Here is a 57,671-nt window from a genome sequence, read left to right on the forward strand (position 1 = left end):
GTCGAGGCCTGCCGCTCGGTGACCTCCAAGCCGCTGATCACCAAGCTCTCGCCCAACCAGACCGACATTGCCGAAAACGCCCGCCGCTGCATCGAGGCCGGGACTGACGGCTTCGCCGTGATCAACACCCTGATGGGGATGGCCGTCGACGTGGAAAACCGCCGCGCGGTGATCGGCAACAACCAGGGTGGACTCTCCGGCCCGGCGATCAAGCCAATTGCGCTGCTGAAGGTGCAGCAGGTCCATCAGGTGGCCGCACCGCACAACGTGCCGATCATCGGCCAGGGCGGCGTGCTGACCGCGCGCGACGCGCTGGAATTCCTGATCGCCGGCGCCAGCACCGTGGGTGTCGGGACCGGGCTGTTCTACGACCCGCTGTGCCTTCCGAAGATCCTGGACGGCATCCGCGACTACATGGATCGCCACGGCATCCAGCAGGTCAGCGAGCTGACCGGAACCCTGCAGCTCAACAGCGCGATCTCCGCCTGCGCCGCCCCGGCCCCGGAAGACCCGACGACCTGACTCGGCTTAAGGAAACACTCACTACGTGTTTCCTTAATCGTCGTCGAGACCCAGCTCCTGGATTTTGCGGGTCAGGGTGTTGCGACCCCAGCCCAGCAGGGCAGCGGCCTGCTGGCGGTGCCCGCCGGTCACATTCAACGCCTCGCGAATCACCGTGCGTTCCAGTTGCGGCAGCACACGGCCGAGCAGGTCGCGCTCGCCCTGTTGCCAGTGCTGCCGGGCCACCTGGGCCAGCTCGCTGGTCCAGTCACGCGGCGCGGCCATCGTCGCGTCCGACAGGTTGCCGTGGGACTGCGCGGGCTGCGTCTCCTGATGCAGCTCGGTTGGCAGGTCGTCCAGGTGCACCTCGCGACCCGAGGCCATGACCGTCAGCCAGCGACAGGTGTTCTCCAGCTGACGGACATTGCCCGGCCAGGGCAGGCGCTGCAGTTCACGCACCACCTCCGGCCGCATGGTCTTCGGCTCTACCCCCAGCTCGCACGCCACCTCGGCCATGAAGTGCTGCACCAGCAGCGGGATGTCCTCCGGGCGCTCGCGCAGCGACGGGACATGGATGCGGATCACGTTCAGGCGATGGAACAGATCCTCGCGGAACAGCCCGGCGCGGACGCGTTCCTCGAGATCCTGGTGGGTGGCGGCGATGATGCGGACATCGACGCGGATCGGGGTGTGCCCGCCGACGCGATAGAAGGTTCCGTCCGCCAGCACCCGCAGCAGGCGCGTCTGCAGGTCGAACGGCATGTCCCCAATCTCGTCGAGAAACAGCGTGCCGCCGTCGGCCTGCTCGAAGCGGCCCTTGCGGCTCTGGCTGGCGCCGGTAAAGGCGCCCCGTTCATGGCCGAACAGCTCGCTCTCCAGCAGATCCTTCGGGATCGCGGCGGTGTTCAGGGCAATCAGCGGCTGGTCGGCCCTTGGGCTGTGCTGGTGCAGGGCCCGCGCGACCAGTTCCTTGCCGGTGCCGGACTCGCCGTTGATCAGCACGGTGATGTTGCTGCGCGACAGACGCCCGATCGCGCGGAACATCTCCTGCATCGCCGGCGCCTCGCCGATGATGGGGGTGTCCTCGATCCTGGCGCTGCCCTCCGCGTTCTGTTGTGCGGTGGCGCGTGCCTCGAGGGCACGCTGGACCAGGGCCACGGCATCGTCGATATCGAACGGCTTGGGCAGGTACTCGAAGGCCCCGGTCTGGTAGGCCCCGACCGCGCTCTCGAGATCCGAGAACGCGGTCATGATGATCACCGGCGGCGGATCCGGACGGGTCTGCATCCGGGCGAGGAAATCGAGACCGTTCAGCCCCGGCATGCGGATGTCGGCCACCACCGTATCCGGGGGCTCGTCGGTCTCCAGCGCGGCCCAGGCGGCATCGGCCGTCTCGAATCCGCGCACCTGGATACCGGCACGCTGCAGGGCGCGATCCAGCACCCAGCGGATCGAGTCGTCGTCGTCGATGATCCAGACGATGGGGTCCATCAGTCGTTGGCCTCCTGGGCATCTTGGGGTTCGATCGGCAGCAGGATGTCGAACGAGGTGCTGCCCGGACGCGAACGGCATTCGATGAGCCCGTTGTGCAGCTGGATCAGGCTCTGGGCGATGGGCAGTCCCAGCCCGGTGCCGGCGGCGCGACCGGTCACCATCGGGAAGAAGATGCGCTCGCGGATCTCCTCGGGGATGCCGGGTCCGTTGTCGCGCACGCTCAGGCGCGCCACCAGCCGGTGACGATGGCCGGAAATGGTGTACTGGCGCAGCACGCGCGAGACCAGTGTGATCTCGCCGCCATCACTGAGCGCCTGCACCGCGTTCTGCACCAGATTCAGGATGGCCTGCACCAGCATGTCCCGGTCGGCCTGCACATTGGGGATACTCGGATCGTAGTCGCCGCGGATCTTGAGGCCCAGGGGCAGCTGCACACTGACGAGACCGCGCACGTGCTCCAGCACCTCGTGGAGGTTCACGGCCTCGAGGCGGGGCAGGTTGTGAGGCCCGAGCATGCGATCGACCAGGCCGCGCAGCCGATCCGCTTCGCGAATGATGATGCCGGTGTATTCCTTCAACCCGTCATCGTCCAGCTCGCTGGCCAGCAGTTGCGCCGCCCCGCGCAGGCCACCCAGCGGGTTCTTGATCTCGTGGGCCAGCCCACGGGTCACCGCACGCGTGATGGCCTGCTGTTTCTGCAGTTGCTCCTCGCGGCTGATACGTTCGTGGCGATCAATGGCATTCAGCTCGAACAGGAGTTGTGCCCCCTGGTCATCGTCACCATGCAGCGGCGTGATGGTGATGTCTGCCAGGAAGGGGTCGGCGCGCAATGGCTCCATCTGCCGGGCGCGCAGGGTCATTGGCTGATCGAGCGACAGCACCGACCGCAGCCGACTGGACAGGCTGCGGTCGAGCCTGAGCCACTGCCCCAGCCCGTGGCCGACAATGCGCTCGCGGCTGAGCCCCAGCAGAACCTCCGCCGCACTGTTCAGACTGACCAGGCGCAACTCGCCATCCGTCACCAGTACGGCGGTGGACAGGTCGTCCCACCAGGGCCAGGGGGCCGGGACGGACTTGGCGGCGGGATTGTTCATCAACGGGCCTCAAGCAGGAATCACGCCAAACAGGGCGCCACGCGGGGCGGACCCTCCGCGTGCAGAACAGCGGCCAGGCGAGTTCCTTCAGGGGCAACCACCGACTGCCGCCCCATTATAGTGCAAAAAGAGCACCAACTTGGGGCAGGCTGCGCACACAAACAGTGCGCAGGTTAATTCGGCGGAACCTGCGGGATCTGGGGCTGCGGTGCGCGCGGGGCCTGCGGGGCCCGGGGTGCCTGTGGCGCCCCGCCCTCGGGGAACTGCTGCGGGCGCTGTTGCTGCTGCTGTTCGCGCGGGATCGCGATACGCAGGACATTGAACTGGATGGTGTCGCTGCTGGCGAGCTCCTGCCCGGCCTCGTCCTCCACCCGGGCCTGCAGGCTGTACTCGCCGCGATCCAGCCCCTCGAAGGTGATGCTCGGGTCGCTGCTGTCGCCGGCCTCCTCGCCGTTCAGCAACCAGACGATGCGATGTCCGGCCTCGACGTCCAGCGCCGGTTCCAGCGCAACCTCCGCGGTGACATTGCCATCATTGGCGCGCACGCCGGATCCGTCCTCCGGCTGCGTGATCGCGATGCGCTCGTAGCCGTTGGCTTCGGCCTCCTCCTGCGGAGGCCGAACCGGGCGCTCAAGGATCTCGCGCGCGCCCTCCAGCGGGACGGCCCGCATGGGCTCGCGGATATCGACCGGCTCGCTGTCCCGGCCCTCGGGGGGACGATCACCGAAATGCACGTTGCCCTGGTCGTCGGTCCAGCGGTAGACCTCGGCCTGGGTCAGCGCCGGCAGGCACATCGCGATCAGAAACAGCACCCAGACCTTGTTCATCGCCGATCTCCTTGGGTCGATACCCCGGGCCGCCTAGGCGGCGCGCACCCACAGTCCCTGTACACGGGCGGCCTGCCCCTGCAGCGCGACGAGGCGCTGGCGCTCGCCCTCGCCCGTCGCGCCGGATTCGCGCCGGGCAATCCAGTCCTCCAGTGCAGCCAGACGCAGCAGCGTGGGCGCCGCACCGCGCTCGATCGCGGCCAGCGACCGCTTGGCATCATAGCCGGCCAGCAACGCGCGGTAGGTGTCGCCGCGAATCTCGCCCGCTTCGTCCACCGCGATCACCAGCGCCAGGCGCGCGATCTGCCAGAAAGCGGGCACCGGCGCCGGCGGCATCACCAGATCCGCGAGCCCCGCCCCTTCCGGGTAAACCCGCACCGATTGCCAGAAGCTCCCGGCCAGCGGCAGGTCCTCGAAACGATAGAGGCTCTGATGGTGCAACTCGGTATCCAGCGTCGCGCGTTCGTCCGCCGACAGATCCCGGCCCAGGGCATCGGCGCGCTCTCGCAACAGCTGCTGCAATACGCCGCGGCGATAACCCGTGGCCTCCGGCATCGCGCTCGCCGGGTGCCGGGCCTGCCACTCCGCGGCGCGCTGCCCCAAGGCCTCGAGGCTGCCAGGCCCCTCTGCGGACAGGGCTGCACGCAATGGCTGGCCGCGATCGAGCAGCAGGATCCGCTCGCCATCAGCACCGCCCGTGGCCAGCGGGGCACGGCCTGCGTCGTTCAGGGCGGCCTCGATGCCGGCGGCGGCATCCGCCGACAGGCGCAGGCACTGCACGGGTTGCCCCGCCAGCAGTGCCTCGCCTTCGCGAAATTCGATACTCACCCCGCAGGCCTCGGCACAGGCCTGGAGGTCGTGTTCGCTCATTACCATCGGAATATCACCCAGGACGGCGGGACGAAATCGGGTTCCAGCTCGCGCTGGCGACGATCGAGCAGGCCGTCGCCGGTGCTGTCAATCAGGTAATAGGAAGGACCGACCGCGGGGATGACCTCGACCATCACGAGCTGCCCTCCCATGCGGTACTCGCGCCGGGTCTCGCCGTCGCGCTCGATGATTACGATATCGGCCTCTTCCAGCCCGCGCTGCTCGCGCGCGCGCTCGTCGAGTACGGGTGGCGCGGGGTCGGCCTCCGCCTCGTCCGGCATCTCGGGCGGCGGGGGGGCATCGTCCCACTCGCGCTCTTCCTGGGCGAAGGCCAGGGCCGGCACCAGCAACAGGCCGGCCAGGATAGCGACAGGACAGCGGGTGGAATGGGTGGATTTAGCGGCCATGCTCACAGCTCCATCATGCGTTTCTTTTCTTCCGCGGAAGGCTCGAAGCTGCGTGCCTCGTAGTGTTCGAAGATCACGTCCACCACGTCTTCCGGGGCATCCACCAACGAGTATAGCTTCAGGTCCTCGGCGTCGATTGTGCCTTCGGACACAAGAGTGTCCTCGAACCAGTGCAGCAGCCCCTTCCAGAACTCGGAGCCGACCAGCACGATCGGGATGCGCCGGGTCTTGCCGGTCTGCACCAGCGTCAGGATCTCCGCCAGTTCGTCCAGCGTGCCGAACCCGCCCGGCAGGACCACATAGGCGGAGGCATACTTCACGAACATCACCTTGCGCGAAAAGAAGTGGCGAAAGCCAAGGCCGATGTCCTGATAGGGGTTGGCACTCTGCTCGTGGGGGAGCTGGATGTTCAGACCGATGCTGGGCGAACGCCCGGCAAAGGCGCCCTTGTTGGCCGCCTCCATGATGCCGGGACCACCCCCACTGACCACCGCAAAGCCGGCGTCCGACAGCTGGCGGGCGACTTCTTCGCCCAGCTGGTAATGCGGATGGCCGGGCGGGAAGCGGGCGGAGCCGAAAATGCTTACCGATGGCTTGATATGAGCCAGGCGCTCAAAGCCCTCCACGAACTCCGCCATGATCTGGAAGATCTTCCAGCTCTCGCGGGTGAGGGCGGAATCGTCAATCGGGCGCAGGCCGGGGTGCTCGGCGCGTTCGTGGTCGTTCATTCAGGGTTTCCGGTCAATACAGAGGCCTAGCGTAACGGCCACCCCACCCCTGCACAAATGGCGCACCTCCCGCGGTAGAATCCCGGGTTTCGCCCGTCCGGATTTCGCTTCATGTCGCAACCGCCCCTCGTCCTTGTCGACGGCTCGTCCTATCTGTTTCGGGCCTTCCATGCCCTGCCGCCGCTGACTGCGCCGGACGGCGCCCCGACCGGCGCCATGATTGGTGTGGCGAACATGCTGCGCAAGCTGCGCGCGGACTACGGTCCGGAACACATGGCAGTGGTGTTTGACGCGAAGGGCCCCACCTTCCGCGACGACATCTACCCGGAATACAAGGCCACCCGTCCGCCGATGCCGGAGGAGCTGGCGGCCCAGATCGAGCCGCTGCATGAACTGGTGCGGGCGATGGGCCTGCCGCTTTTGTGCGTCGAGGGCGTGGAGGCCGACGACGTGATTGCGACCCTGGCCGACCAGGCGGCCCGCGCCGGGCATGACGTGGTGATCTCCACCGGCGACAAGGACCTTGCGCAGCTGGTAGATGAGCGCATCACCCTGGTCAACACCATGAGCGGGGTCACTCTGGACCGCGAGGGCGTGCAGGAGAAGTTCGGCGTCGCCCCGGAACAAATCGTCGACTACCTCGCGCTGATGGGCGACAGCGTCGACAACATCCCCGGCGTGGACAAGGTCGGCCCAAAGACCGCGGCCAAGTGGATCGCGAAGTACGGCGATCTCGACACCATCCTGGAACAGGCCGACGACATCGGCGGCAAGATCGGCGAGAACCTGCGCGCCGCGGCCGAGCGCCTGCCCACCTCGCGCGAGCTGATTACGGTCAAGCGCGATGTCGAGCTGGACGCCGGCCCCGACGACCTGAACATCCGCGAGCCGGATCACGAGCGCCTGCTGGAGATGGTGCGCCGCTACGGCTTCACCCGCTGGCGCGCGGAGCTGGAGGGCGGCGAGGCCGCGGCCGGCGACAACGGGGGCAACCCAAGCCCGTCGCAGGCGAAGGGCGACTACCAGGCGCTGCGCGAGGAGGCCGAACTGGCCGAACTGCTGGAACGCCTGGACCAGGCCGACCGGGTCGCCTTCGATACCGAGACCACGAGCCTGGAGGCGATGCGCGCCGAGATCGTCGGCATGTCCTTCGCCTTCGAGCCGGGCACCGCGTACTACCTGCCGCTGGCCCACACCGGGCCGGATGCCGACCCGCAGCTGCCGCGCGCGGAGACGCTCGAGCGCCTGAAGCCGTGGCTGTCCGACTCCAGCCACGGCAAGTTGGGCCATCATTTGAAATACGATCGCAACGTGCTGGGCAATCACGGCATCACCCTGCGCGGGATCGTCGACGACACCCTGCTCGAATCGTTCTGCCTGGACGCCGGGGCCAACCGCCACGACCTCGACTCCCTGGCCGAGCGCCACCTGGACTACAAGACCACGCACTACGAGGACGTGGCCGGCAAGGGGGCGAAGCAGATCCCGTTCGCCGAGGTGGATGTCGGCATCGCCACCGATTACGCCGGCGAGGATGCCGACATCTGCCTGCAGCTGGATGCGGTGTTCCAGCCGCGCCTGCAGGCAGCGGAAGGCCCGGCGTTTGTCTACCGCGAGATCGAGATGCCGCTGGTCCCGGTGCTGGCGGATATCGAACGCGCCGGCGTGAAGGTGGACCCGGATCGGCTCGGCGAGCAGAGCCAGGAGCTGCTGACCGAGATGGAGCGGATCGAGCGCGAGGCCTTCGAGGAGGCCGGGGGCGAGTTCAATCTCGGCTCGCCCAAGCAGATCCAGGAGATCCTGTTCGAGCGCCTGGGCCTGCCGGTGCTGCGGCGCACACCCAAGGGCCAGCCTTCCACCGCCGAGGATGTGCTGGAGCAGATGGCGGACGACTATCCCCTGCCACGCCTGATCCTCGAGCATCGCGGCCTGTCCAAGCTGCGCAGCACCTACACCGAGACCCTGCCTCGGCGCATCCACCCGGAGACCGGGCGGGTGCACACCTCCTATCACCAGGCGGGGGCGGCCACGGGGCGGCTGTCATCCTCGGAGCCGAACCTGCAGAACATCCCGGTACGTACCGAGGCCGGGCGGCGCATCCGCCGTGCGTTCATCGCGGAAAAGGGCCACCAGCTGCTGGCGGCGGACTACTCGCAGATCGAGCTGCGCATCATGGCCCACCTGTCGCAGGACGCAGGCCTGCTGAAGGCCTTCGCCGAGGGCCAGGACATCCACCGCGCGACCGCCGCCGAGGTCTTCGGGCTGGACCCGGAACAGGTCTCCGGCGATCAGCGCCGCGCGGCCAAGGCGATCAACTTCGGCCTGATCTACGGCATGTCCGCCTGGGGGCTGGCGCGCAACCTCGGCATCGAACAGGGCGAGGCCCGCGAGTACATCGACCGCTACTTCAATCGCTATCCCGGTGTGCACGACTACATGGAGCGGGCCCGCGCCTCCGGGCGCGAGAACGGCTATGTCGAGACCCTGTTCGGCCGCCGCCTGTACCTGCCGGAGATCAACAGCCGCAACGGGGCGCGGCGCCAGCAGTCCGAGCGCGTGGCCATCAACGCCCCGATGCAGGGCACGGCCGCCGACATCATCAAGCGCGCGATGGTACGGGTCGCGCACGACCTCGAGGACACCGGGATTGACGCGCGCATGATCATGCAGGTGCACGACGAACTGGTGTTCGAGGTGGCCGACGCGGCGGTGGAGGACCTGACCACCCTCGTGCGCCGGGCAATGAGCGGGGCCGCCGACCTGGACGTGGAACTGGTCGTAGACGTCGGCGTCGGCGCCAACTGGGACGACGCCCACTAGGGAAACACTCGTTGATGCTCACCCACCGTTTCAACCGGATCGCCGCCTGGCTGGTCGCACTGCTGCTGCTCGCGAGCGCCTGGATGCTGGCCGAACGCTACCTGGACAGTGGCGCCGCCGAGGTGCCGATCGTCCAGCCGCAGGCCTGCGACCTGAATGCCGGCCCCTGCAGCACCGCCCTGGCACAGGGCGGCGAGGTGCGCCTGGAGATCACGCCGCGCCCGGTCCCGATGCTGCGGGAGCTGACGCTGGACCTGCAGCTGGATACCGCGGCGCAGACCGCGCTGAACAACCCTGAGGCCCTGGAGCTGGACCTGGCCGGAGTCGAGATGTATATGGGCTACCAGCGCCCGCGCCTGGAACACACCGGCGATGGCCACTACCGCGGCACGACCACGCTGCCGATCTGTACCACCGAATCCATGACCTGGGCAGCCACCGCGATGCCGGCAGGCAAATCCGAGGCCGCCTTCGTACAATTCCGCTTTGTCACTGCCCGCGATCACTGATGAACCCCTTATGAACCGTATTCCCGTCAGCAGTCTCTTCTGGGCCTTCGCGGTGGTCGCCGCAGGTGCTCTGCTGGTGTATGTCACTCTGGAGCCGGGCGAGCCGCCGCCGCGCGATCTTGCAGGTCATGCGCAACTGCCCATCGCCGACGAGGTACAGGGCGGACCGATCGAGCTGCCGGTCGCCACGCACGCGGAGCGCTTCGACCTGGACGATTACGCGGACCAGTACGTCTGGCTGTATTTCGGCTATACCAGCTGCCCGGATGCCTGCCCGACCAGCCTGGGGTGGATTGGCGGGGCGCTGAACCGCTTGCCGGAAGAGTTGCAGGGCCAGGTGAACGGTGTGTTTATCAGCGTCGATCCGGAGCGAGATACCGAGGACCGCCTGGCCGATTACGTGGCCCATTTTCATGCCGACATTCACGCGGCCACCGGGTCCGAAGAAGACTTGAAGCCCGCCGCTCAGCGCTATGGTGTCTTCTACGAACGCCGCGCAACGGATTCGGCGATGGGCGACATCATCGACCACAGTTCATCGACCTATCTGATCGGGCCCGAAGGCGACTTGCTGGAGATTCACCCTCACGGGACCAGTGCGGCCGAACTGGTCGAGACCCTGGGGCAGCATGCCCAGTCCCAGGGAAACGATGACTGACGGGGCAACAGCCACAGGACCGTTGCATTCAGGAGTGTGAAGCCAATCACGTTCATTTGCGCGCACCCGTGGAACTTGAGGCCGCAAATGCTTTCTCATCCTACAAGCGCTCTAGCCCAGCGCGAGCCCGCTTCTCTCCCTGAGCGGGCAGGCCTCGCTCCCCCCTGTCGAGGCCAAATCTTGCCCCGGTCCTACCCCAAGGCCGGGGCATTTTTTTGTCTGGGGTTCATGGCGCCAAGGCCGAGTGGCCCGTGCCCATTATTCCTCGACCGGCTGGAGCCACTCGGTCAGCAGGCCGCGCAGATCGTCGACCCCCTGGCTCTTCAATGAAGAAAAGGTCTGCAGCGTCGCCTCGATCCCCAGCCCTTCCAGCTCACGCCGAGTCGCGTGCAATTGCTTGTCGGCCGCCTGCCGCGAGAGCTTGTCGGCCTTGGTCAGCAGGCAGTGCAACTGGCAGCGCTCCAGTGGCACCCACTCCAGCAGCTGACGGTCGAGTTCGGTCAGGGGGCGGCGGATGTCCATGATCAGCACCAGCCCCGCCAGACACTCACGCGACTGCAGGTAATCCCCCAGCAGCCGGTCCCAGTGCTGGCGCTGGCCAGCGGATACCTTCGCGTAGCCATAGCCGGGCAGATCCACCAGCCGCCATGCCTCATCCGGCGGCAGGGCGAACAGGTTGATCTCCTGCGTGCGCCCGGGCGTGCGGCCTACCCGGGCCAGGGCCTTGCGCCCGCACAGGGCGTTCAGGGCACTGGATTTGCCGGCATTCGAGCGCCCGGCGAAGGCGATCTCGATGCCGTCATCGGGCGGCAGCTGCTCGACCTGGGCAACGCCCTTGATAAAGGCGGTCTCGCGAAAACGGGGTTCCATGGGGCGGGGGACGTCCTTGGCCGAGTGCGGAGCTCGGAATATTTTTGAGCGCAATTTAGCATTGTGCTATAAACTGCGCCGCTCAAGGAAACACTGGTCAATGTACACCCTCGCGTTGGTACCCCAGGTTTTCCGAGACAAGGCGCGTCGTGCAGCGGGTAGTGGTTCTACCCGCAAGCGGCGCAACGCAGGATCGGGGAACCTGGGGTACCAACCCCATAACCCATTACAATGCAGGGGCTCGGCCGCTTTTGCGCGCGAACGGCGTTGCGGCTCCCTTGTGCAGAATGACTGCACCGCAGTCACCGCGCCTTGTTCGCACGCAAAAGCGACTCGAGCGCGAGGGTGTACATTGACCAGTGTTTCCTTCATGTTGATCGCCCTGCCAAGGGGCACAAGGAACGCGGGTCCGACCCGGCACGCATTTACATGCAGGAGAATCTTCGATCATGAACCACAAGCTTTCCGCTCTCTTTGCTGCCCTGTCCGTATCCCTGCTGCTCCCGCTGTCGGCGGCTCAGGCGGGCGATCCCCAGCGCGGCCAGGAAATCTCCCAGTCCTGCGCGGCCTGCCACCAGGCGGACGGCAACTCGACCAACCCGGAGTGGCCGAAGCTCGCGGGCCAGCACCCGAAGTACACCGTCAAGCAGCTGCGTGACTTCAAGGAAGGCGAGACCCGCTCCGACTCCCTGATGGCAGGTGAGGTGGCGGACCTGGACGAACAGGACATGCGTGACCTGGCGGCCTATTTCGCCGAGCAGTCCATCACCACCGAGACCGCCGACGAGGACGTCGTCGAGCGCGGCGAGCGTATCTACCGTGGCGGCATCCCGTCGCAGAACGTCGCGGCCTGTATCGCGTGCCACGGCCCGAACGGCCAGGGCAATCCGGAGGCCATGTTCCCGAAGGTGGCAGGCCAGCACGCCACCTACAGTGCGGACCAGCTGCGCAAGTTCCGCGACGGCGAGCGCTCGAACGACGCCGGACGCATGATGCGCAACGTGGTTCAGCGCATGTCCGACGAGGACATCGAGGCCGTATCGCAGTACATGGCCGGGCTGTCATCCGACTGATCATGCCGGAGCGCCGCGCAGTCTCGGCGGCAGAACCTCCCAGGGAAGGGGCGGCCATGGCCGCCCCTTTTTGCTGCTCGGGACATGCAAAACTGTCCGACGCCGGGAATGGCGCCGGGGGCTGTCGCGTCACACAGAGCGGATCTCAGAGGCCACCACCTCTGATAACAGGGATTGCACGAAACTTCCGTGCAGTTTGTCTAGGAAATTGAACTCCGACAGGGGTGCTTCGCATAGTCGCGAAGGCTAACGCAGGTTTCAGCATGTCGAATAACGAACAGGTGGCGGGCTCCGCCCCCGCGGCCACTGCCCGCAGCAAATCAACCCGTGCTCCGCGGCGCAGCCGCATCCTCGTCGAGTTCATGGGGTCGATGAACCTGGCGATCACCCTGCTGGTGGCGCTGGCCATCGCCTCCGTGATCGGCACCGTGCTCGTGCAAAACGAGCCCTACACCGAGTATCTCATCGACTATGGCCCGTTCTGGCACGAGATCTTTGCCGGCATGGGTCTTTATCAGGTCTATTCCGCCACCTGGTTCCTGCTGATCGTCACCTTCCTGGTGCTATCGACCTCCTTCTGCGTCTATCGGCAAAGCCCGGGGATCCTCAAGGACCTGCGGCGTTACAACCTGCAGGTGAAGGAAAAGTCCCTGCGCTCGTTCCACTCCAGTGCAACCGGGGAGCTGGACCAGCCCCAGGAAGAGTTCGTTGATCATGCCCGGCGCGTACTGAAGGCCCAGGGCTTCAAGGCACGCGAGAAGGAATCTGACGGGCAGACCGTGATCGCTGCCATGAAAGGCCGCTGGAATCGCCTGGGCTACCTGCTGACCCACGTGGGGATCGTGGTGATCTGTGTAGGCGCCCTGGTGGACGGGCAGACCCTGCTCAAGCTCAACGAGTGGCTGGGCAATATCGAAATCGAGACCCGCAGTGTCCCCGTGTCCGAAGTACCGGAATCCGCCTGGGTACCGGTCTCCAACCCGTCGTTCCGCGGCATGGTCGAGATCCCCGAGGGATCCTCCGCGGATGTGGTGTTCCTGCCCATGCGCGAGGGCTACTTCGTCCAGCAGCTGCCGTTTCGCATCGAGCTGGAAGAGTTCCGCATCGAACGCTTCTCGACCGGTGCGGAGAGCTCCTTCGAATCCGATCTGGTCATTCATGATCCGGAGCGCGACGAACCCCTGCGTCACACCATTTCGGTCAACCACCCGCTGATCTACAAAGGCTACGCCATCTACCAGGCGAGCTTTGCCGACGGCGGGACCAAGCTGGATATCGAGGCCATCCCGCTGGGAGCGGAGGCGCTGCGCTCACTGGATGTTCCGGGCCGCGTATTCCAGGAGCAGGAGGTCCCGACGCCGCAGGGGGACACACGAACCATCGAGTTCATCGACTTCCGGGACGAAAACGTCGTACCGCTCCTGAACGAGGAAGGGCAGCGGGAAAACCGGCACCTTGGTCCCGCCTTCGATTTCCGCCTGATGGACCGTACCGGCCACGGCCTGTACTACCGCAATTACATGCGGCCGGCTCTCCAGGAAGGCGCGATGTATTTCCTGAGTGGCGTGCGCGAGAGCCCGGGCGACGAGTTCCACTATCTGTTCCTGCCGGCCGACGCCGATGACTCGCTGGACCGCTTCCGAACCTATCTGGCGATGCTGCACAACGCGGATGTGCGCAACTCCATTGCGCGCGAAGTCGCGGCCGAGGACCCGTCCGGGGCCGCTATCGCCCAGACGACCGCCGAACTCATGCGCCTGTTCGCCGAGGGCGGCTACGGGGCGGTGCACGCCGAAATCGACCGCCGCGTGCCGGAAGAACAACGCGAACAGGTCGGCGAACTGCTGATGCGCGTGCTCCACGCCGGACTGCAGGCCCTGTACATGGAGGTTCTGGAGGACGAGGGCGTGGTCTCGATCCAGGAAGAGGAGCAGCGCTGGCTGGAGGACGCGGTCTCCGCGATCAACGCGATCAGCATGTACGAGTCGCCGTTCTTCTTCCACCTGACGGATTTCGAGCACCGCGAAGCCTCGGGCCTGCAGATTGCGCGCGCCCCGGGTGAAAGCACCGTGTACACCGGCAGCGTGATGCTGATCATCGGGATCTTCCTGATGTTCTACGTGTCCTATCAGCGTCTGTGGATCATCGCCCGACGCCGTGAAGAAGGCGAGGGGACCCACGTGACCATGGCCGGCACCAGCAACCGGCACAAGGTGGAATTCGAGAATCGTTTCGCGCATCTTAAGCGCTGGATCATTGATCAGAAGCCGGCCAACGGCTCCGATGATGGTCACCGTGAATCAACCAATAAAAACGACTAACCGGTAGCAGTCGGAGGAGCGATCCATGTCAGTACCCCAAGAGGCCCTGGATTTTGAACGGCCCAGTATCTTGCAGCGCATCCGGCCGCTCGACTGGGCATACTTTGCCCTGGTGCTCGCGGTTGCGGTGATCGCCCACTGGCAGTACGGCCACCTGATGGATCGCTACGACACCGGGGGCCTGATCCTGGCCGCCGGCATGAGTGCCTGGCTGGGCTGGTTCTGGCGCCCCTGGCAGCTCTTTTCCATCATCGTCGCCGCCCTCTCCCTGTTCGGTGTCTGGCTGTACGGCGACGACCTGGCGCGTGGCAGCACGAACTTCTGGCTGAACTATGTCGGTTCGGGTCAGGCCGGCGTCATGTGGATGAGCGTGATGCTCTACATGGCCACCGCGACCTACATCCTCGGCCTGTTCAGCAAATCCGACTTCCCGTCCCGCCTTGGGGCGGCGTTCGCCTGGATCGGCTCGGGCGCCGGCATGATGGCGCTGATGGTGCGCTGGCGCGAGATCTACCTGACTGATCCCAGCTGGGGCTACATCCCGGTGTCCAACCTCTACGAGGTGTTCATCCTGCTGGCGGTGATGACCACGCTGATGTACCTGTACTACGAGCAGCGTACCGGCCAGCGCACCATGGGTGCGTTCGTGATGCTGGTCATCGCGGCCTCCGTCACCTTCCTGCTGTGGTACATGTGGGACCGCCAGGCCCACGAGATCGAACCGCTGGTGCCGGCGCTGAACAGCTGGTGGATGAAGATCCATGTGCCGACGAACTTTGTCGGCTACGGCGGCTTTGCCATCGCCGCGATGCTGGGTGTGGCCTATTTGTTCAAACACCGTTTCGAGCGTACCCGGCCGGATGCGGCAATCACCAAGCGCCTGCCCAGCAAGGAGGCCCTGGACGGCGTGATGTACAAGGCCATCGCGATCGGCTTCGCCTTCTTCACCATCGCCACCGTACTGGGCGCGATGTGGGCGGCCGAGGCCTGGGGCGGTTACTGGACCTGGGACCCGAAGGAGACCTGGAGCCTGATCCTGTGGCTGACCTATGCCTCCTGGCTGCACATGCGCTTTACCAAGGGCTGGCGCGGCCCGGTCATGGCCTGGTGGGCCATCATCGGCCTGTTTGTCACCACCTTCACCTTCCTGGGCGTGAACATGTTCCTGTCCGGGCTGCATTCCTACGGAGAGCTGTAAATGAAGCGTCGTGATTTCCTGGGCGCCGTCGGCGGTGCCGGATTGCTCCTGGCAACCGGCACCGGCCTGGCTCGCGAATACCGGGACGGCCAGAACTTCCGCACGATCCAGCCCCCGGTCGATACCGGCCTGGAGGATGGCAAGATCCAGGTGGTCGAGGTCTTCTGGTATGGCTGTCCCCACTGCTATTCGTTCGAGCCCTATGTGCAGGAATGGCAGAAGGGGCTGGATGACGACATCGAGTTTGTCTATCTGCCTGCGCCAATGAACGATGTCTGGGCCCTGCATGCGCGTGTCTTCTACACCGCGCAGAAGCTGGATGTCCTGGACGAGGTTCACCAGGCGTTCTACGACGCCATCCATGACCAGGGCCGCGAGATGCGCTCGGAAAGCGCGATCCTGCGCTTTATCAACCAGCGCGGGCTGGATGCCGACGAGTTCCGCGAGGTCATGCGCTCCGAAGAGATTCGCCGCAAGGTGACCGAGGCGGGCCAGGACGTGCAGGAGTACGGCGTCGAGGGCGTCCCCACACTAGTCATCGATGGCGAGGCCGTGGTCTCGGCCAGCATGACGCGCAGCCACGAGGAAATGCTCGACGTCGCCGACTTCCTGATCGAACGGGCCCGGGGCTGATCCCGCCCGTGTCCAGGAGGCCCCGGCCGGCCGGGTGGCATCGCGCGTGAGCACGACCGCCACCACCGCCCAGCGACTCGTCGAGTGCCTGGAGCAGGAAGAGGTCGAGCGCGTGTTCGGCCTGCCGGGGGAAGAGAACATGGCCGTTCTCGACGCCCTGGCCGACTCCCCCATCGAATTCGTTACCACACGCCATGAACAGGGCGCAGCCTTCATGGCGGACGTCCATGGCCGTCTGTCCGGCCGTGCCGGCGTCTGCCTGGCCACCCTCGGCCCGGGCGCGACCAACCTGATCACCGGTGTCGCCGATGCCAACATGGATCATGCCCCGCTGGTCGCAATTGCGGGCCAGGCGAGCACCCACCGCCTGCACAAGGAGTCGCATCAGGTCCTCGACCTGAAGGGCCTGTTCCAGCCGATCACCAAGTACAGCTCGAGTGTGGTCGAGCCCGAGATCCTCCCCGAGGTCGTGCGCAAGGCATTCAAGTGGGCCGAGGGCGGCAAGCCCGGTGCCAGCTTCATCGAGCTGCCCGAGAATGTCGCCGCCCTGCCGTGCCCCAATCGGCCACTGCCGGTCCATGCAGGACCCGAGGCGGTGCCCGCCGACGCCTCACTGGAAGCCGCGGCGCGGCTGCTCAACGAGGCCGAACACCCGCTGATCCTGGCGGGCAACGGCGTAATCCGCTCGGGGGCCAGCGGCACCCTGTCGCAATTGGCGTCCGCGCTGAACATCCCGGTGGCCAACACGTTCATGGCCAAGGGCGTGCTGCCGTTTCGTCACCCCCTGGCGCTCGGCTCGGTCGGCCTGCAAAGCCAGGATTTCGTGAATTTCGGCTTTCACAAGGCCGACGTCATCGTCTGTATCGGCTACGACCTGGTGGAATATCCACCGAAGCTCTGGCACCCGACCGGCGACCGCACACTGATCCACATCGACTCCGCCCCGGCCGAGGTCGACGGTCACTACAACGTCTCGTCCGAGGTCATCGGTGACCTCAACACCTGCCTCGCACGGCTGATGGATCTGGTCGATCCGCGCGAGGAGACCATCCTGCGCCCGCTGCGTCAGAGCCTGATCGACGACATGAACGAGCACCGCGAGGACACCCAGTTCCCGCTGAAGCCGCAAAAGCTGATCTGGGATCTGCGCACCGCGGCCGAGCTCGATGCGGTGGTGATTACGGATGTGGGTGCGCACAAGCTCTGGATGGCGCGCATGTTCCGCTGCGAACTGCCCAACACCTGCCTGATCTCGAACGGCTTTGCCAGCATGGGCATCGCCCTGCCGGGGGCCATCGCGGCCGCTGCGCTCTACCCCGAACGTCAGGTGATCGCGGTCACCGGCGATGCCGGCTTCCTGATGAATGTGCAGGAACTGGAAACGGCCGTGCGGCTGGGCCAGAACTTCGTGGTGCTGATCTGGAACGACAATGCCTACGGCCTGATCGAGTGGAAACAGGTACGCGAGTACGGACGCAAGGCCTTCGTCGACTTCGGCAATCCCGACTTTGTCCAGCTGGCGCGCTCGTTCGGGGCCAGCGGCGTGCGGGTAGGACCGGGCGACAGCCTGGAGGCCGCCCTGCGCGAGGCCCTGGCGTCACCTGGTGTCACGATCATCGACTGCCCGGTCGATTACAGCGAAAACCTGAAACTGACGGAACGTTTGGGCGAGCTGGTTTGTCCATTCTAGCGAGGCGGGGCGCAACGAACCCGCAGTTTTGGGGAACTACAGCAGTATGACGGCCACGGCCAGCGGCAAGAGTGCCGAACCGGTCCGCGCGCAACCGGCCTCGACCGAGGCCCGCGGACTGACCTACCAGCACGACCAGGGTGCGCAGCGCTTGCGCCTGCTCAGTTTTAACGCGCAAGTCGGGATCCCGTCTTCCCGCCTGCACCATTACGTCACCAACTCCTGGAAGCATGTGCTGCCCTACAAGGGCCGCATCGGCAATCTGGACCGCGTGGCGCGGTTCATCGCGGATTTCGACATCGTCGGCGTGCAGGAGCTCGACGGTGGGAGCCTGCGCTCCAGCTTCGTCGACCTGGCGTCCTACCTGTCGGAGAAGGCTCGCTTCCCGCACACCTACAACCGGATCAACCGCAATCTGGGCCAGTTTGCCAAGCACTCGCTCGCCCTGTTCACCCGCCTCGAACCCGAAAAGGTGGAAATGCACCGGCTTCCCGGGCCACTGCCGGGCCGCGGGGCCATCGAGGCCCGCTACGCGATGGATAACGGCGAGGAGCTGGTGCTGTTCCTGCTGCATCTGGCCCTGGGCCGGCGTGCTCGCCAGGCCCAGCTGGACTATGTCGCCGAGCGGATCCAGTCGGAACGCCACGCCGTGGTCATGGGGGACCTCAACTGCCAGCAGGACAGCCTCGAGATCCGCCGCCTGGTTGCCCGTACCGGACTGATGGAGCCGATGAGTTGCCCGGCGACCTACCCGTCCTGGGATCCGCGGCTCGTGTTCGACCACATCCTGCTGACCCCGGACCTGCATGTGAGCGACATGCGGGTCTACAACGTGGCGCTGTCCGACCACCTCCCGGTCGGCATCGAGATCGAGCTCCCCGCCGCCCAGTCGCTGCACGGTACCCGTCACACGGCCTGATCCCCTTGGCTGGCATCCGCGTCGCGGACGCGGTTAAATGAGCCGCACGCCCACACGTCAACGCCCTTCCGGGAGCCCCATGTCCGCCAGCGAGATGCGCAGGACCATCATCGACCTCGAGCGGCGCCTCGAGCGCGAACAGGCCCAGCAGGACGCACTGAGACGTGTGGCGCTGCGGGCACTGGCGGTGGTCGGGGCCCGCGTGCCCACCCTGGAGGGCGCGGTTCAGGATCTGTCCCGTGCGGTGGAGGCCCGCCCGCCCGACTCCGCCAGGATGGATCGGCTCGGTGTCCAGCTGGCCGACGCCGTACGCAGCTCGGATCAGCACGAGGATCTGACGACCACGATGCTGGAGGTCGTGCGCCGCGGACTCAACGGATTCGATTTCCTCGATCCCGGCCTGGAGGACCTGCACCGCGCTGCGGAGCGGCGCGATCGCTCCGAGATTGAACGAACGCTCTCGCAGCTCTTCCTGGTGCTGCACGACAAGTGCGAGCGCGCCATGCACGAGCGCGAGGAACTCTCCGAGGTCGTGGGAGAGATCTGGCATCGCCTGGAGGATGTCGACTCGGCCCTGTCGGAAGACGAGGCGCGCAGCGAACGGGCGCGCGCCTCGGTTGCCACCCTGCACGACGGCATCTCGGACGACGTTCGGGCCATGAAAGGCCGCATGGATGACCACGAGGACATCGGCACCCTGCGCCAGGAGATTACCCGGGGCCTGGATCGGGTCGTCGAACATGTGGCGACCTTTCGCAACCAGCAAGAGAACGACCTGCTCGAGGCCCTGGAACGCAACCGCCTGCTGCGGGCGAAGGGTCGTACGCTGGAGTCGCAGGTCCATGCGCTGCGCAAGAGACTGGATCAGGCGCGGGCCGAGGCCTACCGCGACAATCTGACCGGGCTGCCCAACCGCAGTGCGTTCGAGCACTATCTGGACGGACTGCGCGAGGATCTGGGGCCGGAGCAACCGGCCTGCCTGCTGGTCTGGGACATCGACCGCTTCAAGGCAATCAACGACGCATACGGCCACAGCGCCGGGGACAAGGTCCTGAAGGCGGTTGCGGAGATCCTCGCCGAGGGCGTGCGCAGCGAGGATTTTGTCGCCCGCTACGGGGGCGAGGAGTTCGTGATGATCCTCACCTCGGACCCGGACACCTGTCAGCGGCGCGCCGATTCGATCCGCGAGGCCGTGGATCGGCTGATCGTGCGCGCCGGCCAGACGCGGCTGCGCGTGACGATCTCGGCGGGCATGTCCCCGATCGCGGCCGGACAGTCCACCGCGGCCATCTTCGACGCCGCGGATCACGCCCTGCTACAGGCGAAGAAGCTCGGGCGCGATCGCGTGGAGCGGGCCGACCGCGAGCCACACCCTTCCTGATCCCCCGGGAGAATTTCCCTGATAGGAGGCCGTTGTGATTGCCGAGCCATCCCCCCAGCTGATCTTTGGCGAGGTCCTGTTCGATGTCTTTCCCGATGGACAGCGCGTCCTGGGCGGAGCGCCGTTCAATGTCGCCTGGAACCTGCATCAGCTCGGGGAGCCGGTCTGTTTCGTCGGCGGCATAGGCAACGACCCAGCGGGCGCCGCGGTGCAGGCCCGCATGGAGGCGATCGGCATGGACACCCGCGGGCTGTACCGACACCCCGCGGCCCCAACCGGCGAGGTCCGGGTCGAACTCGCCCACGGCGAGCCCAGCTACACCATCGTGCCAGACCAGGCCTACGACGACGTACCCGCAGCCTGGGCCGATGCGCTGCCCGCCTCCACGCCACTGCTCTACCACGGCACACTGGCCCTGCGCCGGGGGAATCACGACCTGCTGGCACGCCTGCGCGAACGCGCCGGGCACCGCTTCGTGGACGTGAACCTGCGCGACCCCTGGTATACGCGAGACACGACGCTGGACCTGATACGGGACGCCGACGTGGTGAAGCTGAACCAGGACGAGCTGGCCACCCTGGTCCCCGGGGCTGCGGACGACGAGGCGGAGACCGCCCTGCTCGAGCAGGCGGGCATCCGTCAGGCCCTGGTCGTCACCGCCGGGGCCGGCGGGGCGAGCATCCGTACCATCAACGGCGAGCGCTTTGCCGCCCCGGCCCCGCCGTTACCCGAGCTACGCGATGCGGTCGGGGCCGGCGATGCCTTTGCCAGTGTCGTCCTGCTCGGCATGCGACAGGACTGGGGCTGGCCGACCACCCTCGAACGCGCGCTGGCGTTCGCGGCGGCGGTCTGCACCCTGCAGGGCGCCACCAGCGACGACCCCGGCTTTTACCAGGACGCCCGCAGCCGCTGGGATTGAGCGCGGACAAGGCCTGGCAACCTCTTTCGAGGTGGCCGTTGGCTGAACCGCCAGCCCATATCGACGGTTGCCGGGAATGCAAGTGACGGGGCTTGAGCCCTCCCACGCCTCGCGTAGCCGGGCACATATAAAATGGCCTTTCAGCCAGCAAAGAAAAGGGCCAGCACGATGGCTGGCCCGAAATAAAGACCCGTGTGAGGGGGTCTGGCTTCCCTGCGAGGAGGTTTGTTCAGTCGCGCGCGCTGGGTACGGCGACCTCGTAGCCGTTGCTGAGTGCGTTCAGGAAGACCTCGATGTCGTTGTAGGCGTCGGCCCCCAGCTCCAGGGGCTGCGTTCCCGAATTGCGATTGCACTCGGTGAAACGCACCTGAAGGGATTGCAGTTCATCCTTGGTGCGGTAGGTGGGCCAGTGGGAGGCATCACCGTAGTGGGTGGTCAGCGCCTGCCCGCGTAGACGCTCACCGGCTGTTGTCGTATGGCAGCTTGCACACGCCATGTTCATCCGTCCGGTGCGTAGATGAAAGCGCTCCTGACCTCGCTCGTAGGCCTCCTTGAGCTCGCCTTCGCTGACGTCGATACGAATGGGCATGTCGTTGCTGTAGGTCGAGACATAAACCGAGATCGCGGAATTGTCGTAGCTGCCATGCTTGAGCGTCTTGCCCTGCTCGGCGGCGCAGTGCTCGATCATCATCTCGAGGTTCATGATCCGGTCCAGTTCTTCGTTGAACTGCGGGTAATGGTTGGCCCGCAGGCCGGTGAGGTCGCCGTCCTCTGCTCCGAGACAGGCTGCGAAGTCGCCGTTGCCGTTGAGTTCCGCGAACAGGTCGGCACCACGGTCTTCGGCCAGATGCCCTCCGTGGAAGGACTGGTCAAACGGCGGATCCATGAATTTCCAGTTGGTCTTCCACTGCTCGCTTTCGGACGAGACCATGTCGGGATCAACTGCCCCGCGGTCCTTCCAGTACGTGTAGGTCCCGGTGTGATCGTCCGACACATGCGGCTCATCGCCATAGTCCAGCATGGGCTGGTATTCGCGGTATACGGTTTCGTCGGCGATAGCCTGAACGATCCATGCCCCGGAGAGGGCGAGGGTCAGCGCCGCTGCACTAACGACCGCAATCTGTTTTTGTTTCATTCTGAGTTCCTCCGATGCCGGATTACTTGAGGGTGGCCATAAACGCCATCACGTCATGGATTTCCTGTTCGGTGAGGTTCTTGAAGGCACCGAACGGCGGCATCAGCGTTCCCTCGAAGAAAACGCGCGCGTCGTAGAGCATCTGGTAGGTATACTCGTCAGGCAGGCCGCGGGCGGCGTAATCCGCCAATGACGGTCCGACCGACCCGGTCTGAGCGACGCCTTCAACGTGATGGCAGGCTACGCAGTTGCCCTCGGCGGTCGTCTTGAAGATCTCCTCGCCACGCTCCGAATCTCCGTCCACCGGGCCCTCGAACTCGACCTCGGTCGGCTCCGGCACACCGCGGTGATCGTCATAGCTGAGGGTCAGCCACTGGCGCAGATCACGCCCGTGCTCCCGCAGTTCATAGGTCCCGGCGTTTTCGGTCGGGTAGGGCCAGGCCGTTTTTACGTCAAAGCCCTCATCGATCAGTGCATTGCCCGGAAGTCCCGCAATCGAGTCTGGCGAATCGGCTACGGCGAATGGCACGGCCAGCATTGTCAGACTGCCGGCCAGAAACAGCGCGCTCCTCATCATGGTGGGTTTCTCCTGTTGTTTTTGGTTTCGTCTGGGCCCGCATGACGCACGGACGCGGCGCCCGGCCCAGCGTCCCCATTGCAGGGCGCGTGCCAATCAACGAAATCCAGTGAGAATGCGGTCGGAAGAGGAAAGCGCGGACGGCATTCGGGGCGTTTAGCCCGTGCCCATGGTGGGCGCCTGGGGCAAAATGCCCCATAGGCGGGGCGCCATCCGTACGGTGGCCCACCCATCACATACGCAAGAGATTCCAGACCCGAAAGCCCGGGTCCGCACAATCTCAGAGCGGTGGTTCGAACGGGTCCTTCGGGGAAACGCCACGCGGATCGTCCTTCCACGCGGCGAGCTTGCGCAGCAGGGTCTTGTAGTCGATGCCCAGCACCCGGGCGGCTTGGGCCTTGTTGTTGCCGGTCTCGCGGAGCACCGCCTCGATGTAGCGGCGCTCGACGGCGGCCAGCGTTGCACCCGTATCGCCGGGGTCGGGCAGACCGGGCTCCGCGCCGGCCCGCCAGCCCCCGCCGCCAATGGCATCGGGAAACACGCCCAGCGGCAGGCTGGTCAGCCCGTCGGGGCACAGGATCACGGCCTGTTCGATGAAGTTCTCCAGTTCCCGGACATTGCCCGGCCACTCATAGCCGAGCAGGGCGCTGATGGCCTCCGGGGCAAGGCGCCGCACTACCGGTCGTCCGTGGGTGCGGGCATAGCGCTGCACGAAGCTCTCGGCCAGCTCGGGGATGTCTTCCGTGCGATCCCGCAGTGGCGGCAGCTGCACGCCGAGGACATTGATCCGGTGGAACAGGTCGCGCCGGAAGGTGCCCTCCTCGACCGCCTGTTCCAGCGGCTGGTTGGTGGCGGTAACCAGCCGGAAATCCAGTGGGCGATCCTCGGTGCAGCCGAGCGCACGCACGCTGCGGTTCTGGAGGGTCCGTAACAGCTTGGCCTGAAGGCCCAGGGGCATGGCGTTGATTTCGTCGAGGAACAGTACGCCGCCGGAGGCCTCGACCAGCAACCCCGGATGATCGCGGTCGGCCCCGGTGAATGCGCCGCGTCGATAGCCAAACAACTCTGCCTCGGCCAGGTCCTGGGGAATCGCGGCCACATTAATCGCGACGAAGGGCCCGCGACCTGCATGTAACGCCTGCGCCACGAGTTCCTTGCCGGTCCCGCTCTCGCCTTCAATCACGACATTGGCCTGGGTGTCGCGGACTTTGAGGATCCATTCGCGCAAGCGCTGCATGATCGGGCTGGAACCGCGCAACGCACTCAGGCAGGGGTCGCAGGACTGGGCCGAGCGGGTGGCGCGGTCAGCACGCAGTCGCAAGTCATGGGTGCGCTGCACCTTTGCCAGCATCAGCTCGATGTTCTCGGGCCGAAACGGTTTCGGGAGAAAGTCGAAGGCACCCATGCGCACGGCTTCGACCGCGTTTTCCAGGCTGGCATAGGCACTGATAACGACCACCGGGAGGTCGGGGTCGCGCTCCTTGACGGTCTGGATCACGTCGAAGCCATCGCGACCCGGCATCATGAGATCGGTCAGGACCAGATCCGGCTCCACCTCCGCCAGCGAGTCCTCGAGATCAGACGCATCGCTGTTCAGCGTCACCTCGTAGCGCCCGCTGTCCTTGATCGCCCAGCTCAGCATGCGGGCTACATCGGGCTCGTCCTCGAGTACCAGCACCCGGATCGGCCGGTCCGTATCCCCATGATGGATGGGCGCTGCGGACGTTGATTCCTTGAAAAGATTGGGCGGGGATTCAGGCATCGGGGTTCCGGGTTGGGTTGGACGTGCGACTGGGAAACGGTGTAGAACAAAAGTCCAAGCTTGAAAAGAGTCTATGCATGAATCGTCGCGTGTTCATCCGCAATGCGGCTGCCGTAGCCGTACTCGGGCCGCTGCTGGGACATGGCATCGCGCGCGCGCTGAGTCCCGAAACCGCCGACTGGCAGGCCGGACTGGCTCAGGGCGGATGCAATTGCGCCGGCTCGCAGGGCGCGCCCCAGCCTGTCGATCATCGCACGGATCGCGAGCTGGTCTACCAGGGTACCCATCTCCTGACCTACGGCGCGTTCCGCGAACTGGCCGAGCACTATCGCGACGACACCGGTCGTCCGTTCGTGGTCTACGGCGGCGGATGCGATGATGGCATCGGGGCGGTTCAGCACCGTACGGCCCACCTGGGCGGGCTCTGCTGCCCGGTGGAAGAGACAAGGGCTCGCGATTTCTTCCACTTGCTGGTCGCCCGGGACCTGAAGGTCGTGGTAACGCACCCCAAAGTCGGGATCGACGGGCTATCGATGGATGACTTGAAGGCGATCATGGGGGGCCGCATTCGACGCTGGTCGGAAGTGGGCGGGCCGGACCGCCCAATCGCGGTTCTCTACCGCGATCACTGTCCGGACTACCGCGAGCCGGTTCGTGACGTTCTGTTCGATAACGCACAGCAGTGGTCCCCCCGTGGCATGAGTATCGACACCGACGAGCACCTGACCGACACCCTGGCGCGCTTCGAGTCCTCGATCGCGGTGGTGAGCTGGGTGTTCGCGGCCGATCGCGTCGAGCGCGGGGAACTCCGCAGCCTGAAAATCGATGGTGTGGACCCGTCCGCGGCCGCAGTTCAGGCTGGCGACTACCCCCTGTATGGGCCGCTGGCGGTAGTGTCGGATCGGTGGCAGGAAGCGGTGATGCGCCCGTTCTTCGACTACCTGTACAGCCCTGCCGGGCAGTCCGTCGTCGCCCGCAGGCTGATTCCGGTATCCGCACAAGAGGCTGGGTATCGCCTTCCGCAACCGATCTGACTCCATGAGTCAAGCTTGCGTCAGTGAGCGAGCCGCCTGGTGACGCAATACGAGATTCAGACAACGCAGGGCCTGCCCGGCAAGCACCCGGGCGGTGAGGACTGACTATGGCGGAAGGCGTCATTCGCGGCCGATGGTCGATGATCACTGGCGGCAAAGGCGGCCGGCCCACACGCCGGCGATCGCTGCTGATCCGCGTGATCCTGGGGGTCATTACGGTCACCGCGATCATCCACAGCGCCCTGTTCCTGGGCATTGATCAGGTCGTGAGCCGCCAGTTTGATGACCTGCACCAGGAACGGCTTGACCGACTGGCGGATCAAGTCGATGGACGCATCCAGGAAGAACTCCGGCGCCTATCCAGCCTGACCGGACTGTTGGCCCGAGACGCCGACCTGATCAACAGCACCTACTATCACCTCTATCTGGAAGGTGAACGGCATCACCCGGCGGCAGCAGTAAGCCGGCAGGCCGATGCATTCGAGCTCAAGCGCGTAGCCCTCTGGGCGGCGAGCGACAAGCGCGAGATCGCGTCCAGCCGCCCCTCCGACTCCACGGCCTTCGTTCCACATGCCGACGGCGCGGGTGCCTCCGTGGTGTTCGAGGAAGGCGCATTCTGGCTCGTCGCCCAGGCCCCGATCGAACACAATAACGTGGATATCGCCTGGCTGGTAACGGCCACCCCGCTTGAGGAACTGGTGACCTCCCTGCGCGAAACGCACTCGGCACGCATCGATCGTGCCGCTGGTACTTCGGTGGGGTCCGATACCCGGCGGATCGAACTGACCGGCGATCCGGATCCCTCGCAAGCAGCCCTGGACGTCCGGGCGCCGGATACGGTTGCGCGCGCGCTCGACGAGGTCAAGACCCTGCTCACGATCACCCTGGCGATAGCTGCCGTCCTGCTGGCCTTTGCGCTGGTGGTGGTACTGCGTATCCAGCTGCGCCCGGTCGGGGCACTTGTCGAGCATCTGGGGCGCATCGCCCGCGGGGAGTTTGGCTATCAGGCACCGTTGCCACGGCGCTCCGGCGAGTTCTCCCGCCTGGTGCAAGCCTTCAACGAGATGTCTCAGGACCTGGCTCGTCTGCGCGACGTTGAGCGCCGCATGCAGCATCAGGAGCAGCTTTCCGCGATCGGACGAGTGGCCGCCCGGGTGGCGCACGACATCAACAACCCACTGACCGTGATCAGCAGTGTAACGGCGACCCTGCAGCGCGACGGTACGCTGAGCGAGCAACAGCGCGAAATGGTCGACATGATTGACCATCACACCGAACGCTGCTCGCGCACGGTCCAGGAACTGCTGGAATACGGGCGGCCCGTCACCCCCCGGCTCCAGCAGGTCGACCTGCATGCCCTGGTCGCAGGGATCGTGACGCGCCAGGCCCGACGCTGGCAGATCCCCATTGACCTCGAGCCCGAGGCGGTTGGTGCCCAGACAACCGTGGAACTGGATCCGGTCTTGACCGAGCAAATGCTGGACAACCTCATTGACAACGCCGCCCAGGCGTCGCCGGAAGGCTCCATTCGCGTGCGGATCGCAGAAACGCCCGACGATTGCCGGATCGAGGTCCTAGACGACGGCCCCGGGTTCGCCAGTAACGAACGCGAGCAGGTGTTCGAGCCGTTCTTCACCACGAAGCAGGGTGGAACGGGCCTGGGGCTGGCCAGCGTGCTGCGGGTGGTCCGCGCGCACAATGGGGATATCGAACTCGGTCCGGGACCCGGAGGACAGGTGCGGATTCGGCTGCCTCTGCGCCAGGAACGGGGTACGCAACAGGGGCCACACCCGATGATCGACGCCTGAGCCACGTTCAGCGATTCCTCGGCGGCCGAAGACGCGGGAAAAGAAGGGGTGCCGGAAAGGCCTTTCCGGCACCCCATTCTTGCGCAGGCTGCGGGAGCCGGGCGCTACCGAGGCAGCTCCTCGAAGACGTTAGTCCAGACATTCAGGACCTGGCCGCCACCCGAGCGACCCCCCGTCTCGATCTCGCGGACCACTTCAAAGGTCTCCATATCGACCTTGTGAAGATTGCCGTCCCCCGCGTTGGAGACATAGCCGTAGCGACCGTCTTCGGTGAAGGCGACATGTCCCATGCGCCCTTCCCCAATGGTCAGGTCCGCCACCGTGCGCATCTCCTCGAGGTCAATGACGGTGATCACATTGTTGCCGTAGTTGGTCACAACAACGTGACGGCCATCGGGGCTATTGTAGGAATGTCCCACGCCATTGCTCGCGGTGGTCACCCGGTGGACGAGCTCCTTGCTTTCCGCGTCGAAGAACGCCACCTCGCGCCCCCTGGCGTCCCCGCCCGGGCCGCGGTTCAGGACCATGAACAGGCTGCCGTCCTGGGTGAAGTTGCCGTGGTGCGCCTCCTCGACTTCCTCGCCTGTCAGCGGCATTGACAGCCGGGTAAGCTCCGGATAACCGTCCTGGGTGAGATCGAAGATCACGACACCGGGCCCGTGCTCGTCATCGCCCTCGTGAACGAGCCAGAGTTCCTCCCCGTTCGGGCTCGGGACCGGATAATGCGGTGCGCTGGGCGAGTCCACCTTGTCGGTGCTCCAGTCCTGCGTGTCCACGATCACCATCCGGTTGTCGACACGGTCCACCGTGAAGAAGTAGCGGCTGCCTGCACTCCACGCGTTATGCATGGAGGTCACGCCATCGGGTTCACCCTGAACCTCGATGTCCAGCTTCTTCTTGATCTCGTCACTCTCCGTATCCAGGAAGGTGATGCGCAGCTTGCCATCGCTCAGCGCCCAGTGGTCGACGCCAACCATGCGGCCATCCGGACTGACCAGACCATGCTTGGGACGATTCCCGGTCGCGATGCGCCCGCTGACCTCAAGCTCGTTCAGGTCGATGACCACCACATCGGTTTCGCCTTCACCGGCACAGCTGACATAGACCTTGCTGGCATCCGGCGTGGTGCTGCCCAGAGTGCCGCCGGGACAGGTCTCCAGCTTCGCCGCAACACGGTCGGTCTCGATGTCGACGATATTGGCCTCGCCGTCCCCGTGGAGGTGAATCATCACATCCGGCCAGACGGGGTCGGCCTGTGCAGTCGAAAAGGGCGCTATGGCCAGAGCGATGGCTCCGACCAGCATCCCGGGAAAGAGCGGTTTGCAGGATTGGTTGCTCATAGTATGCGTACCTCCATCGGTACTTGGACAATCGAAGCCTTTCGCTTCGTCCAGACCGATGCAGAATCCACACCAACCAGATGGACTTAATATAAATCAACAAGTTACTGATAGGAAAGGGGCGTTTTGCCACACCCCAATCAATCCCGATGGGGCATATTGCCCCATCGGGCTCGCCTGTGCTGCTGATGGGCAGGGTCGCTTATACACACCCAGAGCACGATGGCGGAACCCGGGGAACCGGGCCCGGCTCATGATCTTCTGAGAAGAGGGAGCCCGGTCTGGTGCCTGACCATACGGGACTGGTTGCGCCCCGATCTCCGCTGGGCCCTCACAGGGAGAGGGCCTGCACACGGACGGCTGCGCGCTCGTGGCCGAACCGTCAGCTTACGGGCGCCAGCCGAACTCGTCGGCCTTCTGGCGGGCCAGCGCCGGGATATCGGTGGCGACGAACTTCTCGTGCAGCACCTGCACCCCGATCATGTGGTTGATCACCGCATCCAGCTGGACCTGGGTGGCCGCCGGGGTGGTCTCGTCCTCGTGCAGCTCGAACACGCGACGCACGCCCTCGGGATCCAGCAGGCCGGCCTCGGCCACCTTCTCCAGCGACAGGTAGCGATCGGCCAGGGCCTTCATCGCCGCCCACTTGACCGGGTCGGTATGCGCCGGCGGGGCCATGAACGCGAACTTCTCGCGCTCGTAGAGCACCTTCGGCAGCAGGCCCTTCATCGATTCGCGCAGCACGTATTTCTCCGTGCGGCCCTTGATACGCATCGTGGGGGGCAGTTGGGTACAGAATTCGGCCAGGTGGTGGTCGAGAAACGGCGGGCGCGCCTCCATGGAGTTGGCCATGTCCATGCGGTCGCCACCCCAGGTCAGGATCTGCCCCTCCAGCATGGTCTTGATCCAGACATACTGGGCCTTGTCCAGCGGATGGCGTCCGTCCAGCATGTCGTCGTCCAGGGCGTTGGCGATCGCCTTGCCGGGCTGATAGCCCTGCATGCGCTCGCGGCGCTCCGGCGCCAGCAGGCCGGGCACGTGCTCGGCTGCCGCCAGCCAGGGCTGCAGACAGGACGGGGTAAAGCCCATCATCTTCGTGAACTCGGGGTCATCGACCTCGTCCTCGGCCAGCATCGCGCCGGAGAACAGCTCGTTGGACTCGTTCAGCATCTGCTGCCAGGCGGCGCGGTCGGCCTCCGGCAGGGTGTCCAGTCCGTGCAGGAACATGTCGCGGCGAAACGCCGGGTAGCCACCGAACAGCTCGTCCGAGCCCTCGCCGGTGACCACCACCTTGTAGCCCGCCTCGTTCACGTGGCGGCTCATCAGCAGCTTGGCCACCCCCAGCGTGTTGTAGATGGTGCGCTCGGCGTGCCACAGGGCCTCTTCGAAGTTGTCGTAGAGGTGGTCGGCATCCAGCCGCAGGATGTCCTGGTCGGCACCGACGCTCTCGGCCATCTCGCGGGCGATCGCGGTCTCGTCGTAGTCGTCGTTGTCGAAGCCGATGGTGAAGGCCTTGACCGGCGACTGCTGGCTGGCCGAGGCCAGGCCCAGGGTGATGCAGGAGTCGATCCCGCCGGAGAGGTAGCAGGCGACCGGCACGTCGGCCTCCAGGCGCAGCTGGACGGCCTCCATCAGCTGTTCGCGCACCCCCTCGATCCAGTAGTTCTCGTCGGTGTCTTCCTCGGGCGGGCGCTCGGAGGCCAGCGGGAAGTCCATGTCCCAGTACTTTTCCTGGCGCACCTTCAGCCTGCCATGGGCGCGTTCGACAATGACCATGTGGCCGGGCTTCACCTGCTGGATGCCCTCGAAGGCGGTGGTGCCCGGGACCATGGTCTGCATCAGCTGGTGGTACAGGCCGTCGTCGGCGAACTGGCGCGGGACGTCGGGGTTGGCGAACAGCACCTTCAGCTCGGAGCCGAACACGAAGCTGCCGTTGGCCTCGGTGAAGTACAGCGGCTTGATGCCGAAGCGATCGCGGATCAGGATCAGGCGGTCATGCTCGCGGTCATACAACGAGATCGCGAACTCGCCGCGGAAGTGCCTGAGCGCGTCCTCCAGGCCCTCGCGCTGGTACAGGTGCATGACCATCTCGGAGTCGCTCTTGGTGCGGAACTTCACCCCGCGCGAGGTCAGGTCGGTACGGATGCGCTTGTAGTCGTACAGCTCGCCGTTAACCGCGGTCATGATCGACCCGTCGGGCATGGAGAACGGCTGGCGGCCGCGGTTCTCGTCCAGGTCGATGATCGACAGCCGGGCGTGCGAGAAGCCCACCCCGCGATCATCCAGCGTCTTGTAGCCGAAGCCATCGGGGCCACGGTGGTACTGGATCGCGGCCATGTTGACCAGGGTTTGCGGGTCGACCTTCCGGTTCGGGTCGGCGTTGAAGATTCCGGCGATGCCACACATGGCATGTCTCCTTGGTTATTCGTTCTCGGCGAGCGGGGCGCAGCCCGGGCGAACCCGACGCGCCGCGCCGCTCGCGGTTCAGTTGCAGCCCGGGCTCAGCCTTCCGGCGTATCCATGACCTGGCTGATGCGACGCACCACGCTGGTCAGCAGCGCCATGCGCACGAACACCGCCCCGCGGGCCTGGGCGAAGTACCAGTTGTGCGGGGTGTCGTCGAGGTCCGTGGACAGCTCGTCACCGCGTGCCAGCGGGTGCAGGATGACCGCGCCCTTCTTGAGCGGGGAGTTGCGATCCAGCTTCAGGCCCTCGCCCATGGACTCGAACGTATCCCCCACCCAGGCAATGGCGTTGATGTAGACGACGTCCAGCTCCGGCAGCAGCGGGTCCAGTTCGTGCACCACGCGCAGCTTCAGGCCGGCCTCTTCCAACTCCTCGCGCTGACCCGGGTCAAAGTTCTCGTCCTCGCGCGAGATGATCACGACCTCTTCGATGGCCTCCGGGAACAGGCTTAGCAGGCGCAGCAGCGAACGCACCGTGCGCATGCGCGAGGGCACCCCGATGATACCGACCTTGATGCGGTCCTCCGGCGCCACCGGGCCGGTGAACAGCTCCGGGCGCCACTTGGCCAGGGTGTAGACGTCCGCCAGCGCCTGGGTCGGGTGCTCGTCGATCCCGTTGCCGGCGTTGACCAGCGGGATCCGCAGGTTCTCCAGCATGTTGTGCGCCGCCTCGCCATCGGAGGAGCGCAGCACCAGAACATCGCCGTAGTTGTTGAACATCTCGGCGATGTCCGCCAGCGACTCGCCCTTGGCGATGCCGGTGCTCTTGGGGTCGGTGATCGACATCACCGCCCCGCCGAGGCGGTGCCAGGCGCTCTCGAACGAGAGCCGGGTGCGCGTGGACGGCTCGTAGAACGCGCTGATCAGGATCTTGCCCGCCAGGGGCAGGTGCATGAGTGCCGGTGTCGTCTCGTATTGCGCCGCCAGACGAAAGAGTTGCAGCAGCTCCTCGCGCGAGAACTGCTGACTGGAGACGACATGCGCGGCCGCCAGCTTCAGCAGCGGGTCCGGATCCTCTTCTACCGCAGCCAGCAAGGCCTTCGGCCGATCGGTACCGGCGGCGCCGTCTTTCGGGTGGAGCACGTGCAGGGGATCTTCGGTGTAGTTCACCAGAGGCATCCTTTTTTCCAGTCGCGAATAAACAGGGCCAGCAGCAGGATCGGGGTCAGGCTGGCCACCAGCGTGGCAACCACGACAATCACTGACAAGGCGGTACTCGAGATCATCATGCGGTCGGGACCTCCTCGGTCGAGGCATCGCGGGACAGACGATCCCAGTCAAACGACCGGGGCGCCAGCCAGGTACTCAGCACCATCACGGCCAGGGAGACGGCCGCGCCCACCAGTGCCGCGACATAAAAGCCGATCAGGAAATAGCTGGCCAGTCCGATGCCCGACCCCAATATCATCGACCAGGCCGCGCCATGAGGGTTCGCCCGCCGCCAGTACAGCCCGGCGACGATTGGCCAGATCGCGGATGCCACGAACGCACCGGTGAAGTACAACAGCTCGGCCAGCGAGCCGATGATCGGCAACTCGCCGCGATAGCTCGCGGCCAGCCAGGTCAGCAGCCCCAGGAGCACGACGATCACCTTGGTCGCACGGAACTGGCTCTGCTCGCTGGCCTGCGGACGGATGTGACCGCGGTAGATGTCGCGGGTGACCAGGTCCGAGGTCGCCGCCAGCAGCGAATCGAGGCTCGAGGCCAGTGCGGCGAAGACCACGATGAAGACCACGATCGCGCCGGTCAGGCCGAGCACCTCGGCCGCGACCAGCGGCCCGACCATGTCCGCGGCGGGCACGTTGATGCCCAGCGCCGGCGTGGCCAGGGCGACGAAGCCGGCGACGATCGGGATCGGCAGCCACAGCAATCCGCCCAGCAGGTAGGCACGAAAGCCGACGTTGCGGCCGAAGGCGAACGCGCGCGACCACCAGACGTTGGAGTGGAAGATCTCGCCGACCCCGAACAGCAGGTTATTGAACAGGAACATGATCGCGGCCGGGAACAGCAGGCTCAGCAGTTCCGGGCGCTCTTCCATCAGGTTGAAGTGGATCGCCTCGAAGCCGACCCGGTCGATGGTCAGCCAGGCGATGAACGCCGCACCGGCGATGATGATGATGGTCTGGATGAAGTCGGTCCCGATGACAGCGCGCAGACCGCCCAGCAGGGTATAGATCACGCAGACCGTCAGGATCACGCTCATGCCCACGCGATAGTCGATCCCGGCGAGGGCATTGATCAGTACGCCACCGGCCATGGCCATCGAGACCAGCCAGCCAAAGGCATAGATCAGCGAGACCACCAGGAATACCCGCCAGGTAAAGGTGCCAAACCGCAGCCGGATAAAGTCCCCGGAGGTGAACCCGCCCGGCATCAGCTCGCGGATGCGCCGCGCCAGCGGCGCGAACAGGATCAGGCCCAGCGCCCCCATCGAGTAGCCGAGCATGCCCCAGACGCCCAGCTGCAGCGCCAGCTGCGGGGCGGTCATCGTGGTATTGGCGGTGACCCAGGTGGCCATCGCGGTCGCGGTGGCCAGCGCCAGCCCCACGTTGCGCCCGGCCAGCATGTGGTCCTCGGCGGTTCGGTTGCGACGACCCAGCCACCAGCCGAGCAACACCCAGAGGATGCTGAACGCAATCAGCAGCCCCCAGGCGATGGAGGTCGGGAGGATCGGGGCGTCGAGGCCGGTCACGAGGCCTCCTTCACCTTCTTGATCTCGCGGATCGCCTCGTCGGTGGTCATCACGCGGGCGTAGCGGTCCTTGATGGTGGTGATCGTCGCCTTCTGCATCTCCGGGGTCACCGTCGCGGTGGCGTCGTCCATCAGCGTGACATAGAAGCCCAGATCACAGGCATCGCGCACCGCCGTGGATACGCACTCGTTGGAATAGACGCCGACGATGAACAGGGCCGATATGTTCAGGTTGCGCAGGATGTAGTGCAGGTTGGTCGAGTTGAAGACCCCGCTGGCGGTCTTGTCCAGCACAATCTCGTCGCCCACCGGCGCCACCTGCTCGACGAACTCCGCGTCCTTGGAGCCGGGCGCGGCATGCAGCCCCAGACGCTTGTGCCCCGGGCTGCGGTCGCGGCCGTCGTGGGTCAGCGAACGGATGCGTGTGTGGATCACCTCCAGGCCCTGCTCGCGAAACGCATCCTGCAGCCGACGCACGTTCGGGAGCACCGTCTGCTCCAGGCGGTTGAAGTAGTACTCCTGTGCCTCGGGCGGGACCCCCGACTGCACCGAGTCGGCAAACACGCCGTGGCCGCGCGCGGCGTCCAGGTACTGCAGGTCGATACACAGCAGGGCGACGTGATGCTCGCGCAGCTCCTGGCGCAGGACCGGGGTCGTGATCAGGCTCTCCTGGTACTGCTCGCGCAGCGGATCCAGGGCGTCGTAGTCGGTGATCTGGGAGACGTTGTCGTTATTGGCCATACCGGGCTGTCCTTGGATCGCGGTGATGGTAGACGGTCACGAACGGGCGGCCAGGGCCAGGACGCTTTGCAGCGTCAGGTTGGCGCCGGTCTCGATGTCCTCCCAGTTTGTCCATTCCGCCGCGGAATGGCTACGACCCTGCAGGCTCGGCACAAAAATCATGCCCGTGCGCGTGATCGCGCTCATGCTCTGCGTGTCGTGCGCAGCCCCGCTCGGCATGGTCAGGTATTCCAGGCCCATGCGCTCCGCCGTCATCTCGATGGTCTGCACGACCCCTGGATCGCAGCGCACCGGGTCGATCTCGGAGAGCACATCGAACTCGAACATCAGATCGCGGCGGCGCGCGAGACTCGACAAGGTACGCCGGGCCGCGTGGGCCAGTGCGGTCAGCACCTTCTCGTCGGTGTCGCGCACCTCGAAGGAGAACGTTGCCGCGCCCGGTACCGTATTCGCCGCACCCGGCGAAAGCTCCACACGGCCAATTGTGGCGCGCGAGTTCGGGCTGCCGTGCTCCTCCAGCAGGCGATTGATCTCGCCGCCAAACTCGGCCAGCCCCTGGAAGGCGTCGATGCGCATGTCCATCGGCGTGGTGCCCGCATGGTTCGGCTGCCCCTTCAGGCGTACCTCCCACTTGAACAGCCCGGTAATGGCCTCGACCACCCCCACGCTCAGGCCGCGGCGATCCAGTACCGGGCCCTGCTCGATATGGGTCTCGATGAAGGCATGCAACGTGTGCGGATCGCGACGGGCGTTCAGTGCATCGTCGGCATCAAGCCCCCAGTCCGCCATCGCCTCGACCAGTGTGATGCCCTCGAGATCCCGGGCATGACTGATGCTTTCAGGGGTCAGCTTGCCGGCCATCGCCTGCGAGCCGAACATGCCGCCGAAACGGCCCTCCTCGTCGGTGAAGTCGATGACCTCCAGGGGATACTGCAGGTCGACTTCGTGTTCCTTGGCCGTGCGCAGCACCTCCAGCCCGATCAGTACGCCCAGGGCACCATCCAGTGGGCCGCCGCCGGGGACGGTATCGAGATGCGAACCCATGGCAACCACCGGGCGCTTGCCGTCGTAGTCGAGCCGGCCATGAAGGTTGGCGGCACCGTCCTGCCAGACATCCAGTCCTGCGGCCTCGAGCCGGCTGCGAAACCACTCGCGTCCGGCGCGATCGCCCTCGCTGAAGGCACGGCGGTGCAGCCCCCGATCGGCATCGCGACCGATCTGCCCCAGTTCGTTGATGTCCTGCTGAAGGCGCTGCATGTTGATCTTGAGCTCGTGCATCGTGTTCTCCGGTGGGGCCACCGGCCCCGGTCGCGGTGCACGCGGATCGACGGACGGGGCAGGTGAATTCAGTCGCGCGGTCGGCCGCGCAGGATGGCGACGATCAGGACCAGGAAGACGGCGCCTCCCAGCGCAAAGAAACCAAACGCTCGGGCCAGGCTGTGGTGCGCCACTTCAACACGGGCCTCGTCGGCCCAGTCGTCCGCACCCTCGGCTCGCAGACGGAACCGGTACTCGCCATCCGGCAGGCCGCTGATCACGCTGCTGGTATCTCCGCCACGATAGATCACGCGGGCGTCATCGAAGTCCGGTCCGCTTGCCCGTTCGAGTTCGACGGCCCCCTCGGCGTTCCATTCCAGGGTGAAGCCGCCATCGCGCGAATCCGTGGGCGGATCGTCAAAGCGAGGTTCGGCGAGAGCAGTCAGCGGCAGCAGAAGAAGGAGGAGCAGGAGGCTGGCAGGCAGGATAGGGCGCATGGCGCGTTTCCCGGCGGTCACGCCGCTCAGGTTTTCACCTCGAACGGCTGCAGGCCAGCACGAGGCTCGGTGGTATTCATGGCCTCGACCAGGAGGGTGAGCCCCCCGTCCAGCTCCGCCAGGCGCTCGGGCGGGAGGGCCTGCAGGGCTCGGTTCAGCTCGCCCTGGGGGGCCGCCGGCGCATTGGCCAGAAGCTCTTCGCCCTTGGCCGTGACATACAGCCGCACGATGCGCTGGTCCTTCTCGGGCCGGCGGCGCTCGACCAGCCCGCTGTACTCCAGCTTGTCCAGCAAGTTCGAGGTGGTCGAGGCATGCACCGACAGCCGCCGCGAAAGATCGCTGACGTTCAGCCCGGGCGTGCGCTGCAGTTCCCACAGGGCCCACAACTGCGAGGCGCTGATCCCGCAGGCACGCTCGACCGCCCGCGAATGCCCCTGCAGGGCACGGATGATCACGCGCAGCTGACGGATTACGGAGCGCGAAAGATCCGGCTCCGCCTCCGTGGCGGTGCGCTGAGATTCGTTCTGGGCAGAAAGGGCTGACATCACAGTGTGGCTCAGTATGGTTTTCGCCATATAGTTTTGTACAAAAATACTGTCGGCGCAAGTTCAGGGAAACCCGCCATTGGAAAACATCTGTACAACCGTCTAGCTTGAGGTGGAACCGCCAAGCGACGCGCCTGCCCGCCGCCAAGAGCTCTTTCGGGCAGGGCCGGCGGTTCAACGCCGCGCCGATTGCGCGTTCGCAGGGGGCGCCCGGGGCGGAATATCGATAACCACAAAAGGGGACAGGGACAGGTGGGTCGGCATCGCCGGGGGTTGACAAACCCCAGCCACGAGCGGGCCGCCATTCAGAGGGACGTGAACGACAAGGGCTTTACCCCAACTCTCTCGACGGCGGGCATTGGTCAGGCACCCGGACGAATGCGCGACCTCCCTGACGGACCCTTAGGGAGGAAACGAAGAATGAACAAGTACCGCATGCATCGCCCCTTGGGGGCTGGACTGTCCGGGGCCATCGCGCTCGCCCTGATCCTGGGTCCGCAGTCCGTGGCGGCCGAGTACGAAGGCATCCAGGTCGGGAACCTGACCATCGGTGGCGCCCTCCGAGCCAACTACATCCTGGGTGACTACCCCGATGGTGATCGCCGCGAATGGGGCAAGGGCGGCGATTTCACCCTGGATACCGCCCGCATCAATCTGGATTACGAGAATGGCCCCTGGCTCGGGAAGCTCGAGTACCGCTGGTACGAGGGCTACAACATGCTGCATACCGGCTGGGTCGGCTATCAATTCGACAACGAGAGCCAGCTCGAGGTCGGCGTGACCCGCGCGCCCTTCGGTCCCGGACCCTGGGGTGTCTCCCAGAGCTGGTTCTTCGACCAGCACTACTACCTCGGCCTGTCGGACAACATGAACCTCGGTGCCAAATACACGATGCCGATGGGCGCCTGGACCTGGGATTTCGCCTATTTCTATTCCGATGCCGGGTCCTTCTCGGGTGATACCGAAGACAGCGCCCGCTACTCCTATGACGTCGTCAACGAGACCGGGGACGGTTACGAAGAACGCAATCAGGTGAATGTCCGCGGCATTTACAGCATCCCGGATACCGATCACGAGGTGGGCTTCTCGGCGCAGTACGGAGAGCTGCGAAGCCGCGGGCCTCAGGATGACGGGGACCACTTCGCAGTGTCCGGCCACATGGTCAACAGCTGGGGCAACTGGACACTGGCCAGCCAGCTGACCTACTACAAGATGGACGTGGACGAGCACACGCTGCTCGACGGCAGCGTCACGGATCGCCGGATCGACATGGGTGCGTACGACTTCCCGAACACCGTGGCCACGGAGGGCTGGATCCCGGCCGTATCACTCAGCTACTACCACGAGACGCCGAATATCGGCTGGCTGGACTACGTCATTCCCTATGCCGAATTCAGCTCCGTGGTGAAAAGCGAGAGCGACTTCAACAACAGCGACCTTCTGGTGCTGGGGGCCGCCTGGGGCCGAGGCAACTGGTACATCTATACGGACCTCGCCTATTCCAACGGCAACGAGTTCGTCGGCGGCAACCGGGGGGGCGACAATCCGTTCGGGGACCGTCTCGGGGCGAACGACGACGACAACTGGGAGGCTCGCTTCAACATCAACTTCGGGTACTACTTCTGACACGGCCCGAGACGCGGCGGGGTCCATCTGACCCCGCTTGTCCCGTACGCTGCGAAACGACCCAGAAAAGCAATTCATTCACGAAGCCGGGGCCACCCGCAGTCGTAAACGCATTGACCGGCTGAAATCGGGGTCCCGGACTTGTTTTCCAAGGAGGAGAGCGTGAGCGACAACGCACAAGATCCAAAACGGGAGATCGAGGAACTCGAGGCCCGTTACGAAACCGATCACGAGATCGGTGAACAGAACATCAACCCGCTGGGACTTGATCTGCACAACCCGGTATTCGCCGTCAGCGCCCTGCTGATTCTCGTGTTCGTGATCCTGTCCCTGCTGTTCCCGGAACAGGCCGACGAGGGCCTCGGCGCCACGCGCGCCTGGATCGGCGAGACCTTTGACTGGCTGTTCCTGTCGGCAGGCAACCTGTTTGTACTTTTCTGTCTGGCACTAATCCTGCTGCCGATCGGAAGGATCCGGATTGGTGGCCAGGATGCGAAGCCGGACTTCGGCGTGCTGTCCTGGTTCTCGATGCTGTTCGCCGCCGGCATGGGTATCGGCCTGATGTTCTGGGCCGTGGCCGAACCGGTGGGCTACTTCACCGAGTGGTTCGGGACGCCTCTGGGCATCGAAGGCGGCACCGAGGAGTCGAAGCATGCGGCTCTGGGCGCGACGATGTATCACTGGGGCCTGCACCCGTGGGCGATCTATGCCGTAGTGGGCCTGGCGCTCGCGTTCTTTGCCTACAACAAGGGCCTGCCGCTGACCATCCGCTCCGCGTTCTACCCGATCTTCGGCGAGCGGATCTGGGGCCCGGTCGGGCACGTGATCGACACCCTGGCGGTGCTGGCCACGCTGTTCGGCCTGGCAACTTCCCTGGGGCTTGGGGCGCAGCAGGCCGCTTCGGGGCTCGAGACGGTGTTCGGCATCGATGCCGGGCTGAACACCCAGGTCGCGATCATCATTGGTGTCACGGTCGTCGCCCTGTTGTCCATCATGCGCGGCATCCATGGAGGGGTGCGCGTACTCAGCAACGTCAACCTGACGCTGGCGGCCATACTGCTGCTGTTCGTGGCCCTGTTCGGCGGGTTTATCGCCTTCCTCTCCAATACCGGTATGACGCTCAGCGCCTACGCCCAGTACATGTGGCCGCTCAGCAACCCGGTGGGCCGTGACGACCAGACCTTCTACCACGAGTGGACGATCTTCTTCTGGGCCTGGTGGATCTCCTGGTCGCCGTTCGTCGGCATGTTCATCGCCCGGGTCTCGCGCGGGCGCACGGTGCGCCAGTTCGTAACCGCGGTGCTACTGGTGCCGACAGCCGTGACCGTGATCTGGATGAGTGCCTTTGGCGGGACCGGCCTCGATCAGGCCCGCGACGGGGTTGGCGCGCTGGCCGACGGCATCAGCGACTCCTCGCTGGCGCTGTTCCAGATGCTCGAGCACCTGCCGCTGACCACGGTCACCTCGCTGCTGGCGATCACCCTGGTGCTGGTGTTCTTCATCACCTCGTCGGATTCCGGCTCGCTGGTGATCGACTCGATCACCTCCGGCGGCAAGACCGACGCCCCACAGTCCCAGCGTCTGTTCTGGGCCACGGTCGAGGGCGTGATCGCCGGCGTACTGCTGGCGGTAGGCGGCGCGGCTGCGCTGCAGGCCCTGCAGGCCGGCGCCGTCAGCACCGGGCTGCCATTCGTGATCGTACTGCTGTTCATGTGCGTCAGCCTGATGATGGGGCTGTTCCACGAACTCAAGCTGATCCGGCTGAAGGAGGCGGCCGGGTAGTGCTCCACCTGGACGGATTTCGCCGCAATGCGTAATCCACGCCCCGCCGGTTCATAACCGGCGGGGCGTTTTTCCGTGGGCGAACGCACCGACCCTCTGCCGATGGTGCAATGCAATCGAAGCGGAACCGAAGTTGATGCGCCCGGTCCGGATAACAAAGGGCCGACCAGGCCCGGAGCTCACAGAAAACCAGGGAGTCCATGATGAAGCAGTCCGCAATCGCGGCAGCAGCCGCGTTTTCGCTATTAGGGCCCGCGCTCGCACAGGCCGCTCCGCTTGGGGTCGCCCACGGGCTCGATCACCAGGACCGCGTGCTGGTGCATGCCGACGGGATGACCGCCGATGATGCGTTCATGACGCTGGGGGCTCTGACGGTCAAGGGCCGCCTGATGCGCGACAGCGAGCTGGGGCACGACGACTACCGCCCCGAACTGGCCGATGACCCGATGCGGCAGATCGGCGAGACCTGGCTCGGCCTGCTGGATACGGTGCACGGCAAGCTGGTGGATGAAGGGCGCATGCGCGCCCAGGCCGGCCGCGACGACGAGGCCGATCCCGCCGCCTATGCCGATGCCGCGTATCTCTACCATATGCATCACAGCGGGGGTCGCTTCGAGCACCTGGGCCTGTACGACGAGATCACCCACAACCCCGCCCCGCTGATGTCGGCGCTGGCGGACCACCTGGTCAACGAGCGCTACGCCGACGGCGAGGTGGCAGCGGCCAACGACTCGGACACCGATGCCCTCGCCTTCGGCCTCGACGCCCTGCACGGCCCCGCATACGCCTGGGTGCGCCAGGACAAGCCGGGTGGCGAGGACGACATGGGGCAACTGGAGCTCCAGACCCTCGCGGGCTGGCTCGGCCACTCGCGCGAGGACATGGTCGAGATCGCCCGGGCCATGGCGGATACCGCCGACGCGGCCTGGGACGACGATGCCGGGATGTTTGTCCGCGACCAGGGCGCCGAATGGTCGGTGGATCAGGTCGGGGCGCTGCTGCGTGGCCTCAAGGGTGTCTACGAGACGCTCTACCTGTTCGGGGATGCAGACGACCAGGCACGCGCCGAGACCCTGGCGGACCGCACTGCGTCCATCACCCGCGCCATCGTGGCCGAAGACGGGCCGATCCGCGACTGGGGCCTGCCCGCACGCATCGCGTTCGAGGACGGCGAGGCCCGTGCGGCCTCCGACCACGTCGACGTCGCCGCGCAATGGCGGTTCGTCCACCAGGTCACCGGCGGCTTTTCCCTGCTGCGCGAACGCGAGGGGACCGCAAAGCTGCTGAGCGAGCGGGCGCCGGAGCTGGAAGAAGAAATGGGTGCCGCAATCGACCGTCTGTTCAAGGGCGCACTCGAATACCAGCTCGATTCTGCCATCGTCCCCACTCGCCTGGCCTACGAAGACGGGTCGGTGACCGACCCGACCGTGACCACCCGGTCCGTCGCGGCCTTCATGATGGCCGTGGCCAATGGCTACCGTACGGGCGAGGCCTTCGACCGCCCAGGGTCCTGGGGCAACGACGAGGCGCTGGCGGAACGCAGCCGGGCGCTGTACGACGCCTTCCTCGATCATGGCGAGCTCCTGACCGAGCAGCTGATCCTCCGGGACTAACGCGCGATGCCCAGGCGACCGGCAGACGGGCAGACCCGGAGCCTCAGGGGACCGGTCGCTCTGCTGCCGCTGTCCCTGCCGGTGCTGGGCCTGGCCGCTCCAACGGCCATCGCCGAGGACGACGTACCCGTGCTCGACCCGGTCGAGATCACGGTGACCGCGCCCAGGCTGGCTACACCGCTGGCGGACCTGCCGGCGGCGGTATCGCGGGTGGACGAGCGCCAAGCCACCGAGGGGCGGCAGGGCCTGCAGCTGGACGAGTCGCTGAATCGCGTTCCGGGGCTGTTCGCCCAGAACCGCTACAACTTCGCGCAGGACGCGCGCATCTCCATCCGCGGCTTCGGCTCGCGCGCCCCGTTCGGGGTGCGCGGGCTGCGCATCCTGCAGGATGGCATCCCCGAGACCACCCCGGACGGCCAGTCGCAGGTGGACGCGATCGACCTGCTGAACCTGCGCGACATCGAGGTCCTGCGCGGGCCCAGCGCGGCGCTGTACGGCAATGCCTCCGGCGGCGTGATCTCGGCGCGCACCCGCGACGGCCGCGACCCGCGCGGCTTTGGCGGCGGGGTCATGCTGGGCAGCTACGGCTATCGCCGCGCCGAGGCGATCGCCGAACAGGATCTCGGGGCCCATCGCTACTCCCTGACCGCCCACGACTTCGCGATCGACGGCTACCGCGACCAGTCCACCGCGGAGAAGCGCTACCTGCGCCTGCACACCGCCTCGGAGCTGGAGGCGGGGACGCTGAACTTCCACCTGCGCTACCTCGATGCCCCGCGCACGGATGACCCCGGCGGGCTCACCCGCGAGGAGATGCGCCAGAACCGCCGCGCGGCCGCCCCGCTGGCCACAGCCCTGGACAGCACGCAGGAGGCCGAGCAGCTGACCACGGGGCTGCAGTGGGAGCAGTCGCTCGGCCCCGGCGAGCTGCGCCTGGGCGGGTTCTGGACCCAGCGTGACTACGCGCAGCAGCTGCCATTCCCCGGCGACTCGCGGGTGGCCTTTGATCGCGACTTCTACGGGCTCAACGCCCAGTACGAACAGGATATCGGGCCGACCCGGGTGCTGACCGGAATCGACCTGGAAGAACAGCGCGACGACCGCACCCGGCGCTGTTCCGCTGGCCAGTTGTTTGACCGTGCACCTGACGCCCGCGAATGTTCGGCAGAACCCGAAGATGCTCTGACCGATCTCGCGCTGGACCAGCGCGAGCGCGCCCGCTCGCGGGGGGTGTTCGTGCAGACCGACACCGCGCTGGGGTCCGACTGGAACATGGTGCTCGGCGCGCGCCACGACCGCATCCGCATGTCCATCGATGACCACTTCTCCGAAAGGGTAGGCGAACCGGACCGCTCGGATGCGCGGACCTTCCGCGAGACCAGCGCGATGGCGGGTCTGATCTGGCACTTCCGTCCTTCATGGCGTGCCTACGTGAACGTGGCCACCAACTTCGAGACGCCGACCTTCACGGAGTTCGCGAACCCCGAGGGCGGGGGCGGATTCAACGCCGACCTCGACCCTCAGCGGGCACGCAGCATCGAGGTCGGGATCCGCCGCGAGACCGGTCGCCTGGCCTGGGATGCCTCGGTCTACGCGACCCGCGTGCGCGACGAGATCGCCCCGTTCGAAGAGCCCAACGTGGACGGTCGCACGTTCTACACCAACGCCGGGCGCACCGCGCGCAACGGCTTCGAGCTGGCGGTCGACTGGGCCGCAACCGAGCAGTGGACGCTGTCCAGCGCGCTCAGCCTGAACGACTTCCGCTATCGCGATTTCGTGGACCAGCGGGGTGAGCGGCGCGATGGTAACCGCCTGCCCGGGCTGCCGCGCGAGCAGTTGTTCGTGGAGGCCGACTGGCGCCAGGGCCCTTACTTTGTCACCGTCGATGCGCTGTACACGGGCGGGCGCTACGTGAACGACGCCAACGACGAACGGGTAGGCGGACAGACCACGCTGAACCTGCGCGCGGGCCGCCACTGGCAGGATGGCAACGCTCATGTCGAGGCCTTCGTGGCCGCGAACAACCTGCTGGATGCGGACAACGTCGACAACATCCGCATCAATGACGGCAACCGTCGCTACTTCGAACCGGCCCCGGGCCTGACCCTGATGGCCGGCATGCGCATGACCTTCGGGCGCTAGCGCGCCCCACCACGCCGGACCCTGCCCCCGTCATTGCTTCGTCGGCTTCGCCTCCTCGCAATGACGGTGCGACGAAGCGCCGTCGCCGCTACGTCGCGGGATGCACCGAGCGCGGCGAACAGCATCCAGAAAGGGTGTCCGCCTAGTCGCGCCGCCCAGGCCCCTCCGGCGGTTCTTTCGGCTCGATCTCGTCGAGCCGCCCCTGTTCGATCTTGCGCAGGGTCTCGGGGTCGGTAGGGTCGTCCTCCTCCCAGTCGTGCCGCCGGTACACCGGGAACGGGTCACGGCGGTACAGGAACCAGCCACAGACCGCGCCCGCCACGGCCCCGAACAGGTGTGCCTCGTACGATACCCCGGGCGCGCTCGGGAAGACGCCCCAGATCATGCTGCCGTAGAGGAACAGGATGATGATGGCGACGGCAATGGACATTGCATCGCGCCGGCGAATCCCGATCACCACGGCGAAGAACATCAGCCCGTGGGTCAGACCCGAGGCGCCGATGTGCAGGCCCTCGCGGCCGAACAGCCAGACGCCCAGTCCGCCCATCAGCCAGATCAGCGGGACCGCAACGCGTGTGGCCCGCGGGAAACCGTAGAGCGTCAGCATGCCGAGCACCCAGAGGGTCGGCACATTGGCGAGCAGGTGACCCCAGGAGCCGTGGATCAGCGGCGAGGTGATGATGCCCAGTGTCCCCACCGCGTCGCGCGGCAGGATGCCCAGACGCGACCAGTCCCCGCCCAGCAGGTCGTGCAGGGCGTGGATCACGATCAGGATGGCGGCCCCCAGCATGGGCCAGAACAGCGCACGCCGAATCCGTTCCTGCTCGGCCCGGGGGTCGGCCGGGGGTGCCGGCCGGCGAAGGTTCATCATCCGCCTAGCCTGCCATGCCTGGACAAGAGGTCCAATCTCTCCCATCCCCCGGCGCCGCCACGGGCACCGTCATTGCGAGGCCCCGCAGGGGCCGCGGCAACCTCCTGAAGCTTGCGCAGTGTCGGGGTCCGAGGGTTTCGGAGGGAGGTTGCTTCGTCGCTGCACTCCTCGCAATGACGGTGGCGGCGCTAGTGCCCGCCCGGTCCCAGGTCGGCGCCCTTGTCGTGTTGCGCGAGCTTGTCGTGCAGTTCACCGCTTTCACCGCGCGGAGCCTTCACCTCGACCTCCATGCCGTTGCGGCGGAACTTGCCGACCACCTTGTCGATGGCGGCCACCGCCGAGCTGTCCCACAGCGAGGCGCGCGTCAGGTCGATCTCGATGTGGTGGATGCCTTCGCGGTAGTCGAAGCTGTCGATGAACTTGTCCACGGCGACGAAGAACAGCTGCCCGCGCACGGTGTAGATGCGCGTCCGGCCGTCCTCCGACATTGCGCTGGTGACTTCGACGGCCTTGACCATCTTGCGCGCGAAGAAGATCGCGGAGAGCAGCACGCCGGCGAACACGCCCAGCGACAGGTCGTGGGTGATCACGGTGGTGCCGACGGTCACGATCAGCACGGTGGCGTCGGTGCGCGGCAGCTTGTGCAGGGTGGTCAGCGAGCCCCAGTCGAAGGTGGCAATGGAGACCATGATCATCACCGCCACCAGCGCGGCCATCGGGATCATCGAGACCAGGTCGCCGAGGAAGACGATGAAGATCAGCAGGAAGATCCCCGCCGACAGCGTGGACAACCGCCCCAGCCCACCGGACTTGATGTTGATCACCGACTGGCCAATCATCGCGCAGCCCGCCATGCCGCCGAAGCAGCCGGTGACGACGTTGGCGATGCCCTGGCCCTGGGCCTCGCGGTTCTTGCCCGACGGGGTGTCGGTCAGGTCGTCGAGGATGGAGGCGGTCAGCAGCGACTCCAGCAGGCCAACGATCGCCAGCGCGAAGGCGGTCGGGAAGATGATCTGCAGGGTCTCCCAGTTCAGCGGGATGTCGGGGAACAGGAACACCGGTAGGCCGTCCGGCAACTCGCCCATGTCGCCGACCTCCAGGGTCGGCAGGCCCATGAAGTAGACCAGGACGCTGAGCACCACGATCGCGACCAGCGGCGGCGGCAGCAGCTTCGGGTAGCCCGGGATCATCGGCAGGCCGTAGAGGATGAGCAGCCCGGCGGTGACCAGCGCCCACATGGTGGTGTCGCCATCCACCAGGTAGGGCACCTGGGACAGGAAGATCAGGATCGCCAGCGCGTTGACGAAGCCGACCAGCACCGTGCGCGGGATGAACATCATGTAGCGCGCGAGCTTGGCCCAGGCGAACAGGAGCTGGATGATCCCGGTCAGGATGGTCGCGGCCAGCAGGTACTGCAGCCCATGTTCCGCCACCAGCGTCACCATCAGCAGCGCCATGGCCCCGGTCGCGGCCGAGATCATGCCGGGGCGTCCGCCAGCGAAGGCGATTACCACCGCCATGGTGAACGAGGCGTACAGGCCCACGCTCGGGTCCACCCCGGCGATGATGGAGAACGCGATCGCCTCCGGGATCAGCGCCAGCGCGACCACGATCCCGGCGATCAGGTCAGCGCGGACGTTGAAGAACCAGACTTTGCGCTGGCGGGCCAGGAAGTCTTGTAGGGTCTGCTGCACGTGGGAATCCCCAATACGGATGCGCGCCGCTCTATCGACCGGGGGCCGGACTGACGGGTGAGCGAACAGGTGCCGGGGGAAACTCGCCCGTGTGACACCCCTGGCGGGCGCGGTTGCAAGCGGTCTGGTGCCAGTACAGACTGAAACCGCCGAAAGGGGGCGAAGTCTAGCACCTCGCACCACGACGCTGAACCGCGCGCCCCCTGTGGGGTCTCGCCGAGGCCCTTCCCACGACCAGCCCGAGGATCCCCATGCTGCAGCGCGTCATCATCGCCGTCGACTTCTCTCCTGCCTCCGCCGCGGCCCTGGCCGTCGCCCGGCAGCACTGCCCGGGGGCGAAGAAGCGCCTGCTCTACGTGATGAAGCCCTCGGACGTGGCCGGGCCCAGCGCGGCCGGCGCCTTCAGTGGCGCCGGCACCTCGCCGCTGAACGCGAAGGACATGCGCCACTCGGCGGAAGACAAGGTCCGCGCACAGCTCGAGGCATGGGCCGAGGCGGACGACGAGGTCGCCGTGGCCATCGGCAGCGCACCGGAGGAGATCTCCCGCCATGCCGAGGAATGGGGTGCGGACATGATCGTGATGGGCACCCGCGGTCGCAGCCAGATCGCCAGTATGCTCTCCGGGTCCGCGACCGAGTGGCTGGTGCGCAACGCGCGCCTGCCGGTGCTGGTGGTGCACGACGTCCCGCTGTCCGACGCCATGAAGGAAAAGCTGCCCCCGGAGGGCGCGGTCAACTGACCAGGCAGCGGATCATCAGGAGGAGCAGCTCAGCTGGATGCCGGCGGCCCAGGCGGGCGGCAGGTCCGCGTAGGCCTCGAACTCGGGCTGCTCGTCGTACGGACGCGCGAGGATGGCCTGCAGCCGTACCAGCTCGGAGGTATCGCCCGCCTCGGCCTGCTCGATCGCGGCCTGCGCCAGGTGGTTGCGCAGGATGTACTTGGGGTTGACCGCGTTCATCGCTGCCCGGCGCGCCGCGAACGGGCGGGCCTCCACCTGCAGGCGCGACTGATAGCGCGACCACCACGCGTGCCAGGCAGCCGTGTCCTCCAGTTCGGCCTCGAGCTGTTCGCGGATCTCGGATTGTTCCAGATCCGGCAGCTGGCGGAAGAAGCGCGTGTAGTCGACGCCCTCCGCAGCCATGCGCGCCAGCAGGTCCTGGCTCAGCTCAAGGTCTCCTTCGTGTTCCTCCACCAGCCCCAGCTTCGCGCGCATGCGCGCCAGCCAGGCCTGCTCGAACCGGGGCATGAAGTCCACCAGCAGTGCCTTGGCCCGCTCGATCGCGGCCTCGCGGGTGGCGTCCTGGAAATGGATCACCAGGGTTTCGGCCAGACGGATCAGGTTCCACTGGGCGATCGCCGGCTGCTGGTCGAAGGCGTAGCGGCCGCCCTGGTCGGTGTGGTTGCAGATGTAGCCCGGATCGTAGGCGTCCAGGAACGCGAACGGGCCATAGTCGATGGTCAGCCCCAGCAGGCTCATGTTGTCGGTATTCATCACCCCGTGGCAAAACCCGACGGCTTGCCAGTCGGCGATCATCTCGGCGGTGTTCGCGATGACCTGTTCGAGCATCGCGGCCACCGGGTCGTCGGCGTCCGCCAGCTCGGGATAATCGTGCGCCAGCGCATAGTCGATCAGTTCGCGCAGACGTTCGCTGTAGCCGCTGTAGTGGAAGTACTCGAAGTGCCCGAAGCGCAGGAAGCTGGGTGCCGCGCGCAGCACGATCGCCCCCGGCTCCACGCGCTCGCGCAGCACCTGCAGGCTGGAGCCGTACAGGGCCACCGCGCGCGTGGTCGGCACACCCAGCGCGGCCATCGCCTCGGAGATCAGGTACTCACGGATCGAGGAGCGCAGTACCGCGCGGCCATCGGCGCCGCGCGAGTAGCGGGTGCGCCCGGCACCCTTTACCTGCAGTTCCCAGTGTTCGCCGGAGGCGGTTTTGACCTCGCCCAGGAGCTTCGCGCGCCCGTCCCCCAGCTGCGGGACATAGACACCGAACTGGTGCCCGGCATAGACGCTGGCGAGCGGGTCGGGGCCTTCCATCGGGTGTCCGTCGGTACAGGCCCCCAGCCAGGGCTGGCTGGCCAGGTCGGTCTCGGCCAGTCCCAGGCGCCGGCACATCGCGGGGCTGGTCGCCAGACATGTGGCGTCCGGGAACGGGGCCGGCGCCGGACGGTCATAAAAGGCCTCCGGCAGACTGGCAAAGCGATTCACCCATTGCAGTTCGGGGGCGCTAGGCGCTGGGGCTTCGGCGCGGGACATCGATACCTCGGCAGATCGCGGCTTCAGGCGTTATGATGCGCGACGTTTGGACTTTGCACCTTTGGGCCCACAGTGCCCGGGTGTTCCGTCACGCGGGCACGGCGGCCATGCCGTACGCCCCATTTCCGGGAGGAGACCCGTGAGCGAAGAGCAGGACAACAAGAATCAGGGTGGCCTGAAAAACAGCGAACGCCTGGCCTGGCTGGGCTTCATGCTGTTTTTCGTCATCATCCTCGCCATCTACATTGCCCGCGCCACCGGGCTGGAGCAGGATGTGACCGAGGCGCAGCGCGAGCTGTATGAGACCCAGGTGCAGCTGCAGGAGTACACGCGGCACGAGATCCCGCGCCCGGTCGAGCTGGGCCTGACCAACGCGCATATCCAGGACCTGCAGCGCCGCGGCATGGCGCGTGCCGAGGAGCGCCTGCGCGATGACCTGATGGAGCACCCGGAGCTGATCCCGCACGAGGCCGAGGGCGACGAGGGCTTTGCGTTCCGGCCCGACGGCATCCACGTGCTGAACCATCGCTGGGTGCTGGCGAACTTCGAGGGTGACGAGGCCCACGGCCAGGTCCTGCTCGGCTACGAGGTGGTGCACGGCAACGTGATGTGGGAAGTGATCGACTCGACGCTGGACTACTGACGATCCTGACCAATCAGGTGGTGCGGCTTCGCACCACTTCGATCTTGTTTCAGTCCAGCATGCCCGCGAGGTGTTCGCGCGCGGCCGCGACCTGGCGCAGGACCTGCTCCGGGGCGGTACCACCGGTCAGGTTGCGGGCAGCGGCGGAGCCCTCCGGGGTCAGCACGGTGTAGACGTCGTCGCCCACCGCCTCGCTGATGGCCTGCAGGTCGGACAGCGGCAGTTCCGCCAGGTCGACCCCGCGCTCCTGCGCGACCCGCACCGCACGGCCCACGACCTCGTGGGCATCGCGGAAGGCCACACCCCGACCGACCAGGTAGTCGGCGAGATCCGTTGCCGTGGCAAAGCCCTTGGTCGTGGCGGCCAGGGTGTTCTCCGCGCGCACCTCCAGGTTGGGCACCATGTCGGCGAACGCGCGCAGCGAGCCGAGCAGGGTGTCCACGGTATCGAACAGCGGTTCCTTGTCCTCCTGATTGTCCTTGTTGTAGGCCAGCGGCTGGCCCTTCATCAGGGTCAGCAGGGACATCAGGTGGCCATAGACCCGGCCGGTCTTGCCGCGCACCAGCTCGGGCACGTCCGGGTTCTTCTTCTGCGGCATGATCGACGAACCGGTGCAGTAGCGATCCGGCAGGTCGATGAACGCGAACTGCGCGCTGGTCCAGAGGATCAGCTCCTCGGCCTGTCGCGACAGGTGCATCATCAGGGTCGCCGCCGCGGCGGTGAATTCGATCGCGAAGTCGCGATCCGAGACCGCGTCCAGCGAGTTGCGCGTCACCCCGTCAAAACCCAGCAGCTCGGCGGTGTACTCGCGATCCAGCGGGTATGGCGTTCCGGCCAGCGCGGCCGCGCCCAGCGGGAGGACGTTGACCCGCGCCCGGCAGTCCACCAGGCGCCGGGCATCGCGCTCCAGCATCTCGTACCAGGCCAGCATGTGGTGACCGAAGGTCACCGGCTGCGCGGTCTGCAGGTGGGTGAAACCGGGCATCACCGTCGCGGCCTCGCGCTCGGCCAGATCCACCAGCCCGCGCTGGTACCCCCGGATCAGGGCGAGGATGTCGTCGATCGCGGCGCGCAGCCACAGGCGGATGTCGGTCGCCACCTGGTCATTGCGCGAGCGGCCGGTGTGCAGCTTCTTGCCGACATCACCGATGCGCTCGATCAGCCGCGCCTCGATGTTCATGTGCACGTCTTCGCGGCCGATCTGCCACTCGAACTCGCCGGCGGCGATCTCGTCGCGGATGGCATCCAGCCCCTGCAGGATCTGTTCGGCCTCGGCGTCGGTCAGCACGCCGACCTTCGCCAGCATGCGCGCATGCGCCTGCGAGCCCTGGATGTCCTCGCGGTACAGGCGCTGGTCGAACTCGACCGAGGCGGTAAAGCGTTCGACAAAGGCATCGGTGGGCTCGGAGAAACGGCCACCCCAGAGCTTGGCCTCGCCCTCGGGGGCGGGGGCCTGCGGCTTGTCGCGTGCGGAATCCTGCGTCATGGTGCACCCTGAACCGGGTTGGAAAGACCCGGAAGTATAAGGGAGACACGCCACAGTGTCCCCGACCAATTACAAGGATGGGCAGCACCCGGAGGGGAGACGGGTCGTGAGGGCACCTGCGCCGGACGACGAGACCACCGAGCTGGCGAAGCAATCGCCGCTGCCGGATTTCTGCAGCGCCGAGACGCTGTTGCGCGTGTTGATGGTCGCAGTACTGCTGGCCCTGGCAGTCACCCTGCTGCGCGGGGGCGGGCAGGACTGGGTGCCGGGGCTGGCCCTGCATGCGCTGTTCATCTTCTGGGTCGCCCTGACCAGCCTGCTGATCCTGTGCGCCGGCAAGCGACTGCTGGTGCGCCTGCCCCTGTGGGGCCAGATCGTCCTGCCCCCGCTGGTGCCGATCGCCAACACGGCGGCGGTCTTCCTCGGGGCCGAGGGGCTGCAGCTGGCCGATCCGGCCTGGCGCTGGCCGGCGATCGCGGTGGCCACGATCCTGAGCCTGGTGGCGATGCACTATCTCTATCTGCAGGCGGCCTGGCAGCGCGAGACCCGGGCGGTCTCGCGGGCCCGCGAACAGGCGATGCGAGCCCGGCTGCGGCCGCATTTTCTCTACAACAGCATGAACACCATCGCGGGGTTGTGCCGCAGCGATCCCCCGCGCGCGGAACAGGTCACGCTGGATCTGGCGGATCTCTTTCGCGCCACCTTCGCGACCGGGGATCGCCAGTCCCTGCGGGCGGAACTGGAACTGGTGCGCGCGTTCCTGAATATCGAGCAGACCCGCTTTGGCGAACGCCTCCAGGTGGAGTGGGACTGCCCGGACCAGGCCGGCCTGGACGTCAGCGTGCCCACCCTGATCCTGCAGCCGCTGGCGGAAAACGCGATTCAGCACGGCATCGGACCGGCGCGTGGTCCCGGCTTCGTGCGCGTTCGTTGTTGGCTCGACTCCGGCACGGTGATGCTGTCGCTGACCAACAGTGTCGACCCGGAGGCGAACAGCGAGGGAACCGGCACCGCCACCGATGCCGTGCGCCTGCGCCTGCGCCATGCGTTCGGCGATCGGTTCCGCTTCGAGACCGAGTCCCGGGAACGCGAGTTCGAGGTCCGCATGCGCCTGCCACTGGAACGGGGGGATTAACATGTCGAGTGAAGCCTTGCGCGTCCTGATCGTGGACGACGAACCCATCGCGCGCCAGCGCCTGGCGGGGCTGGTGGCTGACGCCGGACACCAGGTAATCGGAGAGGCGGGCGAGGCGATTGGCGCACGCGATGCCATTACCCGCGAAGGGCCCGATCTGGTCCTTCTGGACGTCGAGATGCCCGGCGAGTCGGGCATGGATCTGGCCGCCGAGATCGGCTCCAGGCGACCCGACCTGATGGTGATCCTGGTGACCGCACATGACCAGTTCAGCCTGGATGCCTTCGAGGCCGGCGTGCGCGACTACGTGCTCAAGCCCGTGCGTGGCGATCGCCTGAGCCAGGCCCTGGAGCGCGCGGCCCGGTACAGGACGGGACCCTCGGCGCCCGCTCCGCAGACCGTTCGCCTGACCATCGGGCGGCGCGAGGAGCGCGTGGCCCTGGCTCGTATTGCCTACTTCGCGGCCGAGGACGGCTACGTGATTGCGCGTGGCGAACAGCTCGAGGGGTTTGTGGATACGCGACTGCGCGAACTGGAGGCCCGATTCGGCGATGCCCTTTTGTGCGTGCGCCGGGGCTACCTGGTGGTACGCACGGCGATCCGGGGGCTGGAGACGCGCGGCCCGGCCGATCACCGCCTGCTGTTTCACGGCAACGTGGACCCCGTCCCTGTCAGCCGCCGTCAGCTGTCGCAGGTACGGGCTTTCCTGCGCGGCGATCTGGCATAGCAGGGAGGAAAGCCCCTGGATCAGGCTGGGTTCGGGCCACTTCGCCGAAACCGTTATACTACGGCGCTTTATTCTCCAGCCGCCGGACCACGGACCCCGCATGAAACCCCTGCGTATCGCCACTCGAAAAAGCCCGCTCGCCATGTGGCAGGCGGAACATGTTGCCGCGCGCCTGCGGGAACTGCACCCGGATCGGCCGGTGGAGCTGGTCGGCATGACCACCCAGGGCGACCGCGTGCTCGACTCCCCCCTGGCCCGGATCGGCGGCAAGGGGCTGTTCGTGAAGGAGCTGGAGATCGCGATGCTGGAAGATCGTGCGGATATCGCGGTGCATTCGGTCAAGGACGTGCCCATGGAGCTGCCGGCGGACCTGGTGCTGCCGGTCATCCTCGACCGGGAGGACCCGCTGGATGCGTTCGTCTCCAACACCTATGCCCATGTCGACGAGCTGCCCCAGGGCGCGCGCGTGGGTTCGTCCAGCCTGCGTCGGCAGTGCCAGCTGCGTGCGCGGCGGCCGGATCTGCACATCACGGATCTGCGCGGCAACGTGAACACCCGGCTGGGCAAGCTGGATGCCGGCGAATACGACGCGATCCTGCTGGCGGCAGCCGGACTGAAGCGCCTCGGGTTCGACGAGCGCATCCGCGCCCGCCTGGAACCGGCGGTCAGCCTGCCGGCCGTGGGGCAGGGGGCGATCGCCATCGAGTGCCGCGAGAACGACCCGGAGATCGCTGCGCTGATCGCACCCCTGAACGACCGCGACACCTCCGACCGCGTACGCGCCGAACGCGCGTTCAATCGCCGCCTGGAGGGCGGCTGCCAGGTACCGCTGGCCGCCCACGCAACCCTGGACGGCGACCGGCTGCACCTGGACGGTCTGGTCGGCGCGGTCGATGGCAGCCAGCTCCTGCGACGCCAGGTGGAAGGGCCGCGAGGGGACGCGGAGGCCCTTGGGGTGCAACTGGCCGAACAGCTGCTGGAACTGGGGGCCGGCGAGCTGCTGGCCGCCGCCCATGCCGAAAACGCAGCCTCCACGAAAGGATCCTGAAGATGGCCGATCTGGATATCATGAAGCCCACCGCCGACGGCCCCCTGAACGGCTGCGGGATCCTGGTCACGCGGCCGGCGGCGCAGGCCGAGGAGTTCTGCACCCTGCTGGCCGGCGATGGCGCCGAGGTGATTCGCTTTCCGGTGCTGGAGATCCTGGCGCCCAGCGACCCGACCAATCTGCGCGCGGTGCTGGATCAGCTGGACTCCTTCGACATCGCGGTCTTTATCAGCCCGAACGCGGTGCAGCGGGTGCTGAACCTGGCGCTGGCCGATCGCGCCTGGCCCGAGGGGACACGGATCGCGGCCATCGGCAACCGGACCGCGAAGGAGCTGAAGGGCTTCGGCCTGAATGTGGATATCGCCCCGCCGCGGCGCTTCGACAGCGAGGCGCTGCTGGAACAGCCGGCCATGCAGGACGTGGCCGGCCAGCGTGTGGTGATCTTTCGCGGCGACGGCGGGCGCGAATACCTCGGCGATACGCTGAAATCACGTGGCGCGGAGGTCACCTTTGCCGAGGCCTATCGCCGCGGTCGCCCGGAGGGCGATACCGGCGCGCTGATGTATGCATTCTCACGCGACCAGATCGACATCATCACCATCACCAGTGGAGAGGGCCTGCGCAATCTCTACGAGATGGTCGGCAAGCTCGGGCGCATGTGGCTGCGCAAGACACCGCTGGTGGTAGGTTCCGAACGCATCGGCGAGATCGCGCAGGAGCTGGGGTTCAAGGCCACCGTGGAGGTCGCCGAGGATCCGACCGACGCCGCAATGCAGCTGGCGGTGCAGCGCCTGGCCGCGCAACTCGCGACTAGTTAGCGACCTCGTGGGGCGCGGCCGGCTCGAAGCTGTCGTAGTAGAGCTGCTCCGTCGGTAGCCCCGCGGCGAGGAAGGCATTGGTCGCCGCCTCGATCATCGCCGGCGGGCCGGCCATGTAGACATCGAAGCCGGACAGGTCCGGGTATTCGGCCAGTACCGCATCGTGCGGCCAGCCCGCGACAGCCGCGAACCCGGCCGCCGTATCCGCCGGGACATCGGACAGCACCGGCGTAAACCGGAAGTGTTCGCCATGCTCGGCGCTCATGCGGCCGAGCCATTCGGGGGCGTAAATCCCCTCTGCACTGCGCGCGCCCCAGAACAGGTGGTGCGGGCGGTCGAAGCCCTCGACCGCCAGATGGTCCAGCATCCCCTTGAGCGGGCCGAAGCCCGTGCCGCCGCCGACGAACAGGCGCGGTCGCTCTGATTCCTCGTCGACAAAGAACGTGCCGAGCGGCCCCTCGATACGCAGCAGCGCCTTCGGCTGCATCTCCTGGAACACCATCTTCGAGAAGCGCCCACCCTCCAGATGGCGCACATGCAGGACCAGCTGTTCGTCGTCATGCGGGGCATTGGCCAGCGAGTAGCTGCGACGCCCGCCGCCCTTGAGCAGGACATCCAGGTACTGTCCGGCGAGGAACTGCATGCGCTCGGTAGCGGGGAGCTGCAGGCGCAGCTCCATCACGTCATCGGCCAGGCGGTTCAGTTGCGCGACGCGACAGGGCAGCGTCTTCACGACGATGTCCTTGGCCGCGCCGATCTCGCGGACCTCGATCTCCAGATCATCCACCGGGACCGCCTGGCAGAACAGTGCCCAGCCATCGGCCAGTTCCGCCTCGGTAATGCCCGGCGGCTTGGTCGGCCCGTGGTCCACTTCGCCCGCGAGCACGCGACCCTTGCAGGATCCGCAGGCGCCGTTGCGGCAGCCGTAGGGGAATGCAAACCCCTGCCGCAGCGCGGCCTCGAGTACCGTCTCGTCGTCCTCGACCTCGAGCTGCTGCCCGCTGGGCTGGATGATCACGTCAAAGGCCATGCGCTGTTCCTCGCACCTCAAACAAAGGGGCTCATTGTCGCCACGGCCCGGGCGAACGCAAGCAACCCCGGAAGCGGCATGTGGCGATGCCGGGGGTGCAATCCACAGGCGGGATGGGGCAGACTCGGGGCGCCAGACACAGGCAGGGAGAAAGGAATGCAGGGAGAAAAATGGGTGGCCGCACTGGCCGCTGGCGGGCTGATGCTGCTTGGCGGCTGTGCGGCCAACGAAACCCGTGAAGCGGACTCGCGGGCCGATGCAGGGGCCGAGGCCACCGCCGAGGTGACCGATCCGGAGGTGATCGTTACGGTGCCGGAGCGCTTCGCCTACAGCGAGGATGCGACGGTGGCCGAGGCCATTCGCCGCGAATGCGAGCTGGAGGAACGCTTCCCCGGCTTCGTCCAGGAGTTCGGGGCGCGCCACGATGTGCGGGTCGAGACCGATGCAGACGTAGGCCCCGATGATGCCGGAAAGGTGCTGATGGTGGAGATCACCCAGGCCCGCAATGACGGCAATGCCTGGTCCGGACACCGGTCCCTGGCGGAGGCCGAGGGCACGCTGTACGAGAACGGCGAGGCAGTGGCCGAATTCACCTCGCGCCGGGTCTCCGGTGGCGGCGCGTTCGGCGGTTTCAAGGGCAGCTGCTCGGTAATGGGGCGCACGGTACGGGCCATGGGCTCCGACATCGCGGCCTGGGTGCGGCTACCCGAGGACGGCGCACACCTGGGCAACTAGGAGTCTGTCGGGCGGGGCTGTAGCGACCGCTACAGCCCCAGCTCGTCCCAGAGGGCATCCACCCGCTCGCGTACGGCCGGATCCATCGTGATCGGTCGGCCCCACTCGCGCTCGGTCTCGCCCGGCCACTTGGAGGTCGCGTCCATACCCATCTTGGAGCCCAGCCCCGATACTGGCGAGGCGAAATCCAGATAGTCGATCGGCGTGTTCTCCACCAGCGTCGTATCGCGCGCGGGGTCCATGCGCGTTGTAATCGCCCAGATCACATCGTTCCAGTCGCGCGTGTTCACGTCATCATCGACGACGATCACGAATTTTGTGTACATGAACTGGCGCAGAAACGACCACACGCCCATCATCACGCGCTTCGCGTGGCCGGGGTACTGCTTGCGCATGGAGACCACCGCCATTCGATAGGAGCAGCCCTCCGGTGGCAGGTAGAAGTCCACGATCTCCGGAAACTGCTTCTGCAGGATCGGGATGAAGACCTCGTTCAGGGCAACCCCCAGGACCGCCGGTTCGTCGGGCGGGCGCCCGGTGTAGGTGGAATGGTAGATCGGCTGGTCGCGGTGGGTGATACGGTCGATGGTGAACACCGGAAATTCGTCCACCTCGTTGTAGTAACCGGTGTGATCGCCGAACGGTCCCTCCGGCGCGGTTTCGCCGGGGTGGATATGGCCCTCCAGCACGAACTCGGCCGATGCCGGCACCTCGAGATCGGAACCGATGCAGCGGGTGACCTCGGTGCGGCTGCCGCGCAGCAGACCGGCAAAGGCATACTCCGACAGCGTATCCGGCACCGGAGTGACCGCGCCGAGGATGGTCGCGGGATCGGCGCCCAGGGCCACCGCAATGGGAAAGGGCTCGCCCGGGCGGGCCTGGCACCACTCCCGATAGTCCAGCGCGCCCCCGCGGTGCGACAGCCAGCGCATGATCACGCGATTGCGACCAATCACCTGCTGACGGTAGATGCCGAGGTTCTGCCGCGACTTCTCCGGACCACGGGTCACGACCAGCCCCCAGGTGATCAGCGGCCCGGCATCCCCGGGCCAGCAGGTCTGAACCGGGAGGGTCGACAGATCCACGTCGTCACCTTCGATCACGTGGCGCTGGCAGGCAGCGCCGCGGGTCTTCTTCGGCGCCATGTCGAGCACCTTGCGGAACACGGGCAGCTGTTCCCAGGCCGCTCGCAGCCCCTTGGGCGGGTCCGGCTGCTTGAGAAAGGCCAGTAGCCGGCCAACCTCGCGCAGGGCCTCTACCGAGTCCTCGCCCATGCCCATGGCGACCCGCTCCGGTGTG

General features: G+C 66.4%; 50 protein-coding genes (2 of these 50 only partly in view). 25 read left to right on the forward strand and 25 right to left on the reverse strand.

The genetic code is table 11. The features are described from left to right. Positions 1-522 carry the 3' portion of a dihydroorotate dehydrogenase gene (locus tag C995_RS0101605; protein ID WP_018863266.1) on the forward strand. The gene continues 471 nt to the left of window position 1, outside the view, so the window shows 522 of its 993 coding nt (coding positions 472-993); the start codon falls outside the window, past its left edge; its stop codon occupies positions 520-522. Between the two features lie 33 nt (positions 523-555). Here the strand turns inward: C995_RS0101605 and ntrC are convergent, their stop codons facing one another. The 6 genes from ntrC to C995_RS0101635 form a co-directional block, all read right to left on the reverse strand. Further along, positions 556-1,992 (reverse strand): nitrogen regulation protein NR(I), encoded by a 1,437-nt coding sequence (gene ntrC, locus C995_RS0101610; RefSeq protein WP_018863267.1) that lies wholly within the window; start codon positions 1,990-1,992, stop codon positions 556-558. Beyond that, positions 1,992-3,089, reverse strand: a complete 1,098-nt coding sequence (gene glnL / locus C995_RS0101615) for a nitrogen regulation protein NR(II) (RefSeq protein WP_018863268.1) — start codon at positions 3,087-3,089, stop codon at positions 1,992-1,994. Before glnL ends, ntrC begins: the two co-directional genes overlap by 1 nt. A 173-nt stretch (positions 3,090-3,262) precedes the next feature. Then, on the reverse strand, positions 3,263-3,916 hold the full coding sequence (locus C995_RS0101620; protein WP_018863269.1) for a DUF4124 domain-containing protein: 654 nt from the start codon (positions 3,914-3,916) through the stop codon (positions 3,263-3,265). 33 nt (positions 3,917-3,949) lie between these two features. Further along, positions 3,950-4,786, reverse strand: coding sequence for a hypothetical protein (locus C995_RS0101625; RefSeq protein ID WP_018863270.1), 837 nt, complete (start codon positions 4,784-4,786; stop codon positions 3,950-3,952). Next, a complete protein-coding gene (locus C995_RS0101630) occupies positions 4,786-5,193 on the reverse strand; it encodes a DUF2782 domain-containing protein (RefSeq protein WP_018863271.1) in 408 nt (135 codons plus the stop codon). Before C995_RS0101630 ends, C995_RS0101625 begins: the two co-directional genes overlap by 1 nt. A gap of 2 nt (positions 5,194-5,195) precedes the next feature. Next, on the reverse strand, positions 5,196-5,921 hold the full coding sequence (locus C995_RS0101635; protein ID WP_018863272.1) for a TIGR00730 family Rossman fold protein: 726 nt from the start codon (positions 5,919-5,921) through the stop codon (positions 5,196-5,198). Between the two features lie 111 nt (positions 5,922-6,032). Between C995_RS0101635 and polA the strand changes: the two genes are divergently transcribed. From polA to C995_RS0101650, 3 genes are read left to right on the forward strand one after another with little or no spacing between them, the layout of a single operon-like run. Further along, the gene (gene polA, locus C995_RS0101640; protein ID WP_018863273.1) at positions 6,033-8,741 is read left to right on the forward strand and encodes a DNA polymerase I; all 2,709 of its coding nucleotides are present in this window, start codon (positions 6,033-6,035) and stop codon (positions 8,739-8,741) included. 14 nt (positions 8,742-8,755) lie between these two features. Further along, positions 8,756-9,250, forward strand: coding sequence for a hypothetical protein (locus C995_RS0101645; RefSeq protein ID WP_018863274.1), 495 nt, complete (start codon positions 8,756-8,758; stop codon positions 9,248-9,250). Between the two features lie 10 nt (positions 9,251-9,260). Beyond that, positions 9,261-9,908 (forward strand): SCO family protein, encoded by a 648-nt coding sequence (locus tag C995_RS0101650; protein ID WP_018863275.1) that lies wholly within the window; start codon positions 9,261-9,263, stop codon positions 9,906-9,908. A 258-nt stretch (positions 9,909-10,166) separates the two neighbouring features. On the opposite strand, the gene yihA is transcribed toward C995_RS0101650, so the two are convergent. After that, a complete protein-coding gene (gene yihA, locus C995_RS0101655; RefSeq protein ID WP_018863276.1) occupies positions 10,167-10,778 on the reverse strand; it encodes a ribosome biogenesis GTP-binding protein YihA/YsxC in 612 nt (203 codons plus the stop codon). Between the two features lie 449 nt (positions 10,779-11,227). Between yihA and C995_RS0101660 the strand changes: the two genes are divergently transcribed. The 8 genes from C995_RS0101660 (at position 11,228) to C995_RS0101695 (ending at position 20,912) form a co-directional block, all read left to right on the forward strand. Continuing rightward, positions 11,228-11,851 carry a cytochrome c gene (locus tag C995_RS0101660; protein ID WP_018863277.1) on the forward strand — a complete coding sequence of 208 codons (624 nt, stop codon included), beginning with the start codon at positions 11,228-11,230 and terminating at the stop codon, positions 11,849-11,851. Between the two features lie 263 nt (positions 11,852-12,114). Beyond that, entirely contained in the window at positions 12,115-14,172 is a 2,058-nt protein-coding gene (locus C995_RS0101665; protein ID WP_018863278.1) for a cytochrome c biogenesis protein ResB, read from the forward strand. A 25-nt stretch (positions 14,173-14,197) separates the two neighbouring features. Beyond that, on the forward strand, positions 14,198-15,370 hold the full coding sequence (ccsB, locus tag C995_RS0101670; protein ID WP_018863279.1) for a c-type cytochrome biogenesis protein CcsB: 1,173 nt from the start codon (positions 14,198-14,200) through the stop codon (positions 15,368-15,370). Further along, entirely contained in the window at positions 15,371-16,003 is a 633-nt protein-coding gene (locus tag C995_RS0101675; protein WP_018863280.1) for a thiol:disulfide interchange protein DsbA/DsbL, read from the forward strand. It begins immediately after the preceding gene. A 46-nt stretch (positions 16,004-16,049) separates the two neighbouring features. Then, a complete protein-coding gene (locus C995_RS0101680; protein WP_018863281.1) occupies positions 16,050-17,693 on the forward strand; it encodes an acetolactate synthase large subunit in 1,644 nt (547 codons plus the stop codon). A 46-nt stretch (positions 17,694-17,739) separates the two neighbouring features. Continuing rightward, entirely contained in the window at positions 17,740-18,612 is an 873-nt protein-coding gene (locus C995_RS0101685; RefSeq protein ID WP_018863282.1) for an endonuclease/exonuclease/phosphatase family protein, read from the forward strand. A 79-nt stretch (positions 18,613-18,691) separates the two neighbouring features. Then, positions 18,692-19,993, forward strand: a complete 1,302-nt coding sequence (locus C995_RS0101690) for a diguanylate cyclase (RefSeq protein ID WP_018863283.1) — start codon at positions 18,692-18,694, stop codon at positions 19,991-19,993. A gap of 34 nt (positions 19,994-20,027) precedes the next feature. Next, on the forward strand, positions 20,028-20,912 hold the full coding sequence (locus tag C995_RS0101695; protein WP_018863284.1) for a carbohydrate kinase: 885 nt from the start codon (positions 20,028-20,030) through the stop codon (positions 20,910-20,912). Between the two features lie 229 nt (positions 20,913-21,141). Here C995_RS0101695 and soxA read toward each other — a convergent pair whose 3' ends face one another. The 3 genes from soxA to C995_RS0101710 all read right to left on the reverse strand — a co-directional run bounded on the left by soxA (position 21,142) and on the right by C995_RS0101710 (position 24,302). Beyond that, positions 21,142-22,047 carry a sulfur oxidation c-type cytochrome SoxA gene (gene soxA, locus C995_RS0101700; RefSeq protein ID WP_018649145.1) on the reverse strand — a complete coding sequence of 302 codons (906 nt, stop codon included), beginning with the start codon at positions 22,045-22,047 and terminating at the stop codon, positions 21,142-21,144. Positions 22,048-22,069: 22 nt separating this feature from the next. After that, the gene (gene soxX, locus C995_RS0101705) at positions 22,070-22,624 is read right to left on the reverse strand and encodes a sulfur oxidation c-type cytochrome SoxX (protein WP_018649144.1); all 555 of its coding nucleotides are present in this window, start codon (positions 22,622-22,624) and stop codon (positions 22,070-22,072) included. Positions 22,625-22,904: 280 nt separating this feature from the next. Further along, positions 22,905-24,302 carry a sigma-54 dependent transcriptional regulator gene (locus tag C995_RS0101710; RefSeq protein WP_026278878.1) on the reverse strand — a complete coding sequence of 466 codons (1,398 nt, stop codon included), beginning with the start codon at positions 24,300-24,302 and terminating at the stop codon, positions 22,905-22,907. 161 nt (positions 24,303-24,463) lie between these two features. Between C995_RS0101710 and C995_RS0101715 the strand changes: the two genes are divergently transcribed. Together C995_RS0101715 and C995_RS0101720 are read left to right on the forward strand one after the other, a co-directional pair. Further along, positions 24,464-25,420: a substrate-binding domain-containing protein gene (locus tag C995_RS0101715; RefSeq protein ID WP_018649142.1), complete on the forward strand. Its 957-nt coding sequence runs from the start codon at positions 24,464-24,466 to the stop codon at positions 25,418-25,420. Positions 25,421-25,527: 107 nt separating this feature from the next. Beyond that, entirely contained in the window at positions 25,528-27,228 is a 1,701-nt protein-coding gene (locus C995_RS0101720; RefSeq protein WP_018649141.1) for an ATP-binding protein, read from the forward strand. 104 nt (positions 27,229-27,332) lie between these two features. Here the strand turns inward: C995_RS0101720 and C995_RS0101725 are convergent, their stop codons facing one another. The 9 genes from C995_RS0101725 to C995_RS0101765 all read right to left on the reverse strand — a co-directional run bounded on the left by C995_RS0101725 (position 27,333) and on the right by C995_RS0101765 (position 36,764). Then, positions 27,333-28,568: a YncE family protein gene (locus C995_RS0101725; protein WP_018649140.1), complete on the reverse strand. Its 1,236-nt coding sequence runs from the start codon at positions 28,566-28,568 to the stop codon at positions 27,333-27,335. Between the two features lie 387 nt (positions 28,569-28,955). Then, positions 28,956-30,974, reverse strand: a complete 2,019-nt coding sequence (gene asnB, locus C995_RS0101730) for an asparagine synthase (glutamine-hydrolyzing) (RefSeq protein ID WP_018863286.1) — start codon at positions 30,972-30,974, stop codon at positions 28,956-28,958. 95 nt (positions 30,975-31,069) lie between these two features. Next, positions 31,070-32,152, reverse strand: a complete 1,083-nt coding sequence (locus tag C995_RS0101735; protein ID WP_018863287.1) for an aspartate carbamoyltransferase — start codon at positions 32,150-32,152, stop codon at positions 31,070-31,072. After that, positions 32,140-32,262, reverse strand: coding sequence for a hypothetical protein (locus tag C995_RS14455; protein ID WP_018863288.1), 123 nt, complete (start codon positions 32,260-32,262; stop codon positions 32,140-32,142). Before C995_RS14455 ends, C995_RS0101735 begins: the two co-directional genes overlap by 13 nt. Then, entirely contained in the window at positions 32,259-33,725 is a 1,467-nt protein-coding gene (locus tag C995_RS0101745) for a sodium:solute symporter family protein (RefSeq protein WP_018863289.1), read from the reverse strand. Before C995_RS0101745 ends, C995_RS14455 begins: the two co-directional genes overlap by 4 nt. Then, positions 33,722-34,465, reverse strand: a complete 744-nt coding sequence (locus C995_RS0101750) for a cysteine hydrolase family protein (RefSeq protein ID WP_018863290.1) — start codon at positions 34,463-34,465, stop codon at positions 33,722-33,724. The genes C995_RS0101745 and C995_RS0101750 overlap by 4 nt, the downstream gene beginning before the upstream one ends. 36 nt (positions 34,466-34,501) lie before the next feature. Continuing rightward, the gene (locus tag C995_RS0101755) at positions 34,502-35,743 is read right to left on the reverse strand and encodes a Zn-dependent hydrolase (protein WP_018863291.1); all 1,242 of its coding nucleotides are present in this window, start codon (positions 35,741-35,743) and stop codon (positions 34,502-34,504) included. 68 nt (positions 35,744-35,811) lie between these two features. Beyond that, the gene (locus tag C995_RS0101760) at positions 35,812-36,219 is read right to left on the reverse strand and encodes a fibronectin type III domain-containing protein (protein ID WP_018863292.1); all 408 of its coding nucleotides are present in this window, start codon (positions 36,217-36,219) and stop codon (positions 35,812-35,814) included. A 26-nt stretch (positions 36,220-36,245) separates the two neighbouring features. After that, entirely contained in the window at positions 36,246-36,764 is a 519-nt protein-coding gene (locus tag C995_RS0101765) for a MarR family winged helix-turn-helix transcriptional regulator (RefSeq protein ID WP_018863293.1), read from the reverse strand. A 420-nt stretch (positions 36,765-37,184) separates the two neighbouring features. Between C995_RS0101765 and C995_RS0101770 the strand changes: the two genes are divergently transcribed. The 4 genes from C995_RS0101770 (at position 37,185) to C995_RS0101785 (ending at position 43,927) form a co-directional block, all read left to right on the forward strand. Then, complete coding sequence (locus tag C995_RS0101770; RefSeq protein ID WP_018863294.1) at positions 37,185-38,390, forward strand: hypothetical protein; 1,206 nt, start codon at positions 37,185-37,187, stop codon at positions 38,388-38,390. A gap of 162 nt (positions 38,391-38,552) precedes the next feature. Continuing rightward, positions 38,553-40,172 carry a BCCT family transporter gene (locus C995_RS0101775; protein WP_026278880.1) on the forward strand — a complete coding sequence of 540 codons (1,620 nt, stop codon included), beginning with the start codon at positions 38,553-38,555 and terminating at the stop codon, positions 40,170-40,172. A gap of 200 nt (positions 40,173-40,372) precedes the next feature. Continuing rightward, complete coding sequence (locus C995_RS0101780) at positions 40,373-41,785, forward strand: hypothetical protein (protein WP_156015467.1); 1,413 nt, start codon at positions 40,373-40,375, stop codon at positions 41,783-41,785. Between the two features lie 6 nt (positions 41,786-41,791). Continuing rightward, positions 41,792-43,927 carry a TonB-dependent receptor family protein gene (locus C995_RS0101785; protein WP_369771642.1) on the forward strand — a complete coding sequence of 712 codons (2,136 nt, stop codon included), beginning with the start codon at positions 41,792-41,794 and terminating at the stop codon, positions 43,925-43,927. 142 nt (positions 43,928-44,069) lie between these two features. On the opposite strand, the gene C995_RS0101790 is transcribed toward C995_RS0101785, so the two are convergent. After that, the gene (locus C995_RS0101790; protein ID WP_018863298.1) at positions 44,070-44,798 is read right to left on the reverse strand and encodes a rhomboid family intramembrane serine protease; all 729 of its coding nucleotides are present in this window, start codon (positions 44,796-44,798) and stop codon (positions 44,070-44,072) included. Between the two features lie 188 nt (positions 44,799-44,986). Further along, positions 44,987-46,492 carry a SulP family inorganic anion transporter gene (locus tag C995_RS0101795; protein WP_018863299.1) on the reverse strand — a complete coding sequence of 502 codons (1,506 nt, stop codon included), beginning with the start codon at positions 46,490-46,492 and terminating at the stop codon, positions 44,987-44,989. Positions 46,493-46,743: 251 nt separating this feature from the next. On the opposite strand from C995_RS0101795, the gene C995_RS0101800 reads away from it, so the two are divergent. Beyond that, positions 46,744-47,232 carry a universal stress protein gene (locus tag C995_RS0101800; RefSeq protein WP_018863300.1) on the forward strand — a complete coding sequence of 163 codons (489 nt, stop codon included), beginning with the start codon at positions 46,744-46,746 and terminating at the stop codon, positions 47,230-47,232. A 15-nt stretch (positions 47,233-47,247) separates the two neighbouring features. Here C995_RS0101800 and C995_RS0101805 read toward each other — a convergent pair whose 3' ends face one another. Next, the gene (locus tag C995_RS0101805) at positions 47,248-48,750 is read right to left on the reverse strand and encodes a YdiU family protein (protein ID WP_026278882.1); all 1,503 of its coding nucleotides are present in this window, start codon (positions 48,748-48,750) and stop codon (positions 47,248-47,250) included. A gap of 139 nt (positions 48,751-48,889) precedes the next feature. Here C995_RS0101805 and C995_RS0101810 point away from each other — a divergent pair, with 139 nt between their 5' ends. Beyond that, positions 48,890-49,393, forward strand: coding sequence for a hypothetical protein (locus C995_RS0101810; RefSeq protein WP_018863302.1), 504 nt, complete (start codon positions 48,890-48,892; stop codon positions 49,391-49,393). A gap of 49 nt (positions 49,394-49,442) precedes the next feature. On the opposite strand, the gene argH is transcribed toward C995_RS0101810, so the two are convergent. After that, positions 49,443-50,879, reverse strand: coding sequence for an argininosuccinate lyase (argH, locus tag C995_RS0101815; RefSeq protein WP_018863303.1), 1,437 nt, complete (start codon positions 50,877-50,879; stop codon positions 49,443-49,445). A gap of 106 nt (positions 50,880-50,985) precedes the next feature. Here argH and C995_RS0101820 point away from each other — a divergent pair, with 106 nt between their 5' ends. The 4 genes from C995_RS0101820 to C995_RS0101835 all read left to right on the forward strand — a co-directional run bounded on the left by C995_RS0101820 (position 50,986) and on the right by C995_RS0101835 (position 54,607). Next, entirely contained in the window at positions 50,986-52,014 is a 1,029-nt protein-coding gene (locus tag C995_RS0101820; protein ID WP_018863304.1) for a sensor histidine kinase, read from the forward strand. Between the two features lies 1 nt (position 52,015). Beyond that, positions 52,016-52,741, forward strand: a complete 726-nt coding sequence (locus tag C995_RS0101825; RefSeq protein WP_026278883.1) for a LytTR family DNA-binding domain-containing protein — start codon at positions 52,016-52,018, stop codon at positions 52,739-52,741. A 100-nt stretch (positions 52,742-52,841) separates the two neighbouring features. Then, complete coding sequence (gene hemC / locus C995_RS0101830) at positions 52,842-53,789, forward strand: hydroxymethylbilane synthase (protein WP_081618858.1); 948 nt, start codon at positions 52,842-52,844, stop codon at positions 53,787-53,789. 2 nt (positions 53,790-53,791) lie between these two features. Then, entirely contained in the window at positions 53,792-54,607 is an 816-nt protein-coding gene (locus C995_RS0101835; RefSeq protein WP_018863307.1) for a uroporphyrinogen-III synthase, read from the forward strand. Here C995_RS0101835 and C995_RS0101840 read toward each other — a convergent pair. Further along, positions 54,600-55,637: a CDP-6-deoxy-delta-3,4-glucoseen reductase gene (locus C995_RS0101840; RefSeq protein WP_018863308.1), complete on the reverse strand. Its 1,038-nt coding sequence runs from the start codon at positions 55,635-55,637 to the stop codon at positions 54,600-54,602. The two genes, C995_RS0101835 and C995_RS0101840, sit on opposite strands and share 8 nt — an antisense overlap. A 156-nt stretch (positions 55,638-55,793) precedes the next feature. On the opposite strand from C995_RS0101840, the gene C995_RS0101845 reads away from it, so the two are divergent. Next, positions 55,794-56,372, forward strand: coding sequence for a hypothetical protein (locus C995_RS0101845; protein WP_018863309.1), 579 nt, complete (start codon positions 55,794-55,796; stop codon positions 56,370-56,372). A gap of 29 nt (positions 56,373-56,401) precedes the next feature. Here C995_RS0101845 and ubiD read toward each other — a convergent pair whose 3' ends face one another. Beyond that, on the reverse strand, positions 56,402-57,671 hold the 3' portion of the coding sequence (gene ubiD / locus C995_RS0101850) for a 4-hydroxy-3-polyprenylbenzoate decarboxylase (protein ID WP_018863310.1). Its footprint extends 194 nt past the window's final position; the window shows 1,270 of its 1,464 coding nt (coding positions 195-1,464); its start codon lies off the right edge, out of view; the stop codon is at positions 56,402-56,404.

Origin of the sequence: Thioalkalivibrio sp. ARh3, from assembly GCF_000377265.1 — a bacterium.
Lineage (GTDB): Bacteria > Pseudomonadota > Gammaproteobacteria > Ectothiorhodospirales > Ectothiorhodospiraceae > Thioalkalivibrio > Thioalkalivibrio thiocyanoxidans.

Coding starts and splice junctions, on each gene's coding strand:
- C995_RS0101645 (WP_018863274.1), top strand. CDS start 8,756: ATGCTCACCCACCGTTTCAACCGGATCGCCGCCTGGCTGGTCGCACTG.
- C995_RS0101715 (WP_018649142.1), top strand. CDS start 24,464: ATGAATCGTCGCGTGTTCATCCGCAATGCGGCTGCCGTAGCCGTACTC.
- soxX (WP_018649144.1), bottom strand. CDS start 22,624: ATGATGAGGAGCGCGCTGTTTCTGGCCGGCAGTCTGACAATGCTGGCC.
- C995_RS0101685 (WP_018863282.1), top strand. CDS start 17,740: ATGACGGCCACGGCCAGCGGCAAGAGTGCCGAACCGGTCCGCGCGCAA.
- C995_RS0101780 (WP_156015467.1), top strand. CDS start 40,373: ATGATGAAGCAGTCCGCAATCGCGGCAGCAGCCGCGTTTTCGCTATTA.
- C995_RS0101665 (WP_018863278.1), top strand. CDS start 12,115: ATGTCGAATAACGAACAGGTGGCGGGCTCCGCCCCCGCGGCCACTGCC.
- yihA (WP_018863276.1), bottom strand. CDS start 10,778: ATGGAACCCCGTTTTCGCGAGACCGCCTTTATCAAGGGCGTTGCCCAG.
- C995_RS0101625 (WP_018863270.1), bottom strand. CDS start 4,786: ATGAGCGAACACGACCTCCAGGCCTGTGCCGAGGCCTGCGGGGTGAGT.
- C995_RS0101650 (WP_018863275.1), top strand. CDS start 9,261: ATGAACCGTATTCCCGTCAGCAGTCTCTTCTGGGCCTTCGCGGTGGTC.
- C995_RS0101790 (WP_018863298.1), bottom strand. CDS start 44,798: ATGATGAACCTTCGCCGGCCGGCACCCCCGGCCGACCCCCGGGCCGAG.
- C995_RS0101825 (WP_026278883.1), top strand. CDS start 52,016: ATGTCGAGTGAAGCCTTGCGCGTCCTGATCGTGGACGACGAACCCATC.
- C995_RS0101845 (WP_018863309.1), top strand. CDS start 55,794: ATGCAGGGAGAAAAATGGGTGGCCGCACTGGCCGCTGGCGGGCTGATG.
- C995_RS0101800 (WP_018863300.1), top strand. CDS start 46,744: ATGCTGCAGCGCGTCATCATCGCCGTCGACTTCTCTCCTGCCTCCGCC.
- hemC (WP_081618858.1), top strand. CDS start 52,842: ATGAAACCCCTGCGTATCGCCACTCGAAAAAGCCCGCTCGCCATGTGG.
- C995_RS0101735 (WP_018863287.1), bottom strand. CDS start 32,152: ATGCCTCTGGTGAACTACACCGAAGATCCCCTGCACGTGCTCCACCCG.
- soxA (WP_018649145.1), bottom strand. CDS start 22,047: ATGAAACAAAAACAGATTGCGGTCGTTAGTGCAGCGGCGCTGACCCTC.
- C995_RS14455 (WP_018863288.1), bottom strand. CDS start 32,262: ATGATGATCTCGAGTACCGCCTTGTCAGTGATTGTCGTGGTTGCCACG.
- C995_RS0101690 (WP_018863283.1), top strand. CDS start 18,692: ATGTCCGCCAGCGAGATGCGCAGGACCATCATCGACCTCGAGCGGCGC.
- C995_RS0101675 (WP_018863280.1), top strand. CDS start 15,371: ATGAAGCGTCGTGATTTCCTGGGCGCCGTCGGCGGTGCCGGATTGCTC.
- C995_RS0101760 (WP_018863292.1), bottom strand. CDS start 36,219: ATGCGCCCTATCCTGCCTGCCAGCCTCCTGCTCCTCCTTCTTCTGCTG.
- C995_RS0101660 (WP_018863277.1), top strand. CDS start 11,228: ATGAACCACAAGCTTTCCGCTCTCTTTGCTGCCCTGTCCGTATCCCTG.
- C995_RS0101635 (WP_018863272.1), bottom strand. CDS start 5,921: ATGAACGACCACGAACGCGCCGAGCACCCCGGCCTGCGCCCGATTGAC.
- asnB (WP_018863286.1), bottom strand. CDS start 30,974: ATGTGTGGCATCGCCGGAATCTTCAACGCCGACCCGAACCGGAAGGTC.
- C995_RS0101755 (WP_018863291.1), bottom strand. CDS start 35,743: ATGCACGAGCTCAAGATCAACATGCAGCGCCTTCAGCAGGACATCAAC.
- C995_RS0101840 (WP_018863308.1), bottom strand. CDS start 55,637: ATGGCCTTTGACGTGATCATCCAGCCCAGCGGGCAGCAGCTCGAGGTC.
- C995_RS0101785 (WP_369771642.1), top strand. CDS start 41,792: ATGCCCAGGCGACCGGCAGACGGGCAGACCCGGAGCCTCAGGGGACCG.
- ntrC (WP_018863267.1), bottom strand. CDS start 1,992: ATGGACCCCATCGTCTGGATCATCGACGACGACGACTCGATCCGCTGG.
- C995_RS0101720 (WP_018649141.1), top strand. CDS start 25,528: ATGGCGGAAGGCGTCATTCGCGGCCGATGGTCGATGATCACTGGCGGC.
- C995_RS0101620 (WP_018863269.1), bottom strand. CDS start 3,916: ATGAACAAGGTCTGGGTGCTGTTTCTGATCGCGATGTGCCTGCCGGCG.
- C995_RS0101770 (WP_018863294.1), top strand. CDS start 37,185: ATGAACAAGTACCGCATGCATCGCCCCTTGGGGGCTGGACTGTCCGGG.
- argH (WP_018863303.1), bottom strand. CDS start 50,879: ATGACGCAGGATTCCGCACGCGACAAGCCGCAGGCCCCCGCCCCCGAG.
- glnL (WP_018863268.1), bottom strand. CDS start 3,089: ATGAACAATCCCGCCGCCAAGTCCGTCCCGGCCCCCTGGCCCTGGTGG.
- polA (WP_018863273.1), top strand. CDS start 6,033: ATGTCGCAACCGCCCCTCGTCCTTGTCGACGGCTCGTCCTATCTGTTT.
- C995_RS0101805 (WP_026278882.1), bottom strand. CDS start 48,750: ATGTCCCGCGCCGAAGCCCCAGCGCCTAGCGCCCCCGAACTGCAATGG.
- C995_RS0101765 (WP_018863293.1), bottom strand. CDS start 36,764: ATGTCAGCCCTTTCTGCCCAGAACGAATCTCAGCGCACCGCCACGGAG.
- C995_RS0101750 (WP_018863290.1), bottom strand. CDS start 34,465: ATGGCCAATAACGACAACGTCTCCCAGATCACCGACTACGACGCCCTG.
- ccsB (WP_018863279.1), top strand. CDS start 14,198: ATGTCAGTACCCCAAGAGGCCCTGGATTTTGAACGGCCCAGTATCTTG.
- C995_RS0101835 (WP_018863307.1), top strand. CDS start 53,792: ATGGCCGATCTGGATATCATGAAGCCCACCGCCGACGGCCCCCTGAAC.
- C995_RS0101630 (WP_018863271.1), bottom strand. CDS start 5,193: ATGGCCGCTAAATCCACCCATTCCACCCGCTGTCCTGTCGCTATCCTG.
- C995_RS0101725 (WP_018649140.1), bottom strand. CDS start 28,568: ATGAGCAACCAATCCTGCAAACCGCTCTTTCCCGGGATGCTGGTCGGA.